This is a genomic window from Actinoplanes sp. NPDC026670, from assembly GCF_040638175.1.
GTDB lineage: Bacteria > Actinomycetota > Actinomycetes > Mycobacteriales > Micromonosporaceae > Actinoplanes.
In genome coordinates this window covers 118,803-176,473 of sequence record NZ_JBEZXU010000020.1, presented here as the reverse complement: position 1 = coordinate 176,473, position 57,671 = coordinate 118,803, and the positions used below count along the sequence as shown (strand labels likewise).

The 57,671-nt window shown below is 71.4% G+C and carries 47 protein-coding genes and 1 pseudogene; 17 read left to right on the top strand and 31 right to left on the bottom strand.

Going from position 1 to position 57,671, the window contains the following annotated elements:
* The first annotated feature begins 138 nt into the window (after nt 1-138).
* The 7 genes and pseudogenes from AB0E94_RS21505 to AB0E94_RS21475 all read left to right on the top strand — a co-directional run bounded on the left by AB0E94_RS21505 (nt 139) and on the right by AB0E94_RS21475 (nt 8,065).
* Nucleotides 139-1,950 (top strand): hypothetical protein, encoded by a 1,812-nt coding sequence (locus tag AB0E94_RS21505; RefSeq protein ID WP_360328698.1) that lies wholly within the window; start codon nt 139-141, stop codon nt 1,948-1,950.
* Between the two features lie 12 nt (nt 1,951-1,962).
* Nucleotides 1,963-3,333: pseudogene (locus AB0E94_RS21500) on the top strand (DUF4118 domain-containing protein); the annotation flags it as partial.
* Nucleotides 3,330-3,998: a response regulator gene (locus AB0E94_RS21495; RefSeq protein ID WP_360328696.1), complete on the top strand. Its 669-nt coding sequence runs from the start codon at nt 3,330-3,332 to the stop codon at nt 3,996-3,998. The pseudogene AB0E94_RS21500 and the gene AB0E94_RS21495, both read left to right, overlap by 4 nt.
* Complete coding sequence (locus AB0E94_RS21490) at nt 3,995-4,969, top strand: Ppx/GppA phosphatase family protein (RefSeq protein ID WP_360328694.1); 975 nt, start codon at nt 3,995-3,997, stop codon at nt 4,967-4,969. The genes AB0E94_RS21495 and AB0E94_RS21490 overlap by 4 nt, the downstream gene beginning before the upstream one ends.
* Nucleotides 4,970-5,089: 120 nt before the next feature.
* Nucleotides 5,090-6,562 (top strand): methyl-accepting chemotaxis protein, encoded by a 1,473-nt coding sequence (locus AB0E94_RS21485; RefSeq protein WP_360328708.1) that lies wholly within the window; start codon nt 5,090-5,092, stop codon nt 6,560-6,562.
* Between the two features lie 94 nt (nt 6,563-6,656).
* Entirely contained in the window at nt 6,657-7,772 is a 1,116-nt protein-coding gene (locus AB0E94_RS21480) for an exo-alpha-sialidase (protein WP_360328692.1), read from the top strand.
* On the top strand, nt 7,769-8,065 hold the full coding sequence (locus tag AB0E94_RS21475; protein WP_317787402.1) for a MoaD/ThiS family protein: 297 nt from the start codon (nt 7,769-7,771) through the stop codon (nt 8,063-8,065). The genes AB0E94_RS21480 and AB0E94_RS21475 overlap by 4 nt, the downstream gene beginning before the upstream one ends.
* A gap of 67 nt (nt 8,066-8,132) precedes the next feature.
* Here the strand turns inward: AB0E94_RS21475 and AB0E94_RS21470 are convergent, their stop codons facing one another.
* Complete coding sequence (locus AB0E94_RS21470) at nt 8,133-8,840, bottom strand: hypothetical protein (RefSeq protein ID WP_360328690.1); 708 nt, start codon at nt 8,838-8,840, stop codon at nt 8,133-8,135.
* Nucleotides 8,841-9,021: 181 nt separating this feature from the next.
* Here AB0E94_RS21470 and AB0E94_RS21465 point away from each other — a divergent pair, with 181 nt between their 5' ends.
* Entirely contained in the window at nt 9,022-9,609 is a 588-nt protein-coding gene (locus tag AB0E94_RS21465) for a TetR family transcriptional regulator (RefSeq protein WP_360328689.1), read from the top strand.
* Here AB0E94_RS21465 and AB0E94_RS21460 read toward each other — a convergent pair.
* Entirely contained in the window at nt 9,563-10,567 is a 1,005-nt protein-coding gene (locus tag AB0E94_RS21460) for an SDR family NAD(P)-dependent oxidoreductase (RefSeq protein WP_360328687.1), read from the bottom strand. The two genes, AB0E94_RS21465 and AB0E94_RS21460, sit on opposite strands and share 47 nt — an antisense overlap.
* Before the next feature lie 146 nt (nt 10,568-10,713).
* Here AB0E94_RS21460 and AB0E94_RS21455 point away from each other — a divergent pair, with 146 nt between their 5' ends.
* Complete coding sequence (locus AB0E94_RS21455) at nt 10,714-11,910, top strand: hypothetical protein (RefSeq protein ID WP_360328685.1); 1,197 nt, start codon at nt 10,714-10,716, stop codon at nt 11,908-11,910.
* Nucleotides 11,911-12,003: 93 nt separating this feature from the next.
* A complete protein-coding gene (locus tag AB0E94_RS21450) occupies nt 12,004-14,271 on the top strand; it encodes an FdhF/YdeP family oxidoreductase (protein ID WP_360328683.1) in 2,268 nt (755 codons plus the stop codon).
* 818 nt (nt 14,272-15,089) lie between these two features.
* On the opposite strand, the gene AB0E94_RS21445 is transcribed toward AB0E94_RS21450, so the two are convergent.
* The 12 genes from AB0E94_RS21445 to AB0E94_RS21390 all read right to left on the bottom strand — a co-directional run bounded on the left by AB0E94_RS21445 (nt 15,090) and on the right by AB0E94_RS21390 (nt 30,202).
* Entirely contained in the window at nt 15,090-16,055 is a 966-nt protein-coding gene (locus AB0E94_RS21445; RefSeq protein WP_360328681.1) for a glycosyltransferase family 2 protein, read from the bottom strand.
* A 234-nt stretch (nt 16,056-16,289) separates the two neighbouring features.
* Entirely contained in the window at nt 16,290-17,438 is a 1,149-nt protein-coding gene (locus tag AB0E94_RS21440) for a hypothetical protein (RefSeq protein WP_360328679.1), read from the bottom strand.
* Nucleotides 17,435-18,172 (bottom strand): sigma-70 family RNA polymerase sigma factor, encoded by a 738-nt coding sequence (locus AB0E94_RS21435; protein ID WP_360328677.1) that lies wholly within the window; start codon nt 18,170-18,172, stop codon nt 17,435-17,437. Before AB0E94_RS21435 ends, AB0E94_RS21440 begins: the two co-directional genes overlap by 4 nt.
* A gap of 159 nt (nt 18,173-18,331) precedes the next feature.
* Nucleotides 18,332-19,813, bottom strand: a complete 1,482-nt coding sequence (locus AB0E94_RS21430; protein ID WP_360328675.1) for a glycosyltransferase family 39 protein — start codon at nt 19,811-19,813, stop codon at nt 18,332-18,334.
* A gap of 50 nt (nt 19,814-19,863) precedes the next feature.
* On the bottom strand, nt 19,864-20,667 hold the full coding sequence (locus tag AB0E94_RS21425; protein ID WP_360328673.1) for a carbohydrate ABC transporter permease: 804 nt from the start codon (nt 20,665-20,667) through the stop codon (nt 19,864-19,866).
* Nucleotides 20,664-21,524: a sugar ABC transporter permease gene (locus tag AB0E94_RS21420; protein WP_360328671.1), complete on the bottom strand. Its 861-nt coding sequence runs from the start codon at nt 21,522-21,524 to the stop codon at nt 20,664-20,666. The genes AB0E94_RS21425 and AB0E94_RS21420 overlap by 4 nt, the downstream gene beginning before the upstream one ends.
* Complete coding sequence (locus AB0E94_RS21415; RefSeq protein ID WP_360328669.1) at nt 21,521-22,810, bottom strand: extracellular solute-binding protein; 1,290 nt, start codon at nt 22,808-22,810, stop codon at nt 21,521-21,523. The genes AB0E94_RS21420 and AB0E94_RS21415 overlap by 4 nt, the downstream gene beginning before the upstream one ends.
* Nucleotides 22,807-23,928, bottom strand: coding sequence for an LLM class flavin-dependent oxidoreductase (locus AB0E94_RS21410; RefSeq protein ID WP_360328667.1), 1,122 nt, complete (start codon nt 23,926-23,928; stop codon nt 22,807-22,809). The genes AB0E94_RS21415 and AB0E94_RS21410 overlap by 4 nt, the downstream gene beginning before the upstream one ends.
* A 46-nt stretch (nt 23,929-23,974) precedes the next feature.
* The gene (locus AB0E94_RS21405; RefSeq protein WP_360328665.1) at nt 23,975-26,113 is read right to left on the bottom strand and encodes an ATP-binding protein; all 2,139 of its coding nucleotides are present in this window, start codon (nt 26,111-26,113) and stop codon (nt 23,975-23,977) included.
* A gap of 73 nt (nt 26,114-26,186) precedes the next feature.
* Complete coding sequence (locus tag AB0E94_RS21400) at nt 26,187-26,606, bottom strand: response regulator (RefSeq protein WP_360328663.1); 420 nt, start codon at nt 26,604-26,606, stop codon at nt 26,187-26,189.
* A 793-nt stretch (nt 26,607-27,399) separates the two neighbouring features.
* Nucleotides 27,400-28,899 (bottom strand): NAD(P)/FAD-dependent oxidoreductase, encoded by a 1,500-nt coding sequence (locus AB0E94_RS21395; RefSeq protein ID WP_360328661.1) that lies wholly within the window; start codon nt 28,897-28,899, stop codon nt 27,400-27,402.
* A 133-nt stretch (nt 28,900-29,032) separates the two neighbouring features.
* Nucleotides 29,033-30,202 (bottom strand): S8 family peptidase, encoded by a 1,170-nt coding sequence (locus AB0E94_RS21390; RefSeq protein WP_360328659.1) that lies wholly within the window; start codon nt 30,200-30,202, stop codon nt 29,033-29,035.
* A gap of 191 nt (nt 30,203-30,393) precedes the next feature.
* Here AB0E94_RS21390 and AB0E94_RS21385 point away from each other — a divergent pair, with 191 nt between their 5' ends.
* Complete coding sequence (locus AB0E94_RS21385; RefSeq protein ID WP_360328657.1) at nt 30,394-32,400, top strand: ATP-binding protein; 2,007 nt, start codon at nt 30,394-30,396, stop codon at nt 32,398-32,400.
* Here the strand turns inward: AB0E94_RS21385 and AB0E94_RS21380 are convergent.
* The 4 genes from AB0E94_RS21380 to AB0E94_RS21365 form a co-directional block, all read right to left on the bottom strand.
* Entirely contained in the window at nt 32,397-32,975 is a 579-nt protein-coding gene (locus AB0E94_RS21380; protein ID WP_360328655.1) for a hypothetical protein, read from the bottom strand. The genes AB0E94_RS21385 and AB0E94_RS21380 overlap by 4 nt on opposite strands.
* 16 nt (nt 32,976-32,991) lie before the next feature.
* Nucleotides 32,992-34,194: a GAF domain-containing sensor histidine kinase gene (locus AB0E94_RS21375; protein ID WP_360328653.1), complete on the bottom strand. Its 1,203-nt coding sequence runs from the start codon at nt 34,192-34,194 to the stop codon at nt 32,992-32,994.
* Nucleotides 34,195-34,214: 20 nt separating this feature from the next.
* A complete protein-coding gene (locus AB0E94_RS21370; RefSeq protein WP_360328651.1) occupies nt 34,215-36,236 on the bottom strand; it encodes an ATP-binding protein in 2,022 nt (673 codons plus the stop codon).
* A 61-nt stretch (nt 36,237-36,297) separates the two neighbouring features.
* On the bottom strand, nt 36,298-37,620 hold the full coding sequence (locus AB0E94_RS21365) for a histidinol-phosphate transaminase (RefSeq protein ID WP_360328649.1): 1,323 nt from the start codon (nt 37,618-37,620) through the stop codon (nt 36,298-36,300).
* A gap of 247 nt (nt 37,621-37,867) precedes the next feature.
* Between AB0E94_RS21365 and AB0E94_RS21360 the strand changes: the two genes are divergently transcribed.
* Entirely contained in the window at nt 37,868-39,340 is a 1,473-nt protein-coding gene (locus tag AB0E94_RS21360; protein WP_360328647.1) for an alpha-amylase, read from the top strand.
* A gap of 55 nt (nt 39,341-39,395) precedes the next feature.
* On the opposite strand, the gene AB0E94_RS21355 is transcribed toward AB0E94_RS21360, so the two are convergent.
* A complete protein-coding gene (locus AB0E94_RS21355; RefSeq protein WP_360328645.1) occupies nt 39,396-40,043 on the bottom strand; it encodes a hypothetical protein in 648 nt (215 codons plus the stop codon).
* A 120-nt stretch (nt 40,044-40,163) separates the two neighbouring features.
* On the opposite strand from AB0E94_RS21355, the gene AB0E94_RS21350 reads away from it, so the two are divergent.
* Nucleotides 40,164-41,093 (top strand): TAXI family TRAP transporter solute-binding subunit, encoded by a 930-nt coding sequence (locus tag AB0E94_RS21350; protein WP_360328643.1) that lies wholly within the window; start codon nt 40,164-40,166, stop codon nt 41,091-41,093.
* Here the strand turns inward: AB0E94_RS21350 and AB0E94_RS21345 are convergent.
* Complete coding sequence (locus AB0E94_RS21345; RefSeq protein ID WP_360328641.1) at nt 41,083-42,441, bottom strand: HAMP domain-containing sensor histidine kinase; 1,359 nt, start codon at nt 42,439-42,441, stop codon at nt 41,083-41,085. The two genes, AB0E94_RS21350 and AB0E94_RS21345, sit on opposite strands and share 11 nt — an antisense overlap.
* 15 nt (nt 42,442-42,456) lie before the next feature.
* Nucleotides 42,457-43,116: a response regulator transcription factor gene (locus AB0E94_RS21340; RefSeq protein WP_360328639.1), complete on the bottom strand. Its 660-nt coding sequence runs from the start codon at nt 43,114-43,116 to the stop codon at nt 42,457-42,459.
* 130 nt (nt 43,117-43,246) lie between these two features.
* Here AB0E94_RS21340 and AB0E94_RS21335 point away from each other — a divergent pair, with 130 nt between their 5' ends.
* The gene (locus AB0E94_RS21335; protein ID WP_360328637.1) at nt 43,247-44,053 is read left to right on the top strand and encodes a siderophore-interacting protein; all 807 of its coding nucleotides are present in this window, start codon (nt 43,247-43,249) and stop codon (nt 44,051-44,053) included.
* A gap of 1 nt (nt 44,054) precedes the next feature.
* On the opposite strand, the gene AB0E94_RS21330 is transcribed toward AB0E94_RS21335, so the two are convergent.
* From AB0E94_RS21330 to AB0E94_RS21285, 10 genes are all read right to left on the bottom strand, one after another.
* On the bottom strand, nt 44,055-45,314 hold the full coding sequence (locus tag AB0E94_RS21330; protein WP_360328635.1) for a HAMP domain-containing sensor histidine kinase: 1,260 nt from the start codon (nt 45,312-45,314) through the stop codon (nt 44,055-44,057).
* A gap of 32 nt (nt 45,315-45,346) precedes the next feature.
* On the bottom strand, nt 45,347-46,264 hold the full coding sequence (locus tag AB0E94_RS21325; RefSeq protein ID WP_360328633.1) for a type II secretion system F family protein: 918 nt from the start codon (nt 46,262-46,264) through the stop codon (nt 45,347-45,349).
* A 1-nt stretch (nt 46,265) separates the two neighbouring features.
* The gene (locus tag AB0E94_RS21320) at nt 46,266-47,213 is read right to left on the bottom strand and encodes a type II secretion system F family protein (RefSeq protein ID WP_360328706.1); all 948 of its coding nucleotides are present in this window, start codon (nt 47,211-47,213) and stop codon (nt 46,266-46,268) included.
* Nucleotides 47,214-47,221: 8 nt separating this feature from the next.
* Nucleotides 47,222-48,577, bottom strand: coding sequence for a CpaF family protein (locus AB0E94_RS21315; RefSeq protein WP_360328631.1), 1,356 nt, complete (start codon nt 48,575-48,577; stop codon nt 47,222-47,224).
* Nucleotides 48,574-49,755 carry a P-loop NTPase gene (locus tag AB0E94_RS21310; protein WP_360328629.1) on the bottom strand — a complete coding sequence of 394 codons (1,182 nt, stop codon included), beginning with the start codon at nt 49,753-49,755 and terminating at the stop codon, nt 48,574-48,576. The genes AB0E94_RS21315 and AB0E94_RS21310 overlap by 4 nt, the downstream gene beginning before the upstream one ends.
* The gene (locus AB0E94_RS21305) at nt 49,755-50,534 is read right to left on the bottom strand and encodes an RcpC/CpaB family pilus assembly protein (protein ID WP_360328628.1); all 780 of its coding nucleotides are present in this window, start codon (nt 50,532-50,534) and stop codon (nt 49,755-49,757) included. Before AB0E94_RS21305 ends, AB0E94_RS21310 begins: the two co-directional genes overlap by 1 nt.
* A gap of 22 nt (nt 50,535-50,556) precedes the next feature.
* Complete coding sequence (locus AB0E94_RS21300; RefSeq protein ID WP_360328627.1) at nt 50,557-51,003, bottom strand: TadE family protein; 447 nt, start codon at nt 51,001-51,003, stop codon at nt 50,557-50,559.
* The gene (locus AB0E94_RS21295; protein ID WP_360328625.1) at nt 50,972-51,151 is read right to left on the bottom strand and encodes a Flp family type IVb pilin; all 180 of its coding nucleotides are present in this window, start codon (nt 51,149-51,151) and stop codon (nt 50,972-50,974) included. The genes AB0E94_RS21300 and AB0E94_RS21295 overlap by 32 nt, the downstream gene beginning before the upstream one ends.
* Before the next feature lie 99 nt (nt 51,152-51,250).
* Nucleotides 51,251-51,661 carry a response regulator gene (locus tag AB0E94_RS21290; RefSeq protein WP_360328623.1) on the bottom strand — a complete coding sequence of 137 codons (411 nt, stop codon included), beginning with the start codon at nt 51,659-51,661 and terminating at the stop codon, nt 51,251-51,253.
* Nucleotides 51,662-51,756: 95 nt separating this feature from the next.
* Nucleotides 51,757-54,219 carry a PAS domain S-box protein gene (locus AB0E94_RS21285; protein WP_360328621.1) on the bottom strand — a complete coding sequence of 821 codons (2,463 nt, stop codon included), beginning with the start codon at nt 54,217-54,219 and terminating at the stop codon, nt 51,757-51,759.
* A 144-nt stretch (nt 54,220-54,363) separates the two neighbouring features.
* Here AB0E94_RS21285 and AB0E94_RS21280 point away from each other — a divergent pair, with 144 nt between their 5' ends.
* The 3 genes from AB0E94_RS21280 (at nt 54,364) to AB0E94_RS21270 (ending at nt 56,949) form a co-directional block, all read left to right on the top strand.
* Nucleotides 54,364-55,314, top strand: coding sequence for an NmrA/HSCARG family protein (locus tag AB0E94_RS21280; RefSeq protein ID WP_360328619.1), 951 nt, complete (start codon nt 54,364-54,366; stop codon nt 55,312-55,314).
* A gap of 34 nt (nt 55,315-55,348) precedes the next feature.
* Nucleotides 55,349-56,221, top strand: a complete 873-nt coding sequence (locus tag AB0E94_RS21275; RefSeq protein WP_360328617.1) for an ion transporter — start codon at nt 55,349-55,351, stop codon at nt 56,219-56,221.
* 170 nt (nt 56,222-56,391) lie between these two features.
* On the top strand, nt 56,392-56,949 hold the full coding sequence (locus AB0E94_RS21270) for a GNAT family N-acetyltransferase (protein WP_360328615.1): 558 nt from the start codon (nt 56,392-56,394) through the stop codon (nt 56,947-56,949).
* Nucleotides 56,950-57,671 lie beyond the last annotated feature (722 nt).

Below are 57,671 nucleotides of genomic sequence, written 5' to 3'. Positions count from 1 at the left end.
CGGCCGTGCCCACCCCTCCCGTGGCTACACCGCGACGCAGGCCGTGCGTCCCGCCGGCCGGCGCGCCCGCCGGGCTGGTTGCCCCCTGACCGCCCCAGCGGGGGCGGGGAGTGGTTCAGCCGCTAGTAGGATGCGCCGGTGGTTCAGGATGTCGTGGGTGACGACCGGAAAGCGGCGACGGTGAAGCGGGAGCCGGCGGGCGGTGAGGCGGCCCGGCCCGGTGACCTGGCCGGCCCGGACGAGCCGGCGAGCGGCACGACCCAGGAGCCGGAGCCGGAGCCCGCCGGGGACCGGGACAGCGCCGGGGTGCCCGGGACGACCGGGCCGGAACTGATCCTGTGGCTGCACCGGGGGCTTTCGGTGGCGGCGGTGATGGGGCTCGTCGTGGGGACCCGCGGGTTCTGGCAGGCGAACGCGATGAGCCGCCCCTGGCTGGCCCTGGTGCTGACCGGCGCGTACCTGACGATGCTGGTGGCGGCGGTGATCGCGCTGTGTGCGTCGCGGCATCGGGTGCTGGCCCGGCTGGACGTCGGCGTGCTGGTCACCGCGATCGTGATCAAGACGGTGGCGGCGTGGCCGGGGGTGTCCGGGGCCAAGGACCTGACCGTCGACGAGGGCATCCTGATGGACGCGGCGTCGCGGGCGCTGGCGAAGGGCGCCAACCCGTACACGTCGTCGTGGCCGGGGATCGAACCGGCGCTGCCCACCCAGCTGATGGACGGCCGGACCGTGTTCGACTTCGGTTATCCGCCGCTGGGCGTGGAGTTCGGGGCGGTGTTCGAGCGGCTGTTCCCGTCGATGGCCGGGATCGTGCTGGTGGCCTGGCTGGCGGTGTTCGCGACGGCGGTGTTCGTGTTCGTGGTGGCGCCGCGCCCGTTGCGCCCGATCGCGACGCTGGGTGTGCTGGGGCTGGGCACGCTGGCCGGTTACGCCGACAACGCGTACCCCTCGGTGATCGCTCTTCCGTTCCTGTGTGTGGCTCTGTGGGGTTGGCCGAAGATCGGGCGGGAGGGGCGGCTGGGCCGGTACGGTCTGCTGCGCGCGGCCGCGCTGGGCGCCGCGTGCTCGATCCATCAGCTGGGCTGGTTCCTGGCGTTGTTCCTGGTGGTGGGCCTGGTCATGCTGCGCCTGGGTGAGCTGGGCCTGGCCCGTACGTGCACGCTGCTGCTGCGGTACGGCGGCACTGCGCTGGCGGTGTTCTTCCTGTCCAGCCTGCCGTTCGTCGTGAAGTCGCCGCATGCCTGGCTGACCGGGGTGTTCGAGCCGCTGCTGCAGCACGCTGTCCCGCACGGGCAGGGCCTGATGGGCATCACCCACTACATCATCGGCGGCAGTGCGGCCCTGGACATGTACGGCCACGCGACGATCGCCCTGCTGGTGGCGCTGCTGGCGGCGTTCGCCCTGCATCAGCGCACGCTGGGCCCGGCGGTGGCGGTGCTGCCGTGGACGATCTTCATGGTGTCGACCCGTTCGCAGGACGGCTACTGGCTGCTGACGATGCCGTTGTGGCTGGTCCCGCTGGTGACCACGACCCGCGCCGACTTCGCGAACGCGTTCCGGATCAACCTGCCGCAGCGGAAAGCGGTGACCGCCGCGCTGTTCGTCCCGGCGGCGGCGCTGTTCCTGATCGCGGTCGTCACCCCGCAGCCGCTGGACTTCGAGGTCCGCACGCCGGTGGTGGCCGGGCAGAACCTGCCGGAGCTGACCGTCGAGGTGACGAACGTTTCGGGCGAGCCGGTGAGCCCGAACTTCTCGGTGGCCACCGGCGCCACGATCGCCAGTTTCTGGACCATCAAGGCCGGGCCGGCGACGCTGCCGGCCGGGGCGACCGAGACGTACACGCTGGTCCCGAAGACGAAGACGTTCAAGATCCCGGCGGAGGGGCTGACCATTCTGCGGGTCGTCTCGGACGCCCCGCAGACGCTCAGCAGCGTCCGCCTGACCGGCTGAGAGAAGCGAGTGGCTCTGTCCCGGGCACGGCGGATCGCCGGGTGGGTGGTGGCGCTGGCCGCGCTGCCGCTGCTCACCGGGGTGCTGCTGGCGTTGCCGGAGCCGCCGCTGAACATCGACATCCTGCTGTTCCTGGCGCTCGTGGTCGGGGTGGCGCTGATCGGCGGGCGCTGGCCGGCGGTGTTCGCGGCGGTCGCCGGGACGCTCCTGCTGAACTGGTTCTTCACCCCGCCGTACGGCCGGTTCGCCGTCGCGCAGAGCCACAACCTGCTCGCCCTGGCGCTGTTCGTGCTGGTGGCGGTGGCGGTGAGCTGGGTCGTCGACACAGCGGCCCGGACCACCCGGGAGGCCGAGCGGGCGTCGGCGGAGGCGCGGACGCTGGCGTCGGTGGCGACCGCGGTGCTGACCGGCGAACGGCCGCTGACGGCGCTGCTGGACCGGTTGCGGGAGACGTTCGGCCTGGACACCGTGGCGCTGGTGGAGTCGGGCGTGACGGTGGCCGAGGTGGGCCGCCCCGGATCCGGGGCGGGGACTGCGGACGCGACTGTCCAGGCTGATCAGAATCTGACGGTGGCGCTGTTCGGCCGTACCCTCGAAGCTTCTGATCGAAGGGTGGTCGAGGCGTTCGCCGTACAGGCCGCGGTCGCGTTGCGGCAGGAACGTCTGGCCGCCGAGGCGGCCACCGCGAAGGTGCTCGCCGAAGCCGACCGGATGCGGACCGCGTTGCTCGCCGCGGTCAGCCACGATCTGCGTACGCCCCTCGCGTCGGCGAAGGCGTCGGTGGCCAGCCTGCGCAGCCCGGACGTGACCTTCGACGACGAGGACCGGGCGGAACTGCTGGCCACCGCCGACGAGTCGCTGGACCGGCTGGCCCGCCTGGTGGCGAACCTGCTGGACATGAGCCGGTTGCAGGCCGGGGCGCTCGGTGTCGCCGCGGTCGGCCTGGGCGCCGAGGAGGTGGTGCCGGCGGCTCTGGACGATCTCGGCCCGGCCGGCCGTGCGGTGCTCGTGCGTGTCCCGGCCGACCTGCCGATGGTGCACGCCGATCCGGGCCTGCTGGAGCGGGTGCTGGTGAACGTGATCGGCAACGCGCTTCGCTACAGTCCGCCGGACCGCCCGCCGATGGTGACCGGAGACAGTCACGGTGACGTGGTCGAGTTGCGTGTGATCGATCACGGCCCGGGGATCCCGGCGGATCGGTGGGAGGATGTGTTCCTGCCGTTCCAACGGCTCGGCGACCGCGACAACCACACCGGCGTGGGCCTCGGCCTGGCCCTGTCGCGTGGCCTCGCCGAGGCGATGGGCGGCACGCTCCTCCCCGACGAGACCCCCGGAGGCGGCCTCACCATGATCCTGACGCTTCCCGCCGGAAAGCCGGCATGACCCGCATCCTGGTCGTCGACGACGAGCCGCAGATCGTCCGGGCACTGCGGATCAACCTCAAGGCCCGGGGGTACGAGGTGGACACCGCCCCGGACGGCGCGACAGCCCTGCGCGCGGCCGCCGAGCACCACCCCGACCTGGTCGTGCTGGACCTGGGCCTGCCCGACATGGAGGGCGCCGAGGTGATCGCCGGCCTGCGCGGCTGGACGTCGGTGCCGGTGATCGTGCTCTCCGGCCGGGCCGACAGCGCCGACAAGGTGACCGCGCTGGACGCCGGGGCCGACGACTACGTGACGAAGCCGTTCGGGGTGGACGAGCTGCTGGCCCGGATCCGGGCGGTGACCCGCCGTTCGCAGCCGGAGGAGGCGGAGGCCCCGGTGGTGCGCCTCGGCGATCGTGAGGTCAACCTGGCCGAGCACACGATCAGCGGCGGCGTCCGGCTCACCCCGACCGAGTGGCAGCTGCTGGAGCACCTGCTGCGGCACCCGGGCAAACTGATCACCCAGCGGGACCTGCTGCACGACGTGTGGGGCCCGCAGTACCGCACCGAGACCAACTACCTGCGGCAGTACATGGCCCGCCTGCGCCGCAAGCTGGAGGCCGACCCGGCCCGGCCGCGGCACCTGCTGACCGAGCCCGGCATGGGCTACCGGTTCCGCCCGTGAGCGCCGCCGCGCCGCGGCTCGGCGTGCTCGACGTCGGATCCAACACGGTCAACCTGGTGGTCGCCGAGGCGGCGTCCGGGCTGCCGCTGCCGGTGCACACCTGGGAGCAGCGGCCCCGGCTGGCGCACCGGCTGCCCGCCGACGGGACGATCGGGCCGGCGGCGCTGGAGCGGATGCTCGACGCGGTCGCCGGGGCGGTCGCCGAGTCCCGCCGGGCCGGAGTGAACCGGATGTTCGCCTACACCACGGCGGTGGTCCGGGACGCGCCGAACCGCGAGGCGGTCCTCGCGGCGGTTCAAGAGCACACGGGGGTACGGCTGGGCACGCTCACCGGCATCGAGGACGCCCGTCTGACGTTCCTGGCGGCGCGGCGCTGGCTGGGCTGGCAGGCCGGTCCGATGCTGATGGTCGACATCGGCGGCGGCTGTCTGGAGGTGGCGTTCGGGCGGGACCGGCTGCCCGAGTCGGCGATGTCGCTGCCGCTCGGCGCGGGCCGGTTGACCAGGGAGTTCCTCACCGACGGCGACCCGCCCTCGCCCCGGGCGGTCCGGCGGTTGCGCCGGCACGTGCGGGAGCAGTTCGCCGAGGTCGCGGCCCGTACGTCCTGGGAGGCCCCGCGCACGTCGGTGGCCGCTTCGAAGACCTTCCAGCAGCTGGCCCGGCTGGCCGGCGCCGCGCCGCTGCGGCTCGGCCCGTTCGTGCCGCGGGAGCTGCGCGCCTCGGCCCTGCGGCCGTGGATCAACCGGCTGGCCGCGATGCCCAGCCCGAAGCGGTCGCACCTGCCCGGGGTGTCCCCGCACCGGGCCCGGCAGATCCTGGCCGGCGCGATCGTCGCCTACGAGGTGATGCGCCGGCTCGGGGTCGAGTCGCTGATCATCTGCCCGTGGGGGCTGCGCGAGGGCATCCTGCTGCGTGAGCTGGAGGCCCGGCAGACACCGCTGGTCAACGCCGCCTGGGTGCCCTGGGATTGAGGCTCATCCTTCCTGCGCGCGGGCCGATATCTCAGGTGTCCGGTTCTTCCGTGTCGGCCAAGGAGATACAACGTGCGGTTGTTCGGTTCACGTGCGGAAGCCCCCGAGACGGCCCGCCCGATGCCGCGTGACGTCGAGGCCCTGGAGCAGCTGGTGCTGGCTCTCGACACCGCGACGGACGAGGACAGTGCCTGGCGGATCACCGTGGAGAGCATGGTCCAGTTCAACAAGATGGGGTACGGCGCGGTCTGGGTGCCGGACGGCCTGAACAAGCTGCGGCGCCTGCACGAGTGCGGCCCGCTCCAGTCGCAGCTGGCCGGGGTGACCGAGCCCGAGCTGGTGACCAAGGCGATGCAGAGCCGTGCCGCGGTCTTCGACGAGGACCCGGACCGGGCCACCGGATGCCGGCGCTGGCAGGCCGCGGCCAAGGCGGGCATGGTCGCCGCGATGATGCTGCCGGTGCTCAAGGGCAACGAGGTGCTGGCGGTCCTCGAGTACTACTCGCCGACCCCGATCTACGCCGACGCCGGCCGTAAGGAGAAGTTCGCGGCCATCGCCCGGGTCGCCGAGCAGGCCCGGTCGGCCGCGGTCGCCGCCGCCGAGCTGCGGCAGGTGGCCACCGACCGGGAGGCGGTCACCACGGTGGTCACCCGGGTCGGGGCGGCGTCGGACAGCGCGACCACGATCCGGGCCGCCCTGGACGCGGTGCGGACCGCGTTCGGCTGGGCCTACGGCTCGTTCTGGGAGATCGACTCCGACCTGAACGTGCTCAAGTTCCACCTGGAGTCGGGTTCGGCCGGCGACGAGTTCCGCCGGGTCACCCTGGCCGCCGAGTTCGCCGAGGGGGTCGGCCTGTCCGGCCGTGCGTGGCGGGCCCGTGACCTGGTCTTCGTCAAGGACCTCGCGGAGGTCACCGACTGTGTGCGGGCGCCCGCCGCGCAGCGGGCCGGGGTGCGCTCGGGCGTCTGTTTCCCGATCATGAGCGGCGACAAGGTCGTCGGCACCATGGACTTCTTCACCACCGAGTACATCGACCTGTCCGAGTCGCGGGCGGCCGCGCTGCGCAACGTGCAGCAGCTGGTGTCGCAGCGGCTCGACGTGGTCCGCGGCACCGAGCGGGCCGCCGCCAACGCCCGTGACCTGCTGGACACCGTGCAGCGGCTGCGTAGCGCCAGCGACGACGCGACCACGGTGGCCGAGCAGGCGGTGACCCGCGCGTCGGCGATGACCGCCGAGGTGGCGGCGCTCGGGCAGGCGTCGGCCGCGATCGGCGACGTCATCAAGATCATTTCATCGATCGCCGAGCAGACCAACCTGCTCGCCCTGAACGCGACCATCGAGGCGGCCCGGGCCGGGGAGTCCGGCAAGGGCTTCGCGGTGGTCGCCGGTGAGGTCAAGGAGCTGGCCCGGGAGACGGCGGAGGCCACCCAGAAGGTCGCCGACCAGATCGCCGGGATCCAGTCCAGCGCGGAGACGGTCGCCAACGGCATCCACACCACGAGCGAGACGATCGGGAAGATGGACGCCGTGCAGGCCCGGATGAACGACGTGCTCGCCGAGCAGGCCGAGATGGCCCGCGCGCTACAGGGTTGACCCCTTCCGATCGAACATTCGTCCTAGACTGCCCCGAGGTGACGCAGGGCACAGCATGATGCGTCAAGGAGCGAATCTTCGAGGGGAGTGAAACATGAGCGGTGTTCGATTGCTGGTCGGGACCCGGAAGGGACTGTTCATCCTGACCTCGGACAATGCCCGTCAGGACTGGAAGGTCGACGGGCCGCACTTCGGCGGCTGGGAGATCTACCACGCCAACGGGTCACCCGTGGACCCGGACCGGATCTACGTGTCGCAGTCGGGCGGCTGGTTCGGCCAGCTGATCCAGCGGTCCGACGACGGCGGGGCGACCTGGCAGCAGGTCGACCACGACTTCACCTACGCCGGCGAGGTCGGCGACCATCTCTGGTACGACGGGACCCCGCGCCCGTGGGAGTTCAAACGGATCTGGCACCTGGAGCCGTCCCGTACCGAGCTCGACGTCGTGTACGCCGGCGCCGAGGACGCGGCCCTCTACAAGAGCACCGACGGCGGCCAGAAGTGGGTCGAACTGACCGGCCTGCGCACCCACGCGTCGGCCCCGAAGTGGCAGCCCGGCGCCGGCGGCATGTGCCTGCACACGATCATTCTCGACCCGGTCGACCCGGACCGGATCTTCGTGGCCATCTCGGCGGCCGGCGCGTTCCGTACCGACGACGGCGGGGTCACCTGGAAGCCGATCAACCGTGGCCTGGTCAGCGGCGGCATCCCCGACCCGGACGCCGAGACGGGCCACTGCGTGCACCGGATCGCCCAGCACCCGTCCCGGCCGGACACCCTGTTCATGCAGAAGCACTGGGACGTGCTGCGCTCCGACGACGCCGGCGACAACTGGCGGGAGATCAGCGGCGACCTGCCGACCGACTTCGGCTTCCCGATCGCGGTGCACGCCCACGAGCCGGAGACGATCTACGTCGTGCCGATCACCAGCGACTCGCTGCACTACGTGATGGACGGCAAGCTCCGGGTCTACCGCAGCCGTACCGGTGGTGAGCAGTGGGAGCCGCTGACCGCCGGACTGCCGCAGGAGCACTGCTACGTCAATGTGCTCCGGGACGCCATGGCGGTGGACACGCTCGACGAGTGCGGCGTCTACTTCGGCACCAGCGCCGGCCAGGTGTACGGCTCGGCGGACAGCGGCGACACCTGGAAGGCCCTGGTCAGCGACCTGCCGCCGATCTGTTCGGTGGAAGTCCAGGTGCTCCCGTGATCCGGGTGATCCTTCCGCCGCACCTGCGCACCCTGGCCCACGTGACCGGGGAGGTGCGGGTCGAGGTGCCGGGCGAGGTGACCCAGCGGCACGTGCTCGACGCCGTGGAGGCGAAGTTCCCGATGCTCGTCGGCACCATGCGGGACCGGGGGACCGGGAAACGGCGGGCGCTGGTGCGTTTCTTCGCCTGCGAGGAGGACCTGTCCAACGAGCCACCGGACGCGGCGCTGCCGGACCGGGTGGCTCAGGGGGAGGAGCCGTTCCTGGTGGTCGGGGCGATGGCCGGCGGCTGACCCTGCGCCGACACGCGAAAGGCGGCCGGGCGGGAGCCCGGCCGCCGCGTTTCGGCGAGGGATCAGCTCAGTGCCAGGGGCCGCGTCCGTGGCCGCCCCAGTGACCGTGGTGCCCGTGCCCGCCCCAAGCGCCGTGGCCGCCGCCCCACGCGCCGTATCCGCCCCACGGACGGACGTAGGGGCCGCCGACGACGACCGGGCCACCCAGCGGCACGACCCCGACCGGCGCAACCCCGTACGGCGCTGCGAGGACGCCGGCGCCGCCGCAGGTCGACGCGACGTTGACGCACTGGTTGCCGCCGCCGACGCCCGGCTCCTCGGACGCCATCGGCTCCTCGGACATGGCCTGGCCCTTGGTCGCCTTGTTCGCCTTGTGTCCCTTGTTCGCCTTGTGGGCCTTGGTCGCCTTGTGCGCCTTGATCGGCTTGTCGGCGAGAGCGCCGCCGGTCGGCTCCTCGGCGATCGGCTCCTCGTCCACCGGCGCGGGCTCGTAGTCCACCACCGGTTGAGCCGGCTGGACGATCTGCACCGGTCTCTGGATGACGAGCACATAGGGCGTGCCGATGCTCTGTGGCCGGTAGTCGCAGTTGTAGTCGTCATCCCACAGGGACAGCGAGGACGCGTAGCCGCCGCAGTCGCTCAGCGTGCTGTAGGAGCCGAGGACGTGACCGGGCGGCCACCAGCCCGGACCGGCGAGCGCCGGGGTGGCCCCGAACGCGGCTCCGGCGACCAGGCCGGCGCAGGCGGTGATCAGTCCTTGAGTGGTTTTTCGCATGTCAGACCTTTCCGTTACGTCGCTTGTGTCCCGCATAGCCCAGCACGACGTTCGGAAAGTGGGGCGGGGTTCGTGGGAAGTACCTCGGACCGGGTCCGCCTTGGCCCTTCCGGGCCACCCGAACGTGACTCACGAGACCTGCCGGGGCTGGTGGGGCGACCGGCGGCCTACGATCGGGGGCATGGCCAGGCGCAGTGGCGAGGCGACTCGCGAGGAGATTCGTGCCGCCGCGGCCCGTCTGTTCCGGGAGCGTGGTTTTGCTCGGACCTCGGTTCGCGACATCGCCGCCCAGGCGGTGACGAACCCGGCACTGGTGATCCGGCACTTCGGCACCAAGGAACTGCTGTTCCTCGACACCATGCAGTTCACCATCGACGACGAGCCGCTGCTCGACGTCCCGCTGGAGCGGTTCGGTGCGCGATTCATCGAGAGGCTGCTCTCCGACGACGACATCCGCGGGGTCTATCTCGCGCTCGTCCGGGGCAGCAACGAGGCCCAGATCAAGGTCCGTCTCCAGGCCATCCACGAGCACAGCTTCGTCGGCCCGGTGCGGGCCCGGCTCTCCGGCCCGGACGCCGACGTCCGGGCGCGGATCGCCGCGTCCCTGGTGGGCGGCCTGCTCTACGCCCTATGGGTGGTCGAGGACGAGGGCCTGGTGTCGGCCGACCGCGCGGCGCTGATCGCCCACTACGGCGCGCTGCTCCAGCAGGCCCTCGCCGGCCCTACTGAACCGACCAGCCACCGTCCGACGGCAGCACCACCCCGTTGAGGTTCACGCCGTCGTCGCTCAGCAGGAAGGTGATCGACGCGGCCAGGTGCTCGGCCTGGGCCACACCCGGGATGAGCTGGAGGAACGGGCCGGTGCGGCCGCGGCCGAACTCGGACTGGCTGACCGGGGCCATTCCGGTGGCCACGCCGCCGGGCGCCACCGCGTTGGTGCGGATGCCCTTCTGGCCGTACATGAAGGCGATGTTCTTGGTGATGCCGATGACCGCGTGCTTGGACGCGGTGTAGGCGACCCCGGCCGCGTTGCCGCGCAGCCCCGCCTCGGAGGCGATGTTCACGATCGCGCCGCGCCCGGCCGCCAGCATGGCCGGGACCACCGCGCGGGTCAGCCGGAAGAGCCCGTCGACGTTGACCGCGAAGACCTTCTCCCAGACCGCGTCCGAGGTCTCGTGGATCGGGCTGAAGTCGTCGACCACACCGGCCACGTTGGCCAGGCCGTCGATCCGGTCGCCGGCCGCGGCCACCACCCGGGCCACGTCGTCGGCGCTGGTGATGTCGGCGGTCACCGCCACGAACGAGTCACCCAGCTCGGTGGCCGTCTCCTTCAGCTTGCCGTCGGTGATGTCGACGCCGATCACCCGGCCGCCCTCACGCACGATGCGGGACGCGGTGGCCCGGCCGATTCCGGAGGCGGCGCCGGTGACGATCACGGTCCGGCCGGTGAACCGGCCCGCCACGATTTGCTCCTTCCAGCCGGTCTTCTCGGCGGCCTCCGGCATGACACCGCCGTTGACCCGCAGGACCAGCTCGTCGATCACGGCCTGCGGCATCTTGCCCTGGCTCAGCTCGACCATCTGCTGGAGCGGCAGGCCCCGGATCGGCGCCAGCATCGAGGGGTCGGCGCCACCGGCGGCGAGCAGCTCGCCCAGCGCGGGGCCGCCCTCCGGGTGGTCCAGCCACTCGCCGATGGTGCTCGCGGCGGTCAGCGGCTTCGTCGTCATCTCGGGGTCCCTTCGACAGAGGATGCGGGGCGGAAGTGAACTTAGTTTACTTCGGTGGCCGGGGTAACCCCGGGTTTTCCGCGACGAGCGGCCGGCGCCGCACCCGCAGGCCGATGGCCGGACCGGAAGTCCGTTAGGGTCCTCCAATGGGATTGCTGGACAGGTTCGCCGGTTCGCCCCGTCGCCGGTTCGCCCAGCTCGCACTCCGGGTGGCCCGGCGCACCCCGGGCGTCGAGCGTGCGGTCTACCAGGCCGACGACTTCGCCATCGCGATCCACCGGACCGGGGCCGACAGCCCCGCCCACCTCTACCTCGCCAACGTCTATCGCGAGACGGCCGGCGCCTCCCCGGCGGAACGCCGGGAACGGCTCGAGAAACTGCTGCGGCTCATGACGCCGATGCCCGAGGACGATTGGGAGACGGTACGCCCGAAGCTGCGCCCAGTGCTGCGCCCGGTGACGTTCGGGGTGGCCGGGCCGGCCGGGATGCGACCACCGCTGTCCCGCCCGGCGATGCCGTTCCTGCGCGAGCTGGTCGTCATCGACGCCCCCGACGCGATGGCGTACATCCTCCCCGACCGGGTCGAGGAATGGGGCGTCGACGTCGCCGACGTGTTCACGGTGGCCCGGGAGAATCTGGCCGGCATCGCCCGGGACAGCCTGGACCGGGAGTGGCGCTCCGCGGTCAGCATGCTCGACGACGGCGACGGCTACTTCACGTCGCTGCTGCTGTCGCCGGGCTGGCTGGCCGAGGTCGGCGAGCGGATGGGCGGCCCGGTCGTCGCCTTCGCGCCGGACAACAACACCCTGCTGGTGGCGCCACTGCCGGAGACCGGGATCGAGCAGCTGTACGCCGTCGTCGAGCACAGCTTCGGCGAGGCGGTTCGCTACCTCTCACCAGTCGGATACGTCGCCGGGCCACAGGGCCGCAGCGTGCCGTACTCCCCACCGCCGGCCCACCCGCACCACGCCGTCGCCCGCCGCGCCGACGCCGTCCTCGCCCTCACCGAGTACTCCAACCAGACCGAATGGCTGGCCGGGCAGTACGCGAAAGCCGGCGTCGACACCCACATCGGCCGCCTGATCGCGGTCGAGCCACCCGGCGGCGGCCCGGCCGAGACCATCGCCACCTGGCCCGCCGGGGTGAGCGCGCTGCTGCCCCGGGCCGACTCGATCGCCTTCGCCCACCCGGACGGCGGCGTCGACTTCCGCGTCCCCTGGCACATCGCCGAGGAACACGCCGGCCTGACCCCGGAGCCACTGCTCGCCCCGGCCCGCTACCGCGTCGACGACTGGCCGGCGCCGGCGGTCCTCGCCGAGCTGCGGGAGCACCGCGCGGACTGACCGGCATGCATAGGTTGCCGATCCCGCTCGCCGGGGAGCAGGCTCGTCAGGAGAGACTGCATGCGGCGTACGGCGGTGAGTCCGGGAGGTCCGATGCCAGCTTTGGACGACGAAGAGGTCAATCTGCGGGTGGGCCCACCGGCCGATCACGCGGCCGGGCTGGAGGCGGTCCGGCTGAGCCTGGCCAATGCCGTACGCAAGATGGGTGTGAAGAAGACCGCCCGCAACCTGTCGGTGCTCAACCAGCACGACGGCGTCGACTGCATGAGCTGCGCCTGGCCCGACCCGTCAGGTAAGCGCCACACCGCCGAGTTCTGTGAGAACGGGGCGAAGGCGGTCTCCTGGGAGGGGCAGCGCGACACCGTCGGCCCGCTGTTCTTCGCCGAGCACTCGATCGCCGACCTGGCCGGGCGCACCGACCACTGGCTGGAGAAACAGGGCCGGCTCATCCACCCGATGATCAGACGCGACGGCGGCGCCCACTACGAGCCGATCTCCTGGGCCGAGGCGTTCGACGTCATCGGATCCCATCTGCGGCAGCTGGACAGCCCGGACCAGGCGGCCTTCTACACCTCGGGGCGGGCCAGCAACGAGGCCGCGTTCCTCTACCAGCTGCTGGCCCGCGCGTTCGGCACCAACAACCTGCCGGACTGCTCGAACATGTGCCACGAGTCGACCGGCACCGCCCTGATGCGCACCATCGGTATCGGCAAGGGCTCGGTCACCCTCGACGACCTGCACCAGGCCGACCTGATCGTGGTCTCCGGGCAGAACCCGGGCACCAACCACCCGCGGATGCTCACCGCCCTGGAGATCGCCAAACGCGACGGCGCGAAGATCCTGGCGATCAACCCGCTGCCGGAGGCCGGGCTGATCCGTTTCGACAACCCGCAGAAACCGCGCGGCCTGGCCGGCCGGGGCACCCCGCTGGCCGACCGGTTGCTGCGGATCCGCTCCAACGGCGACCTGGCCCTCTGGCAGGCGATCGGCCACCTGCTGCTGCGGCGCGGCGTAGCCGACAAGGAGTTCATCGGTACGTCCACCGTCGGGTTCGAACAGTGGTCGGCGCACGTCGCCGAGATCGACCGGGCGCAGGTGCTCGCCGCCACCGGCCTGACGTGGGACGAGATCGAGGCCGCGGCCGACATGCTGGCCGGCGCCGAGCGGATCGTGCACTGCTGGGCGATGGGCATCACCCAGCACCGCAACGCCGTCGCCACGATCAAGGAGTTCGTCAACGTCGCCCTGCTCCAGGGCATGATCGGCAAACCCGGCGCGGGGCTGTGCCCGGTCCGCGGGCACTCCAACGTGCAGGGCGACCGGAGCATGGGCATCTGGGAGAAGCCGTCGGCGCTGTTCCTGGACCGGCTGCGTGACGAGTTCGGGTTCGAGCCGCCCCGTGCGCACGGGCACGACGCGGTCGACACGGTCCGGGCGTTCCGTGACGGAAAGGCGCAGGTGTTCATCGCGCTCGGCGGCAACTTCGTCGGCGCCATGTCCGACACCGAGGTCACCGCCGCGTCGATGCGCAACGCCACGCTGACCGTGCAGGTGTCCACCAAACTCAACCGCAGCCACGTGGAGGCCGGCCGCACCGCGCTGATCCTGCCCACCCTGGGCCGCACCGAGCAGGACCTGACCGGCGGCCGGGTGCAGCGGATCACCGTGGAGGACTCGATGTCCGCGGTGCACGCCTCCCGCGGCCGCTCCGAACCGGTCGGGCCGCTGCTGCGCTCCGAGATCGACATCGTCTGCGGCATCGCGGCGGCCGCGCTCGGCGACCGGCACGACATCCCGTGGGGCGAGTTCGCCGCCGACTACGAACAGATCCGGGAACGGATCGGCCGGGTGGTCCCGGGCTGCGACGACTACGCCGCGAAGATCCGTGGCGGCGGCTTCACCATGCCGCACCCGCCGCGCGACTCGCGGACCTTCCCGACGATCGAGGGCAAGGCCGTCTTCACGGTCAGCCCGCTCGAGGTGATGACCGTTCCCGAGGGCCGGCTCGTGCTGCAGACGCTGCGCAGCCACGACCAGTTCAACACGACGATCTACGGGCTCGACGACAGGTACCGGGGGATCACCTCGGGCCGCCGGGTGGTCTTCATCAGCGCCGCCGACCTGGCCGAACTGGGCTTCACCGACGGCGACCTGGTCGACCTGGTCTCCGAGTGGTCCGACGGTGTCGAGCGCCGGGCCGAACGGTTCCGCCTGGTCGAGTACGACACCCCGAAGGGTTGCGTGGCCGCCTACTACCCGGAGACGAACCCGCTGGTCCCACTCGACTCGCAGGCCGAGGAGAGCGGCACCCCCACCTCGAAGTGGGTCCAGGTCCGCTTGGAACGCCCCACCCCGGAGTGAGCCCCCGGCTGGTCGTCACCGCTGTCCCAGCCCGCCCGAGACAGCGGTGCCGACCACCCGGCTGATCCAGAAGACGCCCACCCAACCTGTCCCCAAGCCGCTCGTGCACGAACATTCACCCCGGCTGCGCGTGCACGAACATTCACCCCGGCCGCTCGTGCACGAACATCCATCCCGGCCGCTCGTGCACGAACATTCACCTCGAGGCCGTTCTTGCGCGACCATCCACCCTGAGGCGTTCTTGCACGAACATCCACCTCGGGCCGATCTTGCACGAATATTCACCCCCGCGCCGATCTTGCAGCCCTTTCCGGGTCCCGACGGGAAGAAAGCTGCAAGGTCTCTCCGGCGCAGTAGACCTTGCACGACAAACCACGCCCAGACGTGAAGAACCATGCAAGATCTGTGAAGGTGGAGAACCATGCAAGATCTACGAGGCTGGCGCCCCAGGGCGTGAAGAGCCGGGCAAGATCGCCGCGAGGGTGGAGAGCAGTGCAAGATCTACGAGGCTGGCATCCCAGGACGTGGAGAGCCGGGCACGGTCGCCGCGAGGGTGGAGAGCAGTGCAAGATCTACGAGGCTGGCACCCCGGGGCGTGACGGATCGTGCGAGATCGCCGCGGGTGGGCAAACTCGTGCAAGATCCCTAGGTTGACGACTCCGACCCGGGCGCCGCCCTCGGCACGTCCTGCGAAAGGATCGAGGCCGGTTCGCAGGCCTCGGGCGACGCCTCGTGATGGCGATACGGCGGCACGTATCTGCTGGTAGCGAGGTTATTGATCAAACTTCAGGATCGGCGGTGACGACCGGCCGGGGTTGTCAGAGTGTGCCGTCGCCGGCCGCGGTGCCCTCGAAGACGGCGGCCAGCGTCTCGACGCCGCCGCCCCAGGCGGCTGCCGCCACCGCGGCGACCACAGTCGCGGCGCGCAACGCGTGGTACATCCCGCGGCCGGTGCCGGCGTCGGCCAGGTTGCGGGCCACCGCCCGGGGCAGGGTGCGCCGCAGGTAGTCCTTCTCCGCGCCGAGCTCCTGGTCCTTCGGCATCAGCCCGGCCATCTGCACCTTGCCCCGGCCCTCGGCGTAGCAGCGCCGCATCAGGAACCCGAACGTCGACCGCTCGGCCGGCACCTCGTGGTCGATGGTGGCGTCCGGCACGTACATCCAGCGGCCGCCGGCGGCCGAGCTCATCCGCAGGCACAGCTCGGTGTCCTCGGGCCGGTTCTGGTCGCCCAGCTTCCCGAACCCGGTACGGAAGCCGCCGACCGCGAGGAACGCGTCCCGCCGCACGATCATGTTGGCCGACCACACGTTACGGATCTGGGCGGTCCGGGTCGGCATCCCGGTGTAGGACACCCCGACCGCCCAGAGCAGCTCGTCGGGCATCCAGGTGGGCCGGGTCTTCGCCCAGGCCGGGATGATGCCGCCGCCGGTGCCGACCACCGACTGGTCGGCGAACGGCGCCAGTTGCCCGGCCAGCCAGCTCGGGCTGGCCACCGTGTCGTCGTCGAGGAAAGCGATGAACGGCGTCCGGGTGTGGAAGGCGCCGGTGTTGCGGTTGCCGGAGGCGCCCCGGGCATACGCGTTCTCCAGGACGGTGACGCCCGGGAACTCGGCCCGCACCCGGGTGGCCATCGCCGGATTGTGGTCGACCACGACCACGATCTCGGCGGCCGGGTGGGTCTGGGCGTGGGCGGAGGCGATCGTCCTGGTGAGCGACGCCCAGCGCTTCTCGCTGTGGGTCGGGATGACGATGCTGACGTCGTCGGTGCTGCGGCTGGGCTCCACGGGGTCGGCTCCTTGGTGCGGGGGGAGTGGCGAAGCCTGGCGGACTTTCCTGTGGTGAACCTGTGGATTCGGGCTCCTGTCGATGGCGAATCTGTGAGTCCGGTCGCTCGTGAATCGCCCGTTCCGCAACTCCGGTGAGTAACGAATCCATTCCTCCGAGCCCCGGTTCCGAGGAGTGGCTTCAGCCTTACCCGGAGTGATCGTCGCGAGGAAAAGTCAGACCGGCGCCGAGCCTCACTCCCGTAGCGCATAGCGGCCGAGCAGCGGATCGTCGGGAGAGAGCTGCCGGAGGCCGGCGAGCATCGCCCGGACGTCGTCGGCGTCGTCCTCCACCTCGGCGATGGCCCGGATGCCCGCCTGCGGCTCGTAGTAGATCTGCCCGGAGAAGTCGATCTCGGGCTGCCCGGCCAGCTCACGAAGCCGCAGCCCGGTCCGGAGCTCGGCGGCCAGTGGGACCAGCCGGTCGCTCTCGACCGAGACGGTGCGTTCCCGGCCGCCGACGTTGAACCTGATGTACCAGTTCTGGAAGGAGGTCTCCGCCGGGTACGGCCGGCCGGTCCGCTGGTGCACGACCCGCAGATCCGGCGCCTTGCCGGCAGCCCAGAACACCTGGTTGCCGTCGGTTTCGACAGCCGTCATCAGCTCCTTGGCCCGGTCCAGCGGGTAGCCGGTGACCGACGCCTGCCAGTGCTTGCCCCGGTCGTCGGCCCAGATCCAGGAGTAGTCGACGGTGTCGTCCCGGCTGAACTCGTACCGGACGGCTGGTCGGCCGTTGAGAACGTCGTCGACGCGGACCGGCGCCGGGACCGGCTGGACGCCACCGTCCTCGAACGAGATCCGGTCGACCGGCCCGCTGACCGAGACGCCGCCCCGCATCACGCCCTGGCCGTCGAGGTCCGAGGCGACCAGGGACGGGGTGATGCAGGCGGCCGGCCCGGTCGAATCGCGGGCGAAGACGTCGACGAGCTGCCAGCCCTCCGGCACCACGGTCGGGAACAGCCGCACCTTCGACTGGCCGGGCCGGATCGGCTTGGCATAGCCCTCGTGGACGCCGCCGCAGCTGAGCGTGCCGTCGGCGGCGACCGCCGCGGTGATCAGGCCGTCCTCGCCGCGGTCGTGCATGCCGGGCCCGGCGATGGTGATGCCCAGCGGCACGCTGACCGCGACCACGGTCAGCCCGGCCAGCAGGGCGAGCCGCCGCCCGGTGAGCAGCGCCCGGAGCAGCCCGCCGCCACTGTGAACGGGCGCCGCAGTCAGGGCCCGCCGGGTGTCGACGGCGACGCGGATCGCGGCGAGCCGTTCCTCGTCGCCTGGCTCGGCGGCCGGAACCGGGTTCGCCGTGAGCAGGGTGGGCAGGGGAGCTGGCAGTCGGTCACGGCTCATCGCGGGCCTCCGGGCGCGGTGACGGGAAAGGTCTCAGCGGATCGGGCCCCCGGAACCCGGCGACCGGAATCCGCACGGTCCGCAGCGACCGGCGGGATGCCACCCGGCCGGGCTTCAGGGGCCGCGGCGACCGGCGGGATGCCACCCGGCCGGGCCTCGGCCGGCGGGATGCGACTCGGTCGGGCTTCGGCCGGCGGGATGTCAGCCGGCCGCGTTTCAACCGGCCGGATGTCGGCGATGTCGGCGGTGTCGTCGGCGAGGCGTTTCATGGTGGCTTTCAGGCGTTGCCGGGCCCGGTGCAGCCGCACGGCCGCCGTCGCCCGGGAGCACCCGAGCGCCTCCGCCGCCTCGGACCGGCTCAAACCGTCCCAGGCGAGGAGCATCAGCAGCTCACGATCGTCGGCCGGAAGCTCGTCGAGAGCCGCCCCGGCCAGCCCGTCGGCCACCTCGGGGACGCCGGTCCGCTGCTCCTCGGCGAGCCGAAAGTGCAACGCGTCCCGGCGCCGTTCGCTGCGGCGCAGGTTGGCCGCGACCTTCCGGGCCACCCCGAACAGCCATGGCCGCGCCGCCTCCGGAACGTCACCGAGCCGCCGCCAGGCGATCACGAACGTCTCGGCGACGACCTCGTCGGCCTGCTCCCCGTCGACCCGCCGCCGCGCGTATGCCAGCACGTCGGCCGCATGCTCCCGCCACAGCCGGTCGAACCGCTCCTCATCGGCGGCATCGTCGCCCACCGCGCCTCCCCGTAGTCCGGACCACCCTGTCACCTCTGTCGGTGTCCGGCACCCGACGCCCGATTACCGCCACGGAGAGAAAATTTCCCGGAGCCTCCGAGCCAAAGCAAGCCGAAGCGGGCCGGACCGAGAGCCAGAGGAGGAGACGGAGAAAGCCGCTCACCGCCCCGCCGGAACGCGCTCCATCAACGTGATCCCGAGCAACGGATAGCTCCACCGCTGCACCACCCGGTACGCCCCGCCGATCAGCGCCCGCTTGGCATCCGACATGTCAGCCAGCGGATCGGCAGGCGAGTCCACCCGGATGATCCAGATCCGGGGCGGTGCGCCGAGACAGGCCGCCTCCGGGCATTCGGCGGCCAGGAACCGCCCGTCGACCCGCTGCCCCGACACGGCGAGCACATCCGCCGGCCGGGGATCCCGCAGGTACCGGGCCCACATGTCCCGGGGCGCCCACCCGATGCTCGACGGCCCGTCCGGGAACACCGCGACGTCCCCGGCCCGGTACCGCTGCTGGACGACCTGGGCGATCCGGGCCGAGTCCTCCCCGTGCCCGGCCGGTTCCCGGATGTCGACGTGGGTGGGCCACCCGAGCAGAGCGACCAGCCCGATGACCGCAGCGGTCCGGCTGCCGGCCGCGCGGGCGGCGAGGACGACGAGCGCGGGCATGGCGACGAGCACATACCGGGGCACCCAGATCTCCGCGACGGTCCCCACCGCGAGCAGTAGCGCGGGCGGCAGGAACCCGGCCGCGGCGAGCGCCCACCCGATCGAGTCCCGGCGCAGCCCGGCGATGGCGAGCCCGAGCACCACACCTCCGGTGATCGCCGAGACGAAGAGTTGCGCCGGAAGCAGCCGCAGGGTCTGTACCCCGACCGGATTGATCCACGAGATCTGCGCGGTCTGCCCGGCCGCGTAGACCAGCAGGGCGGCCGGCGGAAGCCCGCCGGCCAGGGCGCCGGGCAGCCAGAATCGCCAGACCCGGACCCCGGCGAGACCGTGCCCGGCCACCATCAGCAGCGCGCTGAGCGGATGAAAGACCCCGGTGAGCCCGACGGCGGCCGCATAGACCGCGGCCCGCCCTACCCCGGGCCGGTCCAGGAGGCGGAGGAGCGCGAGGAGGGCGATCGAGGCGAAGAGCACGGCGATGGCGTACGGCCGGGCCTCCTGCCCATATCGGGAGACGACCGGCAGCACCGCCCAGAGCAGCCCGGCGAGCAGTCCGACGGTGTCTCCGGCGGCGCGACGCCCGATCTCGGCGACGACGACGGCGGTGAGCACGGCCGCGACCAGAGACGGCAGACGGAGAGCGAAAGTCCCGGTACCGGCAAAACCCGCAAAGACCTTCAAAGCCGCATAGTACGGGGTGACGACCGCATCAACCGTCCCACCGAGCCGCCACAGCTGCTCCCAGTCGAGCCGGACCACACCCCAGGTGGCGAGTTCGTCGGCCCACAGCGCGGCCCCGGTCAGCCGCCACCCGCCGAGCATCGCCGTGACCACCGGCGGAAGCACCCACACCAGGACCCGGAGCCGCGACACAGCCGGCGGAGTGGCGGTCGGGGCCGGGCTGGGTGCGGTGACGACGCTGATGACGAACTCCCGGACATGGCGGCGAAGCGCCCAGCCTAGGACCCGCACGAGCCGGATCGTCGATGCGCGGCGAAGGGTTCAGGCAGAGTTCACCGGGGTCAGCCCTTGACCGCGCCGGCCGTGATGCCGGCGACGAAGTGGCGCTGGAGGAACGCGTACGCCAGGATCATCGGCAGTGACGCCACCACCACGCCGGTGAACAGCAACGGGTAGTCGGTGAGGTATTCGCCCTGGAAGTCGAGCAGCGCCAGCGGCAGGGTGCGTTTCGCCGGGTCGTCGATGAACAGCAGTGGGTAGAGCAGGTCGTTCCAGTGCATGACCAGCAGGAAGATCGCGGTGGCGGCCAGACTCGGGTAGGACACCGGCACCGCGATGCGCCGGAACGTGGCCCATGGTCCGGCGCCGTCGATCTCGGCCGCCTCGTAGAGTTCGGGCGGCAGCGTGCGCATGAAGCCGGCCAGGATGAAGACCGCCACCGGCAGCGTCACCACCACGTCGACCAGGATCAGCCCGGTCAGGCTGTCGCGCAGGCCGAGCCGGTCGAACTGCACGTACTGCGGGATCATGATCGCCTGCGCCGGGATCGCGAGGCCGATCGCGAACACCCCGAAGAGCAGGGCGGACGGCCATTTCGGCAGCCGCGCCACAGCGAACGCGACGAGACTGCCGAGCAGCAGGGTCACCGGCACGGACACCGACACCACCAGGACGCTGTTGCCGAGCACCCGCAGCAGATCCTGCTCGCCGAGCACCTTGGCGTAGTTGTCCAGCGTCGGATTCGTGGGCAGCCCGAACGGCGCGGCGAACAGGTCCTGTGTGGTCCGCAGACTGCCGGCCACGATCACCAGGATCGGCACCGTGATCAGCAGCGTGTAGGCGGTCAGGATCAGGCGCCGGCTCATCCGTGGGCCACCTTTGCGGCTCGGTTCTGAAGGTAGGTGACCAGCGCGATCGCCACCATGAACACGATCGATTCGGCGGCGGCGTAGCCGAGCTGCGAGTTCGCGAACGTGGTGTAGATGCGGGTGGCGAGCACGTCCAGGCCGGACCGTGGCGGGTTTCCGGCCAGGCCCAGGATCAGGTCGAACGCCTTGAACGACTGGAGTGTGGTGTAGGCGATCACCAGCGTCGTGGCCGGCGCCACCATGGGCCAGGTGACGTGCCGGAACTGCTGCCAGCGTCCGGCGCCGTCGGTGGTCGCGGCCTCGTACAACTCCTGGGGTATCTGATTTATCCCGGCGATGTAAATGATCATCATCTGTCCGGCGTGGAACCAGATCTGCGCCATTGCCACCCAGAGGATCGCGGTGCCCTCGTTCCCCAGGAACGCCGATTTCCACGAGCCCAGCCCGACCGTGTCGAGAACGGTGTTGATCAGCCCGAAATTCGGGTCGTAGACGAATTTCCAGATGAACGCCACCGACACCGACGACAGCACGGTCGGCAGAAAGAACAGACCCCTTAAAAGCTGAGACCCTTTTGTTCGTACGGCCAGGAGCACCGCCAGCAGCAGCGCCAGGGCGGTCTGCCCCAGAACGACCACCAGCAGGAACTTCAGGTTGTTGGTGAGCGCGTTCCGGAACAGGTCGTCATCGGACACGACCTCGGTCAGGTTGGCCGGCCCCACATTGTCGAATGTGGAGCTGTAACCGTCCCAGTCGGTGGTCGCGTACCGCAGGCCCTGCACGGCGGGAAGCAGGAAGAATCCGCCGTACAAGGCCAGCGCGGGCGCCGCGAAGAGAAAGAGCTTGAACTTCATTTCTTCTTCTGGTCGATGACCTTCTGTGCCTCTTCAGCGGCCTGTTCCGGGCTCTTTCCGCCGGCCACCTGCACGGTGGCGTTCTCCACGGCGCTGCGCACGTCCAGGTTGGTGAACTGGAAACGCGGGGCGAGGGCGGTTTTCCTGGTGAGCCACGGCGCGAGCGCCTTGAGGTCGGCGTTGGTGTACTCGACACCCTTGACCGTGACGTGCTGGGCGGTGCCGTTGGCGTAGACGCCGGCCACCGCCGGGTCGGACAGGTGCTCCAGCCAGGCCAGCGCCGCGCCCTGCTTGGTGGACTTGGCGTTCACCCCGAGGATGAAGGTGGCGTTGTGGACACCCTCGTACCTGGCCTTGTCGGCGGTGGTGGTGATCGGGGCGAGCAGGTCGATGCCGAACGTGGCGCCGAGCTTGCGGACGCCGGCGACCTGGAACGAGCCGGTGGCCAGCAGGGCCGCCTTCCCCTGGGCGAACAGGGCGAGCGCGGCGTCGCTGCTGGTGCCGGTCGCGCCGGACTGGAAGTAGGGGCGCAGTTCGGCGTACTGCTGGAGAACGGTGAGGAACCAGTCGTCGGTGACCTTGTGCTCGCCGGTCTCGATCTTGCCGAGGGCGTCGTCGGCCGGCGCGTTGTTGACCACCAGCACGTTGAGCAGCTGCCCGGCGTTCGCCGCGTCGCCGCCGGGCCAGGCGATCGGCGCGACGCCCTGGCTCTTCAGCTTGTCGGCCAGGGCCAGGAAGCCCTGCCAGTCCTTCGGGGCCTCGCCGAGCCCGGCCCGGCTGAGCAGGTCGGTGTTGGCCAGCGGGGTGTTGAAGACCAGCTGGTACGGCACACCGAGCTGCTTGCCGCCGTCGGAGCCCGCGGTGATCAGCGACGGCTCGTACTTCTGCAGGAGCGCCTGTCCGGTCAGGTCGGTGGAGACGCCGGCCTTGGCGATGTCGAGGAACTGCGCGCCACGGAACGCGGTGAACGCGTCGCCGATCGAGCCGCCGCGCAGTTTCTGGATGGCGGTGCTCTGGTAGTCGGCGGACGGGGAGATGTCCTGCCGTACCGAAATCTTGCCGTTGGTCTTGGTGAAGTCGGCCAGGATCTTCTCGAAGACCTCTTTGTCCTCGGCCCGCCAGTGGGCGAAGGAGATGTCGCCCTCGCGCGGCCCGGCGAGGCCGCTACCGGTGGCGGTCTTGTCGGCGGTGCCGGAGCCACCAGGCCCGGCGCAGGCCGCCAGCAGTGAGGCGGCGCCGGTACCGGCGGCGAGACGCAGCAGATCGCGTCGGCGCAACGTGGTCATTTATCGGTTTCTCCTGTCGAGGAGCCGAGGAGGCCACGGCGCCGGAGTTCGGGCAGCAGGCCCTCACCGGCGTGGTACGCCTCCTCGAGGTGCGGGTATCCGGAGAGGATGAATTCGTCGATGCCGAGGTCGTGGTACTCGGCGATCCGGTCGGCGACCTCGGTGTGGCTGCCGACCAGGGCGGTTCCGGCGCCGGGACGGACAAGTCCGACTCCGGCCCAGAGATTGGGGTAGATTTCCAGTGCTTCGCGGGACCCATCGCTCTGGAAAGCACTGTGGAGGGCGAGCATCCGCTGTTGCCCGACCGAGTCGGCCTGGCGCAGCGACGCCTGCGCCTTCGCGATCTGGTCCGGGGTGAGTGCGTCGAGCAGCGCGTCCGCCTCGGCCCAGGCCTGTTTCGCAGTGTCCCGGGTGATCACGTGCAGCCGGATCCCGAAGCGCCCGGTGTAGCCGAGGTCGCGCAGCGCGGCGATCTTCCCGGCCACCGCGGCGGGCGGCTCACCCCAGGTCAGGTAGACCTCGGCGTGGTCGGTGGCGACCCGCAGGGCGGCCGCGGAGGAGCCTCCGAAGTAGATCGGCGGGGCGTCGAACCGGCGCGGGGCGAGGGCGCCGGCGACGTGGAAGTGCTCGCCCTTGAAGTCGAACGGGCCGGTCCAGGCGCCGCGCAGCACGGTCAGGAACTCGCCGGTCCGGGCGTACCGCTCGTCCTTGCCCAGCCAGTCGCCGAAGCGCTGCTGTTCGGCGGCGTCGCTGCCGGTGACGATGTTGAGCATCAGCCGGCCGCGGGAGATCCGCTGGAAGGTGGCGGCCATCTGCGCGGCCAGGGTGGGGGAGAGCGAGCCGGGCCGGAACGCGACCAGGAACTTCAGGGTGCTGGTCTCGCGGGCGATCGCGGCGGTGGTCAGCCAGGCGTCCTCGCACCAGGTGCCGGTCGGGGTGAGCACCCCGGTGAACCCGGTGCGCTCGGCGGCGCGGGCGACGTCGATCAGATATTCGATGTCCGGCTCGCGCAGAGCCGCACCGTCGGTGTGCGTGCTGCGTCCGCCGCGATCGTCGACGCCCACGATGGACCGGCTGTCACCGGTCGTGGGCAGGAACCAATGCAGGACCACGGGCATAGCCGGGAATATATGTGCGGCATCTCCTATCGAACAAGGGGGTGAACTAGAATATGTGCACGTTCTCACACAGTGGCTGCTCGGCGGCGGCCACCGGGACCGTGAAGACGAAGATCGTTCCCCCGCCCGGGTTGGGCAGCGCCTCGATGTGACCGCCGTGCCGCTCCACGATCCGGCGGCAGATGGCCAGCCCGAGGCCGGTGCCGGGCATCGCCGTGCCGTTGCTGGCCCGGTGGAAACTGTCGAAGACGGCGGCGTGCTCCCCGTCCGGGATGCCGATCCCGCGGTCCGCCACCTGCACCCGCACCGTGCCGGCGCCGTCCACCCGGGCCGTCACGTCGATCCGCGGCGCCTGGCCCGGCGGCGTGTACTTGATCGCGTTGCCGAGCAGGTTGTCCAGCACCTGCCGCAACAGCACCCGGTCGCCGAGCACCCGCGGCAGCGCCCCCACGAACACGTCGGGCCGGCAGCCCGCCGCGTCCGGCGCGTCGGTCCGGGCCGTCACCACGTCGTCGACCAGCTCCCGCAGGCCCACGTCCTCGACCCGCATCGTCGCGTCCCGGGCCGCCGTGTAGTCCAGCAACTCCATGATCAGCGTGTGCATCCGGTCCGCGCCGGCCATCACCCGGCCGGCGCTGCGCAGCGCGTCCTCCACGGCCGCCGGATCCGGATCGTCCAGCGCGTCGACGATCAGCTCGGCGTACCCGCGGATCGCGGCGAGCGGCGCCTTCAGGTCGTGCGCCACCACCCCGGCGAACCCGCGCAGCTCGTTCTCCACATGCTTGCGGTCGGTGATGTCGTGGAAGACGGCGACCGCCCCGCCCTCCCCGGCCACCGTCACGATCGGCCGGGCCGACACGCTGATCACCCGCCCTTCCGGGTGCGCCGCATTGCGGACCAGCATCTCCACCTGCTCGCTGCTCACCCCGCCGAGCGCCCGGGTCAGCGGCATCTCCGCCACCGGGTACGCCGTGATCCCGTCCAGCCGGTACAGCCCGAACCGCTCCGCCCACTCGTCCGGCCCGGTCGCCCCCTCGTGCCGTCCGAGGATCCGCCGCGCCGCCGGATTGTCCAGCAAGAACCGGCCGTCCGGCCCGACCACGCCCACCCCGTCGCTGATCCCGTCCATCACCGCCAGCAGCAGCTCGGCCTGCCGGCGCGACTCCTCCTCGCCGGCCAGCAACTCCTCGGTGGCCAGCCGCACCCGCTCCTCGGCACGTTCCCGGCCGGCCACCAGCACCCACACCAGCAGCGTCAGCAGCATCGTCAGGCACAGGCCGCCGACGACCACCGCCGTCGGCAGCGCGCTCGCGGCGCCCGGCAGCCGCCTGCCCACCGCGGACAGGTGCAGGGTCCAGGTGCTGTCGGCGACCGGGACGTTCACCGTACGGCTGAGATCGCGCTCGCCGGAGACGGGCGCCCGCAGCTCCGCGACGGTGACCTCACGCCGTTCCGAATCGTCGGCGCGCAGCGCCAGATCCAGCAGGTTCTGCCCGGCCCGGGCCAGCGTGGCGCCCATGAAGTCCTGCCCGCGAACGCCCAGCAGGATCCAGCCCAGGAACCGCCGCTGCTCGCCCTGATAGACCGGCGCGCTCAGCACGAACGAGTTCTGCCGCTGTTCCGGCGGTTTCGCCCCGTCCACGAGCAGCTGATAGGTATCGGACACGGCCACCGTGCCGCTGCGGCGTGAGGCGGCCATCGCGGCGGCCGGCGCCTCGGCCCGCATCAGATCCACGCCGGGGTTCAGCAGACTGCCGTCGAGCGAGGTCAGATACACCGCGAAGGCATGGTCGCCGTGCCCGAACGCGTCGAACCGCAGATCCGGCGCGCCCCGCTGCCGCCACGTCTCCTGCACCTCGGCGACCTGGTCGTCGGCGGCCGGCACGACCAACCCGATCGTGCTCGCCCCGGCCAGTTTCATCGACTTCAGCGGCTGGGTCAGGGCCGCGTACTCGGACCGGGTCAGCACCTCCTGCGCGCCCGCCGCGGCCGCCGTGGTGAGCAGGGTGTCGACATAGCGCTGCGTCTCGGTGCGCACGGCCTCGGCCGCGGCGGCGGTGCGGCGGTCCATCTGGACCCCGCCGTTGGCGGCATCGTGCCGCTCGAGCACGACGCCGACGCTCAGCGTCACCCCGCACCCCACCGCCGCCATCAGCGCGCTGATGACCGCCCGCTTCCCTCTCACCCCTGCCTTATCGGGCGCCCCGGCAGCCGGACTGAGACCTCTATCACCCCGGCTGTCTCTAAACCCGCGCCCGTCAGTGCCGCCGGGGCAGCAACCAGCTCACCCGTCGCACCAGCTCGCCGGGGTTCACCGGCTTCGGCATGTACTCCTCGGCCCCGGACACGTACGCCAGATCAATATCGGTCTCGGTGGCCATCCCACTCAACATGATCACCGGGATCTCGGCGGTCGCCGGATCGGCGTGCATCTGGTAGCAGACACTCAGCCCGTCCATCCCCGGCATGGCGATGTCCAGCACCACCAGATCCGGCCGGGACTCCCCGATGAGCGTGAGCGCCGTGCACCCGTCCGCCGCGGTGACCGTCCGGTACCCGGCCATCTCCAACTTGAACGCCACCAGATCCCGGACCCCCTCGTCGTCGTCGACCACGAGCACCATGGGCCCGGCAGTGGTACGCGGGAGAACTGGCGCGATGTCCATCAGAGCCGTCATGTTGTCTCCGGTTCTCGAGGCCGGCGGTGATCCACCACCGAGGTGACCCGAGCAATCGGCCCGAGAACCGCTTTCCCCAGACGAATCCGAGTTGCCACCAGGTTTCTATTCGGTACGGCCACCCCTCCCCGACCACACCACCAGTCCCACAGCCCCCGCCCGCGAGGAGGCCGAAGCTCACCACCGAATCGCGCCGCCCGCCGACCTGGTGAGCAGCCGCCGCCGGAGGTTCGTCGGCCCAGTCACCGCCGAGCCCGCGAGCCGTCGCCTACCACCGGAATACGGAAGGTTTTACCGTGCTGAGCGACGGCCGAGACCGCCAGCCGTCGTTCAGCACTGGGTTGTGGGTGGTTTTGCCGTGCTGAGCGACGGCTGAGCCCGCGAGCCGTCGTCCAGCACTGGAATGACGGCGGGTTTACCTGCCTCAGCGACGGCCGGTGGGTTGCGGGGCTCGTTCCGCGGGGCCTCTGTTGCTGGTTGCGGGTAGCGCGGGGCGGTAACGTCCATCAGCGCACACATTGACCGATTGCGTGCTCCGGTCCATGCCCGCCCAGGGACAGGAGCACACGTAGGGCCGATTGTGAGCGTTCATCCACGCCGGGACGACTACGTGGGCACACACAACGCCAACGTGTGCGCTCGTCATCGTTACGGCGACGGCGCCACCTGCCGGCGGTGCCCCTACGCGCCAGGTGGCGAAGCCCCGGCGGACGGCGCCCTACGCGTCAGGTGGCGAAGCTCCGGTGGGCGGACCGGGCACACCCGTCAGTGTGGGGCGGGGCGGTGGGGTGTCTCAGCGTGCTTGAGGCAGCGGGGAGAGCTCGGGGGTGGCTTCGGTGGGCTGGGGGACGGCGTGGGCGAAGGGCTGGACGGGGAGGCCGGCCTGGCGGGCGGTCACCGCTCGTTCGGGGCGGCTCCGGCCCAGGAACGTCACCGTCCAGCGGATCAGGGAACTCGCCCGGTTCCGGCCGCGCGGCAGGTATGCCCAGTGCACGCCCAGCCAGAGGAGCCAGCCGGCGAGGCCGCTCAGGCGTACCCCCCGAAGATCGGCGACCGCCGAGAAGCGGGACACCGTCGCGATGTTGCCCTTGTCGAAGTAGTGGAAGGGTCTGCCCGCCGGCTTGCCGGCGAGGCGGCGCCGGATGGTCCGCCCGGCGTGAGCGCCGCCCTGAATGGAGACCTGCGCTACGCCGGGCAGGCCGTCGAGGCTCATCAGGTCGCCGACCACGAAGATCTCCGGGTGGCCGGGGACGGTCAGGTCCGGTTCGACGAGGATCCGGCCGGACCGGTCGGTGGGGGCGCCGGTGGCCGCCGCGATGCGGGCGGCGAGCGGCGCGGCGGCGACACCGGCGCTCCACACCCGGGTCATCGCCTCGATCCACATCTCAGAGCCGGCCGCGGCCGCGCCGGAAGAGGCGCCGGCCGCGGTGGGAGAGGCGCCGGCCGGGGTGGGAGAGGCGCCGGCCGGGGTGGGAGAGGCGCCGGCCGCGGTGGGGGAGACGCCGGTCGAAATGGAGGCGGCGCTGGGCGAGGCGGTGACCTGGACGCCGGCCGGGGAGACGTCGGTGACCAGGGTGTTCACGTGGATCTCGACGCCCAGCCGAGCGAGCCGGCGGGCGGCCGCCGCCGACGAACCCGGGCTGAAGGTGGGCAGGATCCGGGACGCCGCGTCGATCAGGACGATGCGGGCCTGCGCCGGGTCGATGCGCCGGTACTCGCCGGGCAGGGTGCGGTGGGCGATCTCGGCGATCTGCCCGGCCAGCTCGACGCCGGTCGGCCCGGCCCCGACGATCGCGAACGTCATCCAGCGGGCCTGCTCGGCCGGGTCGGTGGCGAGTTCGGCCATCTCGAAAGCGGTCAGGATGCGGGACCGCAGCTCGACCGCGTCGTCGATGCTCTTCAGGCTGATGGTGTGCTCGGCGAACCGGTCGTTGCCGAAGTACGACTGCGCGGTCCCGGCCGCCACGATCAGCGTGTCGTAGGGCACCTGGTAGGGCAGCCCGCCGGGCGCGGTGGCGGTGACGGTGTGGCCGTCGACGTCCACATCGGTCACCCAGCCGAGCAGCACCTCGGTGTTGGGCTGCCCACGGAACAGCTCACGGACCGGGGTGGCGACCTCGCCGGGCGAGAGGACACCGGTGGCGACCTGGTAGATGAGGGGTTCGAACACGTGGTGGTTGGTTCCGTTGATGACGGTGACGTCGGCCGGGGCCTTCCGGAGAGCCCGTGCGGCGTGCTTGCCGCCGAAGCCCGCTCCGATCACGACGACCCGGTGCCGTGCCTGTCCGATCATTTCGATCACGCTCCTCGCATCCAGTAGAACCCATCGGAGGGGGCCATAAGTCCTGGTGGGAGCGAGGGCATCATCACTGTCACAAAAGGCCGGGGTACCTCGTCGGTACCCCGGCCTTTTGTGTGGGAACGAGTTACTGGACGACGAAGAGCAGGCGGTTCGGGGAGCCGGATCCGGCGTTCGTCACCACACCCGTGGTGGCGTTGCTGGTCAGGGCCGAGGTGACCTGGGCCGGGGTGTAGCTCGGGTTGCGGGACAGGACCAGGGCGGCCGCGCCGGCCACGTGCGGCGACGCCATCGAGGTGCCGCTGATCGTGTTGGTGGCGGTGCTGCTGGTGTACCAGGCCGACGTGATCGACGAGCCGGGCGCGAAGATGTCCAGCGTGCTGCCGTAGTTGGAGAAGCTGGACCGGGCGTCGGTGCTGGTGGTGGAGCCGACCGTGATGGCGGTGGCGACCCGGGCGGGGGAGTAGTTGGCGGCGTTGGCGTTGGAGTTGCCGGCCGCGACGGCGTACGTGACACCCGACGCGATCGAGTTGCGGACCGCCGTGTCGATGGAGGTGCTGGCGCCGCCGCCGAGGCTCATGTTGGCGACCGCCGGCTTGACCGCGTTGCTGGTGACCCAGTTGACGCCCGCGATGACGCCGGCGGTGGTGCCGGAGCCGGAGCAGTTGAGCACCCGTACGCCGACGAGTTTGACGGCCTTGGCCACGCCGTACGTGGATCCGCCGACTGTGCCGGCCACGTGCGTGCCGTGCCCGTTGCAGTCGACCGCGCCGCTGCCGACGGCGTCGTAGCCGGCCGTGGCCCGCCCGCCGAACTGGCTGTGGCTGTAGAGGATGCCGGTGTCGATGATGTAGGCGGTGACGTTGGAGGCGGTGACCGGGTAGGTGTAGGTGGTGCTGAGCGGCAGTGCCCGCTGGTCGATGCGGTCGATGCCCCAGGTCGCGTTGGACTGGGTCGCGGCCAGCGTGATCACCTGGTTCTGCTCGACGTATTCCACCTTGCTGCTGGCGGCGAGCCGTTTGGCCTGCGCTTCGGTGAGGGTGGCCTCGTACCCGTTGAGGGCTTTGCCGAAGCTGCGTTTGACCGTGCCGCCGTACGACTTGGTGAGCCCGGCCTCCTGGGCGCCGGATTTCAGGACCACGATGTAGCTGCCGGGAACCGCGTCGGCGGTGCCGGCGAGCCGGATCTGGCCGGTGGCCGGTGCGGCCGCGACCGGGGTTCCCGTCGCGACGACCGCGGTCGCCAGTGCGAACAGACCGGCGGCCAGGATGCGGCCGCTGCTGTGTCGAATCGCCATGATCTTCCTCTCTCGTGCCTGTCGGCGGAGCACGGGGGATGGATGCTCATCGCTCGACAGCTCCGAGCCGAGAGTATTCGTGACGGCTGTTAACAACTAGATATCGAACTGTATATATCTCCGGCTAAGTGATGTCCCGGATGTGCCGACAAGAGGGGTGAAAGGGTCACACCCCGATACGAGGCGAGCCGATGAGACTTCCGATGGCCGTACCGCCCGTTGTCGGCTACGCCGTGCTCCATCTGATCGCCGTGCTGGCCGGCGCCGGGACGACGATCGGCGACCCCGGCGAGCCGATGATCTGGCCGGCGTTCGGCATCGCGGCGATGTGGCTGGTGGCGAGCGGGGAGTCCCGCTGGCGATGGGCCGCGACCGGGGCGATCGGGCTGTTCACCGCGGCCGGGATGGCCGCCACCGGCGCCGGCCTCGGCATCGCCCTGGTGGAGGGCCTGGTGGCGATGCTGGGCGCGGTCGTCTTCGCGATCGTGGTGGTCCGCCTGCCCGGACTGCAACCGCCCGCCGCCGGCGCCCGGCCGTTGTTGAGCCTGCCCGACCTGTGGGACCTGCTGCTCTGCGCCGGCGTCGCCGCATTGGCCGGCAACCTGCTGCGCATCGCCGGCGACCTGGTGCTCGACGGGGAGCGGACGTTCTCGGTCACCGGTGCCGCCGCCCTGTTCCTGCGGGACATCGTCGCCGTGCTGGTGTTCGGGACGGCCACCCGGCTGCTCGGCGGCCTTCTCGGCGTCGGGCGGAACAAGCTCGTGGAGGGCCTGGCCGTCTTCACCGTCTCGGCCATCGCCTACTGGGCGGTGTTCAGCAGCCAGGAGGATCTGCCGATCGGGTTCGTCCTGATCCCGCTGACCGTGTGGGCGGCCATCCGGCTGCCCACACCGCTGGTGGCGTTCCACGCCGTCGTGTTCGACTGCGCGGCCCTGCTCTACACGGTGGGCGGCCACGGCCCGTACGCCGTGGTCGCCGACGCCGAACTGCGGGCCATGCTGATCCAGCTCTACGCCGGCATCCTCGGCTGTGTCGGCCTGGCCCTCGCGCTGAGCCGCGACGAGCGCGACACCCTGATCGGGCGTCTCCAGGTCTCCGAGCAGGAGGCCACCGACAAGGCCACGATGATGACCACGGTGGTCAACTCGATGACCGAGGGCCTCGCCATCCTCGACCACACCGGCCGTCTCGTGCTGCGCAACCCGGCCGCCGGCCGCCTGCTCGGCTCGGCGTCGGCGGTCACCGGTGAGGTGGCGCTCGGCAGCGATCACGGGTTCTTCCAGCCGGACGGCTCCCCGCTGTCCGACGCCGAGCTCCCGCACGTACGGGTGCTGGCCGGCCACGACGTCGAGCCGATGGACGTGCTGGTCCGCAACTCGGCGGTGCCGGAGGGCCGGGTGGTCCGGTTCAACGCGGCCCGCCTCACGCTCGGCACCGGCCCGTACCACGTGGTGGTGGTCTTCCACGACGTGACCGCCGACCGGCGGCACCGGGACGAGCTGATGTCGTTCGCCGGCCGGGTCGCGCACGACCTGCTGAACCCGCTCACCACCATCGAGGGCTGGGCCGAGGTGCTGGAGCAGGAGCTGGCCGGATACCGGCCGGCCGAGCGGGTGCAGCGGATCCAGCGGGCCGCCGCCCGGATGCGCACGTTCCTCAACGGGCTGCTCGCCTACACGGCGGCCCGCGACGGCAAACTGATGCCGACGACGATCAACATGGCCCTGCTGGTCGGCGACATCATCAACAGCCGGCTCGACCAGGCCGAGAGCGCCGGCGCGGCGCCACCGTACTTCGAGGTGGGCCGGCTCGACCCGGTCGAGGCCGACCCGGTGCTGCTGCGGCAGCTGCTGGAGAACCTGATCGACAACTCGCTGCGGACGATGGCCCCCGGCGTCGGGCCCTACCTGGCGATCTCCTGCCAGCCGGCGCCGAACGGGCTGCTGCGCATCGACATCCTGGACAACAGCCTCGGCATCCCGCCGGGCACCCGGCACGAGGTGTTCACGAACTTCCACCGGGAGAAGGGCTCGACCAGCACCAACGGCCTGGAGCTGGCGATCTGCAAACGGATCGTGGAACGGCACGGCGGCACGATCGAGGCGACCGCCAATCCGTACGGCCAGGGCACCCGGATGTCCTTCACGCTCCCGGTAGGCCGTTCCGCCTACGCCCGGGCGCTGGCCCCGACGCGCTAAAGCGGCGGCACCGCGCCGAGCATGTCGAGGACGCCGCCGAACAGCGCCGTCGTGCCCGCCTGGTCGAGGTGCTGCGCCTGCCAGCCGCGGTCCCGCAGCCCCTGGATCACGCCGATCACGGTGGTCCGCGCGGTCCGCAGAGTGGCCGGCGAGAGCAGCACCGCCGAAGTCCCGTCGGAGTGCGCGGCCCGCGCCGCCGAACCGAGCGCCACCAGGGCGGCCGCCGCGCCGTTGAGGATCTGCGCGACGTGCAGCCGGTCCCGGTCCAGGTTGAACGCGGCCACATGCACGGCCAGCCCGAGCGCGGTCATCAGCCGGCCGGTCTCGTCGCCGCTGAGCACCGCCGGCATGGTCGCCGAGTCGTCCTCGACCGCGGTCACCCCGGAGCAGAACCCGTTGACCAGATCCTCGGCCACGTCCACCGGCACCAGGTCGCTGTCACCGGCCCGGCGGCGCAGGGCGGCCTCGATCGCGTCCCGCACGATGTAGTCGGGCACCACCCGCTGCTGGTCGGCCAGCCGCCGGATGATCACGGCCACGATGTCGTCGACACGCATCGCGCCGGGCTGCTCCATCCCACCACCCTATTGCCTACGCGGCGGCGGGCAGGGCGACCCGGACCGTCGTTCCGGCGCCGCCACTGTCCACGGTCACCGTTCCGTGGTGCGCCTCGATGATGTTGCGGGCGATGGTCAGGCCCAGACCGACTCCGGGCACGGCCTGCTCCCGGGCGTGCCGCCCGCGATAGAAACGATCGAAGACGTACGGCAGCTCGTCGGCCGGTATGCCGATGCCACCGTCGCTGACCTCCACGAGCGGCCGCGGCACGGCGCTGGTGACGATCGTGATCGGACGGTCGGCCGGGGTGAAGAGCAGCGCGTTGCGCATCAACTGCGACAGGGCGTGCGCGAGGCGGGGAAGGTCGGCGCGGACCGGGACTTCAGCGCCACATCGCAGCCGTACGGTCTCCGCGCGCAACGCGACGAGCGGACGGCAGCCGGTGAACGCCGCCTCGACCACGGTGTCCAGGCCGACCGGCGCCACCGGGGCGGGCATCGGCGCCTCGGCCGGCCGGGTGCCGGCGAGCAGGTGGTCGACCATCTCCACCAGGCGCTCGCCGTTGCGGTGGATCGGCTCGATCAGCCGCCGGTAGGGCGCCAGGTCGTCCTGGTCGCCGAGGATCTCCAGATAGCCCTGGATGGACGCGACGGGCGTACGCAGCTCGTGGGTGATCGTGGCGACCAGGTCGTCCTCGCGTTTCGAAGCCCGGGCCAGTTCGTCGCCGAGGCCGGCCATCCGCAGCCGGTTGCGGATCGCGGTCAGGTGCACCGCCGCCTGCCCGGCGAACGTGACCAGGTTGCGGACCTGTTTGTCGTCGACGTCGCGGGGCCGGTCGTCGATCACGCACATCGCGCCGAGCGTGTGCCCGTCCTCGTCGACGATCGGCGCGCCGGCGTAGAACCTGATGTTCGGGTTGCCCGTCACGTTGGGCAGGCCGGCGAACCGGCTGTCGCGGGTGGCGTCCGGGACGATCAGCGGTCGCCCGGCCGGGACCACGTGTTTGCAGAACGACACGTCCAGGGGCGTCTGCTCGTCGGCGAGACCGTGGCTGCCGGCGAACCACTGCCGGTCCCGGTCGATCAGGGAGACCGCCGCCATCGGAGTGTCGAACATCGACGCGGCCAACCGGGTCAGATCGTCCAGAGCGGCCGGCCGTGGCCGGTCGAGCACCTCGTACGACTGCACGGCGGACAACCTGGCCCGCTCGTCCTCGTCCCGGGGATTGTGCTCCACGACTACCTTTCGGCGAACGGTCAGCGGAGCTGAGCGGAATCCGGCACGGGTTGGCGGTCCGCCCCGGCGGCCGGCACCGAGAACTCGAACCGCGATCCACCGCCCGGATTGTCGGTCGCGGTGATCGTCCCGCCGTGCCGTTCCACGATTCGTTTGCAGATGCCCAGACCGAGCCCGGTCCCGGCGTACCCGAGAGTGGAGTGCGCCCGGTGGAAGTTGCCGAAGATCTCGTCGTGCTGCCCGGCCGGGATGCCGATGCCGTTGTCCGCGACACACACCAGCACCATGTCGCCGGCCCGGGTCGCGGTCACGGTCAGCGCCGGTGTCACGTCCCGCGCGGTGTACTTGATGGCGTTGCCGATCAGGTTGTCCAGCAGTTGCCGCAGCAGCACCGGATCGGCCTGCACCGGCGGCAGATCGGCGACCGTGAACCGGGGCGCCGGCAGGCCGGCCGCGATGGCCGCGTCGAGCCGGGCGACGGTCACTTCGGAGACCATCTGGCCCAGGTCGACGGCGACCGGGGCGACCGTCGCGTCCCGGGCCGTGGTGTACGCGAGCAGCCCGCCGATCAGCGACCGCATCCGCCCGGCGGCCCGGTCCACCCGGCCCAGGGCGTCCAGCGCCAGCCCGGCCTCCGGCGTCCGGGGCAGCCGCTCGACCGCCTCGGCGGCCGTCTCGGTCCAGCCCTCGACCGCGGTCACCGGGTTGAGCAGGTCGTGCGCCACCACCCCGGCGAACCCGGCCAGCTCGTCGCGGTGCCGGCGCTCGGAGGTGACGTCGTGGAACAGGAACACCACCCGCCGGGCGCCGTCCGGGTCGCGTACCGCCGCGGTCCGGACGCAGACGATCTGCCCGGCCGACGCGCCCGGCCGGCGGATCAGCACATCGGTCTCCGGGACCTCCTCACCGGCCAGCGCCCGGGTGAAGATCTCCTCGAAGTCGCCGGTCGGCCCGTCGGTGAGCAGCCCGTCGGCGGCCGGGTTGCTGAGCACCACCCGCCGGTCCGCGCCGACCACGGCCAGCCCGTCGGTGGTCGAGTCGATGATCGCCCGCAGCAGCTCGGCCCGCTGCGACGCCTGCTCCCGCTCGGCGGCCAGCTCGGCCTTCTCGGCGGCCAGGTCGGTCATCAGGACGTGCCGCTCGTCGCGGCCGAGGGCCAGGGCCAGCCCGATCACCGCCACCATCGCGACGTACAACTGGGCCACGCAGGCCCGGGCGGCCGGGTTGTCGATCGCCGCGAACGGCCCGTAACCGTTCAGGGTGAACAGCACCGACACGACTCCGGCGGCCAGGTCGTGCGCCACCACCAGCGGGGTGGGGAACCGGATGCCGGCCCACACCGTCACGGCGATCAGGGCGAACGCGATCGGCAGGCCCCGGGTCAGGGCGAAACCGGCCAGGTATGCGGCCGACGAGCAGAGCGCCAGGGCGGCGTACTCGACCAGGCGCGCTCGTGGGGTGGCCCGCCACCAGCCGAGCGGGGAGCCGTACCGCTCCCGGAATTTGCGGATCGCCGGCACGGCGCACAGCCCGGCCGCGCCGATCAGCAGGATGGCCGCGGTGTTGCGGGACAGCCAGACGAGCGTGGCCGCCCACGAGTGCCGTCCGGTGAGCAGCCACATCCCGGTCGGCCCGGCCGCGGCGCCGGCCACCGTCGAGGCGGCCGCGGCGGCCAGCAGGGCCCACAGGTCGCGGGCGCTGTGCAGGCCGGAGGTGGGTCGCAGGTCCGGCCGCCAGCGGGCCAGCAGATGCAGGAAGACCGCGACCTGAACCAGGTTGGCGCTGACGAACACCATCGCCATCACCGGCGTCGCGCCGGTCGCCATGTTCACCACCAGGGTGATCATGGCGAGCGCGACGACGTCGGCCCAGCGCGCCGGGGCCTCCCGCTGGGCGCAGAACCAGACCACCGCGACCCCGGCGGCCGGCCACACCATGCTCAGGTTGGTCTGGTCCATCACGGTGAGACGGCCGGCCCAGACCGCGACCAGGAACGCGACTGCGAACATGCCGGTCCGAGCCAGCGATCCGCGGTACGTCATTCCGCACTCCCCAGGAGACCCGTCGGGCCACCTATCGGCGGAAAACGTGTCGAACTGAGCGTCAGCCCACCGCGGCGCGGCGTGCCGTGTAGTCGTTGCCGGAGCGCTGGCTCGGGTACTGGATCAGGTTGTCCGGCTGGTCGTCGTAGGCCGAGTCGGCCCAGCGCGCCCGCGGGGTGCTCTCCAGCGGGTCGGTGTCGTAGACCGACCGGGTGTGGAACCGCTGCGCGTAGTCGAGCATGCCGTCGACCAGCCGGTCCACGTCACCCGCCGGGCGCACCACGAGACGCATGAACTGGCTGGTCATGCCCAGCTTGTTGCCGCACTCGCGGGTCATGATGCCGTGGTTGGCGACCAGGTAGTCGCGCAGCGCCACCCCGGACCACTCGTTCGGCAGCTTGACCAGGAAGAAGTTGCCCTGCGACGGGAAGACGGTCAGGCCCTGGATGCGCTGGAGCTCCCGGCCCATCGACCGGCGGTCCCGGCTGAGCAGGCGCAGGCTCTCCTCGTACTCCATCTCGTGGTCGGAGATCATGTGGACGACCTTCTCGGCCAGCGAGTTCAGGTTCCACTTGGGCAGCATCTTCGCGATCTTCCCGGCGATCGCCGGGTTGGCCAGCATGTAGCCGAACCGGATGCCGTGCAGGCCGAAGTTCTTGCCGAGGCTCTTGAGCACCACCGCGTTCGGGCGGATCACCGCGTCCGGGCCGACCGACGGGTACCGCTCGGCGTCCGAGAAGTCGATGAACGACTCGTCGACGACGACCAGGTCCAGGTCGCTGAGCGCGTCCATGAACCGGATCACGTCCCGGCGCGGGATGTAGTGGCCGTCCGGGTTGTTGACGTTGCAGACCACCGCGACCCGGGACTTGCGCTCCCGGATGAACTGGACGTACTCCTCCAGGTCGAGGCGGAACCCGTCGCGCTCCTGGAGCGGGAACATGTCGACCCGCTTGCCGGTCTCCATCGGCTGGTCGGTCCACCGGCCGAAGGTCGGGATCGGGATCGCCACGCTCTCCTTGATCAGCAGGTGGTCGATCCAGGTGATCAGCTCGGTCGAGCCGTTCGCCATGGCCACCGTCTGCGGGTGCAGGCCCAGGACGCCGGCCAGCTTCTTGGTGATCGTCGACGAGTCGCTCGGGTAGTACTTGAGGATGCTCTTCAGGTCCCGGGTCAGCTCGTCGAACATCTCCGGGGTGGGGAAGTACGGGTTGCACGGAATGCAGAAGTCGACGATCTCGACGCCTTCTCCCGCGGCTCGCGACACGTCGAAGAACGATGCGCTGTGTGAACCCTTGTGCAGGATCGAAGTATCGATGCCGGTCCGCGCCACAGTAGTCCTCCCGAACCCCTCGGTGATGGTGCCGCCCTCCGATACGGGCACGAGGGTTGAATCGTTCGATACTTAATTCTCAGGAAAGAAACAGCTTCCGCCACGATTGATCAACTAGCTCGTTCTCTTCTCAGGTGGCCGTGACGGAGGGAGAAGGATGCGCGGATTGATCAGGCTCTGGCTGGCGAGCGTCGTGGTGCTGGGGGCGGTGATGACGGCCAGCCCGGCACACGCCGCACCCCGGCCGAGCTCAATCGACCAGGCCCTAGCATGAGGTGACGTTACGGAGGGGGTCCGCATGACCGGGTGGCCGACGGCGCCGGCGATCTACGAGATCGGCACGTGGCCGTGGCTGGCCGGGCTCAGCCGGCGGTACGGCCGTGCGGTGACCCTGGCGACGGTGCCGGGCGAGGTGTGGGACGAGATCGCCGCGCCCGGCGTCGACGCGGTCTGGCTGATGGGCGTCTGGGAGCGCAGCCCGGCCGGACTCGCCGTCGCCATGGAGAACGAGTCGTTGCAGCGCGACTTCCGGGCCGCGCTGCCCGATCTGGCCGCCGGTGACGTGGTCGGCTCGCCCTACTGCGTGCGCCGCTACCACGCCGACGACCGGCTGGGCGGCCCGGCCGGGCTGGCCGCCGCGCGCGCCGAGCTGAACCGGCGTGGCCGGAAACTGATCCTCGACTACGTGCCCAACCACGTCGCCCCGGACCATCCGGCCACCGCCGACCACCCGAGCTGGTTCATCCAGGGCGGCCCCGCCGACCTGGCCGCCGACCCGCGCGGCTGGTTCGAGGCGGCCGGCCGGGTGCTGGCGTTCGGCCGTGATCCGTTCTTCCCGCCGTGGCCCGACGTCGCCCAGCTCAACGCGTTCGACGAGGGGCTCCGCGAGGCGACCGTGGCCACCCTGAGCTGGATCGGCGAGCAGTGCGACGGCGTCCGCTGCGACATGGCGATGCTGGTCACCAACGACATCTTCGCCGGCACCTGGGGGGCGTGGGCGGGGCCGGTCCCGGCCGCCGAGTTCTGGCCGCCGATCATCGAGCGGGTCAAGGCCGCGCACCCGGGGCTGGTGCTGATCGCCGAGGCGTACTGGGACACCGAGTGGACGTTGCAGCGGCAGGGTTTCGACTTCTGCTACGACAAGCGCCTCTACGACCGGCTCGTCCACGAGGGCGCCGAGTCGCTGCGCAAGCACCTGGTCGCCGACCGCGGCTACCAGGACCGGCTGCTGCGGTTCACCGAGAACCACGACGAGCCGCGGGCCGCCGCGAGCATGCCGGCCGGCCGCCGGCGGGCCGCCGCGGTGGCCATCGCCACGCTGCCCGGCGCCACTCTCTGGCACGACGGCCAGTTCGAGGGTCGGCGTACCCGTCTGCCGGTCTTCCTCGGCCGCTATCCGGACGAGCCGGCCGACCCGGAGCTGCGTTCCTTCCACCGGCGGCTGCTGTCGATCGCCCCGGGCGTGCGCCGCGGCGAGTGGCGGCTGCTGGACACCCACGGCTGGCCGGACAACCCGTCCCACCGGGACGTGGTGGCCTGGTCCTGGCACGAGGGCGCCGACCGGCGGCTGGTCGTGGTCAACTTCGGTGACCAGCAGGCCCAGGCGCGGGTCACGCTGCCGTGGCCGGGCCTGTCCGGGCGGTCCTGGGAGCTGGCCGACCTGCTGGACGGCCGGGTCTTCGACCGGGACGGTGACGAGCTGGTCGGCGAGGGCCTCTTCGTGGACCTACCCTCGTGGGGCGTTCACGTGCTGACCGTGGAGCCGGCCTGAGACCGAGCCGGGGGAGAACAAGCCGGGGGAGAAACAGCCCAGGCCCGGTGAGTTGTCAGACCAGCGAGCCGGCACGCAGGCGCAGGCGCGGCGGCGTCGCCGGCAGGGCCGCGGCGGCGTCGGCGGCGACCGTCACCACCAGGCAGCCGGGCCGCCGGGCGACCTCGGCGGTGACCCCGAGCAGCCGGGCCGCGCGGACCAGCACCGCGGCGATCTCCTGATCCCGCAACGTCACCCAGAGCAGATGGCCGCGCCGGCGCTGACCGGCCGCGAGCAGAGCGGCCCGCCAGGCGGCCTGCGCGAGGGTGAGCCGCTGCACGTGCCGCGGCGAGGAGGCGCCGAGCTGTTCGGTCCCGAGGAGGGCTTGCCGACCCTGGCGCCAGGCCGCCGCCAGCATCCGGCTCGTCGCCAGACGCTGCGATTCCGCCACGACCACGCGCTGCACCTCGTACCGCCGCCGCCCGCCCCCCGTTCGGATCTCCCGCGCCGCCTCGCAACCGAGGCCGTCGAGCAGGTAGACCAGGCGGTCCGCGGCGTCTTCCCGATCGAACTCGGCCAGCGCCTCACCAGCCCGCGGAACCGGGGCGGGCAGGGGCTGTCGCTGGGTACGGGAGGTGTCCACACACTCGACCAGACAGGCCGACTCGAACGCGCCGGGCAGCGCGTCAGCCAGCACGACCGGACGAATCGAAGTCGGGTCCATCGGCATCTCCCTCCGTGGCTGAGGACACCGTCGCCGATAGAACCGTTCGGCCGGTACTCCCGCGGCGCAGACTTGAGGGAAACTTGCGCGGACCGGGCCGTCCCGCGTGGGGAAACAAAGGTGACCCTTCGAACCAGTCGTCGTGTGGCGCTAGCCGGGCTGGTCGCACTACTCGTCGTCACAGGCTGTGGCCGTGACGCTGCGGAGAATCGCCAGGTGCGGATCGCCACCGGCAGCCCGACCGCCGTCTACTACGCGATCGGCACCGCGTTCGCCGGCATCGTCGACCGGGAACTGCCCGGCACCGACGCCAGCGTCCTGGCCACCGCCGCCTCCAAGGCGAACATGGACCTGGTCGCCCGCGGGGAGGCCGAGGTCGGGTTCGCCCAGTCCGATGTGCTGGTCACCGGCGGCGCCCCGGCGCCCGGGCTGGTCGCGCTGGCCCGCGTCTACGACGACCTGCTGCACCTGGTGGTCCGCGCGGACAGCCCGATCAAGGGCCTGGCCGGGCTGAAAGGCAAACGGGTCTCGGTCGGCGCCACCGGCTCCGGCACCACGGTGACCGTCGGCCGGCTGCTGTCGGTGGCCGGCATGGCGGGCACGGTGCAGCGGCGTGACCTGGGCCTCGACGACTCGATCCGGGCGCTGGAGCGCGGCGAGATCGACGCGTTCTTCTTCTCCGGCGGGCTGCCGGTCACCGGGATCAAACGGCTCGCCACCGGCATCGGCATCCGGATCGTCGACCTGTCCGAATGGGCCGGTGAGCTGCGCAAGGCCTACAGCGACGTGTACGTGGTCCGGGACGTGCCGACCTCCGCCTACTCCCTGCCGCCGGTCGCCACGATCGCCGTCCCGAACCTGCTCGTCGTCTCCGAGAAGATGCCCGAGGACCTGGCGTACGACCTGACCCGCCTGCTGATGGAACGGCGCGGGGAGCTGGCCGCCGCCCATCCGGCCGCCGAGCGCCTGGAGTTGCGGGCCGCGATCTCCACCCTGCCGGTGCCGCTGCATCCGGGGGCGGCCCGGTACTACCGCAGCGTCAAGCCCTGAACCGGATCGTCGCGGCCAGGCCGCCCTCCTCGGCGGGCGCCAGCGTGAACCGGCCGCCGGACGCCTCGACCAGCACGTTCACGATCGACAGGCCCAGTCCGGCGCCGTCCACGTTCTGCGCGTCCGGGGCCCGCCAGAACCGTTCGGTGGCCTGCCGGCACTGCTCCTCGGTCATTCCGGGGCCGGTGTCGCGTACCGTCACCTCGGTTTGACCGTCGGCGGACCGCAACCGGACCGTCACCCGGCCACCGGCCGGAGTGAATTTGAGGGCGTTGTCGATCAGCGCGTCCAGCGCCTGATCGAGGGCGGTGGCGACCAGCCGGGCCGGCACCGGCTCCTCCGGCAGCTCGGCCACCAGCTCGACGTCGCGCCGCTCGGCCAGCGGCTGCCACGCCTTCACCCGGTCCGCGGTCAGCGCCGTCGCATCGGCCGTCTCCACTTCGGGCCGGCCACGTTCGGCGCGGGCCAGCGCGAGCAGCCCGTCCAGCACGTCGGCCAGCCGGTCGGTCTCCTCCAGGGCGAACTCGCGGTCCTCGCGCAGTTCCTCGTCGTCGATCCGGCTGCCCAGGTCCTCGATCCGCAGCCGCAGCACGGTCAGCGGGTTGCGCAGCTGGTGGCTGGCGTGCGCGACGAACGACCGCTGCCGCTCCATCGCCTCGGCCACCGCGTCGGCCATCTCGTTGAAGCTCGCCGACAGCCGGCGCAGCTCGGGCGGCCCCAGACCGGGCTGCACCCGGGCCGCGCTGTCCCCGGCACCGATCTCGTGCGCCGCCGCGTCCAGCCTGGTCACCGGCCGCAGCACCCAGCTGGCCAGCCGGTCCGCGGTGGTCAGGCAGGAGGCCACCGCCAGCACCCCGACCAGGGTCAGCACCAGCCACACGATCAGCACGTCACGGCGGCTGCGGTCGGTCGGCGACACGGTCAGCACCACACCCAGGACCGCGCCGCCGTCACTGATCGGCACGGCCACCATCAGTGGCTCCCGCTCCCACGGCCACAGCGTGCCGGGGGAGCTCACCTGGTGGCCGGCGAGCGCGCCGCGCACCGCGACCGCGGGCGCCGCCGGGGCCGTGCCGAACGCGCTGACCACCTGCTGGTCCTGGTCGACCAGGAGCGTGCCGATGCCGTACAGCTCCTGGTAGCGGCGAAGCTCGTCGTTGAGCGCGTCGAGGTCGCCGGTGCGCACCGCGGGCGCCGCCAGCGACGCGAACCGGGTCGCGTCAGCCAGCCGGTCGGCGACCGCCCGGTCGGTCTCCCGGCTGGCGACGGTGACGGCGAGCGGGATCTCCAGGGCGAGCAACACCATGCAGAGCAGCAGCAGGTAGGTGACCACCAGCCGCCTGCGCACGCCGTCTCCCGTTGCTCATGTAGTGCGCAAACGGTAGCCCACGCCGCGGACGGTCTCCACCAGCCCGGGATCGCCGAGTTTCGCCCGCAGCGACGCCACGTGCACTTCCAGGGTGTGTTTGCCGGACCAGGTGGTCTGCCACACGTCCAGCATGATGCGCTCCCGGGTCAGCGCCACCCCCGGCTGCCGGGCCAGTGAGCTGAGGATGTCGAACTCCTTGCGGGTCAGCGTCACCGGCTCGCCGTTCATCTCGACGGTCCGGGCCGCCGGGTCGATCCGCACCGGTCCCACCTCGACCGCGCCGACGGCCACCGGCGCCTGCCGGACCGTCCGCCGCAGCAGCGCCTCGATCCGCGCCTGGAGCTCGGCCATCGAGAACGGCTTCACCACGTAGTCGTCGGCGCCCACCCGCAGGCCGGTCACCCGGTCGCGCTCCTCGCCGCGTGCGGTGACCGCGATGATCCCGAGGTTCTCGTTCCGGGCCCGCAGCGTGCGGCACACGTCGAGGCCGTCGCCGTCCGGCAGGTTCAGGTCGAGCAGCACGAGGTCACAGGGCGCCGCCTCGAGCGCGGCGGTGGCCGTGGCGGCGTGCTCCACCGCGTAGCCGCGCCGCTGGAGCATCGAGGTCATCACCGCTCCGACCCGGCGGTCGTCCTCGACGAGCAGTATCCGCATCGGTGATCCGCCCTTCCCCCCGGTTGATTTCCGAACGGTAACCGCCCTTTGTTTCCAGCGGGAGTTTCCGGATCACCCTTGGCACGCCCGAAAGACAACGCCCGGGAGGTTAGGTTAGGGTCACCTAACTATGGCGAACTTCAAAATCCGCAAGCCTGTCGATCCCCATGTGTTGCTGCTCGAGGTGACCAAGAGCGAGCGGATCTCGCCGAACGTCGTCCGGGTGACCTTCGGCGGCGAGGGCCTCGACCGGTTCACGCCGCTCGGGTTCGACCAGTGGTTCCGGCTCTTCCTGCCGCGCCCCGGCCAGGACAGCCTGAAACTGCCGACCCGTACCTCCGGGCTCTGGTACGCGCAGTACCTGGCCACCGCCAAGCCGAAGCGGCCGTTCGTGCGCAACTACACGGTTCGCGCCTACCGCCCGGACGGCCTCGACGTCGACTTCGTGGTGCATGTGGACGCCGCCGGGCACAGCGGCCCGGCCAGCGCGTTCGCCCTCGCCGCCCAGCCCGGTGACCAGGCCGGCCTGCTCGACCAGGGGGTCGGCTACAACCCGCGGGCCGACCACGACTGGACACTGCTGGTCGCCGACGAGACCGGGCTGCCCGCGGTGGCCGGCATCTGCGAGTCGCTGCCCGAGGACGCCAGGGGCGTGGCCATCGTGGAGCTGCCGTCCGACGCCGACCGGCAGGAGTTCCGGGTGCCCGCCGGTGTGGACCTGCGGTGGGCCGCCCGGACCGGGCCGGGCGTGCCGGGGCAGCTCGCGCTGTCCACGCTGCGCGCCGCCGAGCTGCCGTCCGGGCCGGTGTGGGCCTACCTGGTCGGCGAGTCGGCGCTGGTCACCGGCGGCCGCCGGCACCTGGTCGAGGACCGCACGGTGCCGAAGACCAGCATCGACTTCATCGGTTACTGGCGGCACGGCCACGCCGCGATGTGATCTAGCAACTGCCGCCGGGCAGGTGCAGGCGGATGACGGTGCCGCCCGACGGTGACTCGCCGACGGAGATCCGGCCGCCGTGCCGTTCGACGATCCGCATGCAGGTGGACAGCCCGATGCCGTGACCCTTGCGGGATTCCGGGTCGACCTGGGCGAACATGTCGAACACCCGGTCCCGCTGGTCCGGCGGGATGCCCAGCCCGTTGTCGGCGACCGACACCACACAGCCCCGGTCGTCGGGCACGCAGCCGACCTCGACGGCCGGCGCCCGGTCCGGATGCCGGTACTTGATCGCGTTGTCGATCAGGTTCTGGAGCAACTGCCGCAGCAGGGTCGGGTCGCCCTCGACGGACGGGAACGGCCCGCCGACGGTGATCACGGCCCCGGCGCTCTCGGTGTGTTCCCGCAGGTCGGCGAGCACCTGCGCGACCACGTCGGTCAGGTCGACGGTCACCGCCCGGAACGGGGCGTGCCCGGCCCGTGCGTAGTCGAGCAGCGCCCGGACCAGCTCCTGCATCCGGTCCAGGGCCCGTCCGGCGCCGGACACCCACTTGGCGCCGCGTTCGTCGAGCTGATCGCCGTACACCTGGCCGAACATCTCCAGGAAGCCGCTGGCGCTGGCCAGCGGCCGGACCAGGTCGTGACTGACCGCCGCGGCGAAGCCCTCCAGCTCGTCGTTGGAGCGTTCCAGCTCGCTGACCGCCAGCCGCAGCTCGGCGTGCGCCCGCTCGCTCTCCACCGCCAGGTCGGCGCTGATCCGGGCCTGCCGGCGGCGCTCGAACAGTCCGACGATGATCTCGGCCAGGTCCTCCAGGCGGTGGATCTGCAGCCGGCTCAGCGCCTTGCTGACCTCGTCGAAGACGCAGAGCGTGCCGAGCGCGTACCCGGCCGGGCTGATCAGCGGCACGGACACGTAGAACCGGACGTGGGCCATCCGCCCGTCCACCCACGGATTTCCGGCGTAGACCGGATTCAGCCGGGCATCAGGCAGGTGGATCACCTTGCCGTCGCGGAACGCGATGTCACACATCGAGTCGGTACGGGCCGAGTCGCTGCCCGGAAACCCGACCGTGGTGAGCTGGCACTGCCGGTTCTCGTCGATCAGGTTCAGGGACGCGGTCGGCACGTCGGCGACCATCGCGGCGACCCGGACCACCGCGGTCAGCTCGTCGTCGGCCGGGGCGTCCAGCAGCTGATACTCGTGCAACGCCGCGAGCCGCTGGAACTCCGCGTCCGGACGCTCGATCGCCAGTGTCAGCACGACCCCCCCGTTCGGCACCGCACCCCCGGTTCTTAGTTGTCCTCGAACGTTTTGATCAGCTGCAGAACGGCCGGTCCGATGATCACCACGAAGATCACCGGGAACATGCAGATCAGGATCGGGAAGAGCATCTTCACCGGCACCTTCTGGGCCGCCTCCTCGGCCCGCTGCCGCCGCCGGACCCGCTGCTCCTGGGCGTGCTCCCGCAGGATCGGGGCCACCGAGATGCCCAGCTCACCGGCCTGGATGAGAGCTGTGACAAGACGTTTCAGATCCCGCACGGTGGTACGCCCGGCAAGCCCCCGGAGAGCCTCGGAGCGGGCCACCCCGAGCCGCATCTCCTGGAGCACCCGGTGCAGTTCGTCGGCCATCGGCCCCCGGGTGCTGCGGGCCACCTGGTCCATCGCCGAGTCCAGGCCGAGCCCCGCCTCCACCCCGATCACCATCACGTCCATCACGTCCGGCAGCGACCGCTGGATGGCCTCCTGCCGTTTGATCGACGCGTTCCAGAGCAGCAGCAGCGGCAGGAACGCCCCGAGCGCGAGCCCGAGGATCGCGCCGCCGATCAGGCCGGGCCGGCCCTTGAGCGCGTTGCCGGTCGCCGCGAGCAGCAGCGACACCACCACCATCGCGGCCGGCCGGGCCCGGATGATCCGGGGCATCGGCCAGTCCGCCGGGTTGCCCGCCATCTCCAGCATCCGGTTCAGCCGGATCCGGTCGCCGGGCGGGGTGAGCAGCGCGCCGAGCCGGTCGGCGAGCCGGACCAGCCGGCCGGCCTCCGCGACGGCCTGGTGCCGGCCCGGTTCGGCGTCCGGATGGCCGGTGAAGACGGCGAGCGTGCGCATCACCCGGTCACGCCGGATCTCCGGCATCGTGACCGCCACCGCGACCAGCAGGATCGCCCCGCCCAGTCCGGTCACCGCGAGCGTCGCGGCCAGCCCGGCGCCCACCTCACACCTCCACCCGGACGACCGCCCGCAGCCAGAACCCGCCGGCGACCATGCCGAGGGCGGCGATCGCGAGCAGCATCAGCCCGGCCGGGGTGGTGTACAGCGGCCGCAGGTAGCCCGGCTGGACGATCTGGATGCCGACCGCGGTGAGCACCGGCATGCTGCCCAGCACCCACGCCGAGATCCGCCCCTCGCCGGACAGCGCCCGCACGTGCCGTTTGATGTAGGCGCGCTCGCGCATCGTGTCGGCGGTGGTCTGCATGACGTCGACCAGGCTGCCGCCCACCTCGCGCTGCAACCGCAGGGCCATCACCAGCCACACCATCTCGGGGCTGCGCATCCGTTCGCCGACCCGTTCCAGGGCGTCCTCGAAGCTGCCGCCGATCCGGGTCTCGGCCAGCGCCCGCCGGAGCTCGGCGGCGACCGGGCCGTTGTCGTCGCGTACCGCCGCCTCCAGCGACTGGTGCAGGGTGAACCCGGCCCGCAGCGAGCTGGTCATCAGGTTCAGGGCGCCCGGCAGGTCGTCGCCGAACTGCCGTTCGCGGCGCTGGACCCGCGCCCCCAGCACCGCCCCGGCGCCCAGATAGCCGGCGGGCATCCCGGCGACCAGGGCGAACGGCCACGGGAAGACGGCCGCCGCGGCGACCGCGAGCAGCATGCCGGCGGCGAGACGGACGGCCAGCCACTCGGCCGGGCGCACGCCGCCGCCCAGCCGGTCGAGCATCGCCTCGTCCCGGGCGGCCAGCCGGGCCAGCGCCGGAACCGCCTCCAGCCGCCGCCCGGCCGTCACCATCAGGCGGCGGTACGCCGGGATGTCGTCGCCCGGGGCGCGCACCGAGAACCGGCGGAGCACGGCCAGCCGGCGCTGGATCGGGGTGCGCCCGAACACCGCGTCGAGGGCCGCGTACCCGGCCAGGAACGCGGCGCCGCCCCCGAACACGAGGGCCATCACCAGGATCACCATCCGCGGCCCGCGAACAGTGCTGGTTGCAGGACCACCCCGTACGGCGCCATCGCGTCCAGGAATTTCGGCCGGATGCCGGTCGCCTTCAGCTGGCCACCGCGGGCGTCCGCGGCGTACTCGTGCAGGAAGATGTCCTGAAGGGTGACGATGTCGCCCTCCATGCCCACCACCTCGGTGATGTGGGTGACCTTGCGGGTCCCGTCCTTGAACCGGTTGACCTGGAGGATCAGGTCGACCGCGGAGGCGATCTGGTCGCGGATCGCGCGGCTCGGCAGGTCCATGCCGGCCATCAGCACCATCGTCTCCATCCGGGAGAGCGCGTCCCGCGGCGAGTTGGCGTGCAGAGTGGTCAGCGAGCCGTCGTGGCCGGTGTTCATGGCCTGGAGCATGTCCAGGGCGGCGCTGTCCCGGACCTCGCCGACGACGATCCGGTCCGGCCGCATCCGCAGCGCGTTGCGGACCAGCTCGCGGGTGGTGATCGTGCCGCGGCCCTCGGAGTTCGGCGGCCGTGACTCCAGCCGGACCACGTGCTCCTGGTTGAGCTGGAGCTCGGCGGCGTCCTCGATGGTGACGATCCGCTCGTCGGCGGGCACGAACCCGGACAGCACGTTGAGGATGGTGGTCTTGCCGGAGCCGGTGCCGCCGCTCACCACGACGTTGCGCCGGCCGCGCACGCAGCCCTCCAGGAACTCGGCCGCGCTGCGGTTCAGCGTGCCGTAACTGAGCAGGTCACCGACGTTCAGCGGCACCGAGGCGAACTTGCGGATGGTCAGCGACGAGCCGTCCAGCGCGATCGGCGGCACGATGGCGTTGACCCGGCTCCCGTCCGGCAGGCGGGCGTCGACCATCGGGCTCGCCTCGTCGACCCGGCGCCCCACCCGGGAGCAGATCCGGTCGATGATCCGGCGCAGGTGCGCCTCGTCGTCGAACTCGGCCGCCACCCGTTCGATCCGGCCGAACCGCTCGACGAACACCGCGTGCGGCCCGTTCACCATCACCTCGGTGACCGACTGGTCGCGCAGCAGCGACTCGATCGGCCCGTGCCCGAGCACCTCGTCGACCACCTCGCGGACGATCCGGGCCCGGTCGGCGCCGGAGAGCGGGGTCTCCTCCCGGGCCAGCAGCTCGTTCAGCCCGTCGCGGACGCGGGAGTCCAGGTCGTCGGCGCGGTCGCGGTCGTTGCCGTACAGGGTGGGGCCGAGCTCGTCGGCGAGCCGCCGCTGGATCCGCAGCCGGACCTCGTTGACCTGGTCGAATCCCGGCGTGCTCCGCTCGGTGGGCACAGCCGAGCGAGTGGCCTGCGGGTTCTGGGCGTTCTGGGCGGCGGCGAGCCGCGCCGACAGGCTCATCTGCGGTCCTTCCGCCGGCCGAAGCCGAAGAGGCTGCGGCGCCGGGCGACGGGTGTCTCGATGCCGGCGCAGCGGTCGGCGAGCTGCCGGATGGCCCGGCTCACCGGGTGCAGCGGGTCGGTCATGGTGAGCGGTTCGCCCTGGTTGACCGAGACCGGCACGTCCCGGCTGGACGGCACCTGCACCGCGAACGGCATGCCGACCGCCGCCTCGACGTCGGCGGTGCTCAGCCCGACCTCGGTGTTGGCCCGGTTGAAGACCAGCAGGCGGCGGTCCTTCGGATAGTCCAGCAGGTCGAACATCTCCGAGGTGAGCCGGACCGACTTCAGGGCCGGCAGGTCCGGGGTGACGATCGGGACGAACCAGTCGGACATGTCCAGGGCGGCTAAGACCTGGTCGGTCACCACGGCCGGGGTGTCGACCACGACGAAGTCGTACGCCGGACGGGCCACGTCGAGGATCTCCACCACGAACTCGCGGCTGATCCGCTCGCCCTCGGCCGGGCTGGGCGGGGCGAGCAGCGCGTCCAGGCCGGTGCGGTGGCTGGCGACGATCGACCGGAGCCCCGGCTCGTCCAGGCGCCCGCTCATCGACAGGCCGCCGGTGATGTTGCGTTCCGGGGAGAGCCGCAACATGATCGCGACGTCGCCGAACTGGAGGTCGAGGTCGATGATCAGCACCCGTCGGCCACCTCCGGCGAGGGCCACCGCCAGGTTCGCGGCGACCGTGCTGCGGCCGCAGCCGCCCTTGCCGGCGAAGACGGTGATCACCCGGGCGTACGGGGCCTGCTCGGTGGTGCCCCGCAGGGTGCTGCTGAGCGCCTTGGAGAGGTCGACCGACCGGATCGTGGCGGCCCGCAGCCCGTCGTTGTCGGACTCCTCGACGATCTCGCGCACCCCGGAGCGCAGGCAGTCCAGCACCACCGGCGGATCCAGGGTCCGGCGGATCAGCACCACACCGATCAGTGGCCGCTGGAGCCGCTGGTACGCCGTGAACATCAGCGCCTCACCCAGGTCCACGGTCGCGCCGAGGATCACCAGGATCGTCTCCGGATAGCGCGGCAGATGCGCCTCCAGGTCGGCCATCGAGGCCAGCATGGTGCAGCCGACCTCGCGGAAGGCCGGTCCGACCTCGGCGCGCCGGGCCGCGTCGGGCTCGACGTAGACGTAGAGGGTCATCAGTACAGCCCGTCGGTGTCGACGCCGCCGCCCGGCGTGACCGTGACCGTGGAGCCCAGCAGAGCCAGGTACAGCGCGCAGTACCGGGCCGCGTGCACCAGCCGCTGGGCGTCCTTCGGCCCGACGGCGAGGGTCACCACGTACCGTTCGCCGTTCGCGGCCGGCCCGCCGCCGGCGGCGTCCAGGATCTGCGCCTGCTGCGAGGCCGACACCGACGGGGCCGCCACGACCGGCTCGGGTGATTCGCCGATCGCGATCACCCGGGTCCGCGGCAGGAGCGCCCGGGTCCGCGGCGGCGGGTCGTCGTCCCTGGGTTCGAGCGGGCAGCTGGCGTAGACGGTGACGTCGTCGCCCGCGCTGACGTCGCCGGCGACCTGGGGCGCGATGCTCAGCGCGACGGTGACCGCAAGTCTGTCACCGGGAACGGTGATCCGCCGCGACGCGGACGGCTCCGGCGCCGGCATCTGGAACAGCGGCCGCAGCAGCAGCTGGCTGGTCTCCAGCGGGGCGGACAGGCGCAGCTCGTCGAGCGCGGAGTCCCAGCCGGTCAGGGCGCCGTCCGGCACGGTCTCGGCCGGAACCAGGATGCGGCTGGTGAGTTTCTGCACGTCGGCGCCGGGGGTGCCGGCCGGCACGTGCCGGGTGGCGACGAGCACCCAGACACCCTGTTTGCCCTCGACCGCCCGGCGGTCCGCGCTGTGCAGGTACGACAGCAGCGCCGTCCCGCTCATCACCGCCAGCAGGAGGGCGGCGAGCAGGATCAGGACGCGCCGGCGCACGGCGCCACCATCCCGCCGGACGTCAGCCGAGGCACGACATCACGCCCTTGGCGGTGATGACGACGGGTGTGGTGCGGGCGATCCACGCCATCAGCGGGGTCGCCGGCTGGAAGGTGCGCTGGACGTTCACCACCGAGTCGGCGCCGAGGGCCGACCCGGCCGCGCAGACGTTGACCCCGTTGACGGCCGGGTAGGTGAGGGTGACGCCGGCGCCCACCACCGAGGTGATCTTGGCCTTGACCTCGGTGACGGTGCCGTTGAGCGCGCCCAGCCGGGCGCCCTCGCGGGCCGCCTCGGTGAGCTGGATGTGCTGTTGGAGGAGCCGGCCCATGTCGATGATCCCGAAGAGGATCAGCAGCAGGACCGGCAGCACGATCGCCATCTCGACGATCGCCGCCCCGTCCTGCGCGGACGGGCCGGCGATCGGGCGGCAACCGTCAGATGTTGTCCGTGATCTTCTTGAGAACACCCGCGATGTCGGTCTCGAGGGCCTGGAGGCCGACGATGAGCGCCACCGCGATGAGGGCCACCAGCAGCGAGTACTCGACGATGGTGGCACCCTGGTCCGAGCTGTGCTTGGCACGCAGGTATCCGATGAGCAGCTTGAACTTTTCCACGGGCTGTCCTCACTCACGAGGGCCACCCTCCCTGGTGGCCGTTGCCCTGTTCATCGGACGTTTCCTGGGAACCATGAGACAGCCTCGGTTGCGGGATAGTTACCGGTTAGTGGTCGACGGGGTCTGCGCCAGCACCGATCGCAGGGTGCCGGCCAGCACGTCGGCGGTGTACGGCTTGCTGATGAACGGCGACCCCGCCTTGATCAGCCCGCGTTTGACGGCGATCTCCTCGGGTACCCCGGAGACGTAGACGACCCGCATACCGGGCCGGACCGCCGTCGCCGACCGGGACAGCTCACCCCCGGACACCCCGGGCAGACCCAGATCCGTCAGCAGCACGTCGATGGTGCCGTCGTGCACCCGGCACGTCATCAGGGCGCCCACCGGATCCTTGGCGGCCAGCACCGAGAAACCGCGCATCTCGAGCATCTGCGTGGTCAGCTCACGCAGGTCCTCGTCGTCCTCGACCAGCAACACGACCGGTCCCTGCCGTTCCGCTGTCTTCCACATGACCCTCTCCCGCACCTACGCCTGTCACGCTATCGAGTACGGCACGCCCGGCAGCCGGGAATCGACAAACGCGGCCTCGAGGGTCTTTGTGCTGGTCAGCGCGGTAGGGTCACGGTGAAGCGGGTGCCGCCGCCCGGCCCGGGCGCCGCGGCGATGGTGCCGCCGTGGGCCTCGACGACCGCCTTGGTGACCGCCAGCCCCAGCCCGGTCCCCTTGATCTTGCGGTCCACCGCGGTGCTTGCCCGGAAGAACCTGGTGAACAGCTTCGGGTACTGCTCGGCCGGTATGCCGATGCCGGTGTCGGTCACGTCGACGGTCACCGCGTTCCGGTCGGCGTACGCCCCGACCGTGACCGTCCCGCCCGGCGGCGTGTACTTGATCGCGTTGGAGAGCAGGTTGTCCACCACCTGCCGCAGTCGCGCCGACTCCCCGGACACCACCGGCAGCGGGCCGATCTCGGTCACCAGATCGACCTGCGCGGTGATCCGGTGCTCCTCGACGGCCTGGCGCAGCAGCCGGTCCAGGCGCAGCGGCCGCGGGTCCAGTACCGCCGGCCCGCTCTCGAACCGGGCCAGGTCCAGCAGATCCTCGACCAGGTGCAGCAGGTGGGCGCTGGTGCGCTCGATGGCGGCCAGCTCGGGCCGCCCGGTGAACTCCGGCTCCTCCAGCAGCGAGTCGGTGTACGCCGCGATGATCGCGATCGGGTTGCGCATCTCGTGGCTGACCACCGCGACCAGCTCGTCCTTCAGCCGGTCCAGGTCACGCAGCCGGCGGACCTGCTCCTGTTCCCGGGCGAGCAGCAGCTCCCGCTGATCGGCCAGTTCCCGCCGCTCGGTGACGTTGGTGGCGATCCCGTCGATGAAGTGCACCCCGTCCTCGGTACGCGGGAAGCCCCGGCACCACACCCAGCGGACCACCCCGTCGAAGCCGATGAACCGGCACTCGAACTCACCGGGCCGGCCCGCCTTCAGCGCCTCCTCGTAGAGCCGGAACAGCGACATGTCCTCCGGGTGGATGTGCTCGGCCATCAGGTGCGCGAACGTGTCCGTGGACGGCAGCGGCCCGCCGAAGACACCCCGCTCGCCGGGGCTGACGTAGAGGATGTGCCAGCGATCCGGTGGCACGTACCGGACGCTCCAGACGCAGTCGTTGATCTGCTCGATCACCCGGTTGAAGTCCCGACGGGAGGCGGCCAGCGCCAGGTTCACCTCCTCGGCGCGGCGGCGCTCGATGTAACGGCCGGTCTGCGCCGCGATGTCGCGCAGCACGGCGACGATGTCGTCGTCCCGGCCGACCGGGGCATCGGAGAAGAACACCAGCGCCCCGGCCACCCGCGCGTCGCAGTGCACCGGCATGCCGATCGTGGAGCGCAGCCCCAGCCGGTGCCCGAGCGGCAGCCGTCCCGGGTCGGTCAGATCGCCGAGCAGGTCGTTGCTCCAGATGTCGGCGTTGCGGTCCCAGACCGTCCCCGGCACCCCCTGGCCGATGGTGAAGCCGAGTGGCGCGTCACCGGTGAACCCGTCCAGGTCGAACCCGTCACGGCGCCACGATCCGGCCCGTACGATCCGGTGCCGTTCCTCGTCGACCTCCCAGTACTCGGCGCACACCCAGCCCAGCTCGATGGCGACGGCGGTGGCGGCGGCCATCGCCGCGTCCCGGGCCGAGCCGGCCTCGGCCAGCGCCTGGGCCACCGCGTGCCGGCACCGGCGCAGCATCTCGGCCCGGTACGAGTCGGTGATCTCGTGCATCGCGACGACCGCCCCGAGCCGGCGGCCGTCGACGGCGTCGATCGGCCGGGCGTTGGCCAGGAACCGGCGTGGCGTCCGGTCCGGCGCGCACACCACCATCTCCTCGTGCTGCACCGTCTCGCCGGTCCACGCGCGGGCCAGCGGCGCCTGCTCCGGCTCCAGCGGGGTCCGCCCGTCCGCCGCGACCAGATGGTAGGTGGACGCCCACGAGTCGGCCGCGATGGCCAGCTGCCCGAGCCCGTGGATCTCCTGCATCGCCGGGTTGAACTGGGCCAGCCGCCCGTCGCTGTCGCACGCCGCGACCCCGGTGTCCAGGCTGTTCAGCAGCGCCTGGAGGAACGCCCGCTCCTGCCGCAGCTCGGTCCGGGCAGTGGTGCGGGCCGTGATGTCGTGCAGGAACGCGTGGAAGATCGGCTCGTCCCGGTCGTGCTGGAGCTGGAGGGTCATCTCCACCGGGAACTCCCGCCCGTTGCGATCAATAGCGGTCAGTTCCAGCCTGCGCCCGGCCAGCTCCGACATCCCGGTGAGCCGGACCCGGGCCATCCCCGCGTCGTGGGCCTCGCGCAGCCGGGGCGGGATCATGAGATCGGTCGCCCGCCGGCCGGCGGCCTCCGCGGCGGTCCACCCGAAGAGCTGCTCGGCGGCGGTGTTCCAGGCCGTCACCCGGCCCTGCGCGTCCATCGAGATGAACGCGTCATGGGCACTGTCCAGGACCGCGCGCAGGCGCGCCGCGGTGCGGAGCGCCTCGTCGCGCTCGGCTCGCAGCGTGTCCTCGGGTGCGGAGACCAGGTCCTCCGGGTGCGTGGTCATCACCGAAACCGATCGGCAACCGAACGCCACCACTGAGGCGTGACCGCGGTCTCATTGCATCGGGAATTATCGATCCCTTGGTCTGGTTGAGCCGGTCACGAGAGGCCGGAAGGGTCCCTCACCAGACCGGAAAGAGTGATCAGAATGAGCCAGCAGAAGGTCATCGCGGTGGTCGGCGCAACCGGTGCCCAGGGCGGCGGACTCGTCAAGGCGATCCTGGCCGACCCGTCCGGCGAGTATGCGGTCCGGGCCCTGACCCGAGATGCCACCTCGCCCCGCGCGCAAGAGCTGGTCAAGCTCGGCGCCGAGGTGGTGCAGGCCGACAACTACGACGAGGAGAGCCTGGTCGCGGCGTTCACCGGGGCGTACGGCGCCTTCCTGGTGACGAACTTCTGGGCCCACATGTCGGCCGACCGGGAGCTGGAGGAGGCCGCCAACCTGGCGAACGCCGCCAAGCGCGCCGGTCTCCAGCACGTGATCTGGTCCACCCTGGAGGACACCCGCGACCACATCCCGGTCCACGACGACCGGATGCCGACCCTCCAGGAGAAGTACAAGGTCCCGCACTTCGACGCCAAGGCCGAGGCGGACCTGCTGTTCACCGCGGCGGGCGTGCCCACCACGTTCCTGCGCACCACGTTCTACTGGGAGAACCTCGCCAACGGCTGGGGCGCCGCCCGCGACGCCGACGGGGTGCTCACGCTGAGCCTGCCGATGGGTGACAGCCGGCTGGCCGGGATCGCCGTCGACGACATCGGCCGGACCGCGTACGGGGTGTTCAAAGCCGGCCCCGCCGAGTACGCCGGCCGGTTCGTCCACATCGCCGGTGAGCACCTGACCGGCGAGCAGATCGCGGCCGGACTGTCCCGGGCGACCGGTGAGCGTGTCGTTTACCGCCCGTTGACCCACGACGCCTACCGTGATCTCGGTTTCCCGGGCGCCGACGAGGCGGGCAACATGCTCCAGTACTACACCGAGTTCGAGGACTACTTCACCGGAGTCCGCGACCTGGCCGAGGTCCGACGGCTCAACCCGGAGCTGCAGACCTTCGACCAGTGGCTCGACGCGAACGGCCACACCCTGCCCACCAAGTGACATTTCCGGAGGAAGCACCGCATAGGATGCGGCGGTGCTCATCCGGGATCTCTCCGCACGTTGCCTGACCGTGGTCGGCGCGCCCTGGTTCAGTGCCGCCGGCTTCGCGGTCATCGCGGTCAACGCGGCGTGCCTCGGCCTGGAGACCTACTCCGGGATCGAGGCCGCCGCCGGGCCGTACCTGCGTTTCATCGAGCATCTGTGTGTCGCCGGTTTCCTGCTGGAACTGCTGGTCCGCTTCTGCGCCAGTCTGGACCGCCCGTCCCAGTTCTTCCGCGACGGCTGGAACCTCTTCGACATCGCCATCCTGGCCGCCCCACTGATCCCCGGCGTCCGCGAGAACGTCACGTTGCTCCGTCTGCTGCGCCTGGCCCGGATCGTCCGGGCGTTCCGCCTGTTCCCCAGCCTCCGGGTGATCCTCGTCGGCATCCGCCGCAGCCTCCCCGGCCTGGGCAGCTTCCTGCTGATCACGGCCCTTGTCATCTACGGCTACGCGATGGTCGGCTGGATGCTGTTCGGCGAGGCCGAGCCGGAGAGGTACGGCACCGTCGGCCAGGCCATGCTGAGCCTGTTCCTGCTGCTCTCCCTGGACGACATCACGAACATCCTGTCGGCCGGCCGGGAGGTCACGGCATGGGCCGTCCCGTACTACGTCTCCTACATGGTCGCCGCGTGTTACCTGCTCACCAACCTGCTGGTCGGCCTGGTCCTGACCGCCCTGCAGGAGGCCCACGACGCCGAACGGGCCGCCACCACCGGCAAGAAGAGCGGCCCGCCCATCCCGATCGACAACACCGCCCACCAGCAGATCGCCCGCCTCCGGGAGGCGCTGGACGCCCTGGAGGCCCAGCTCCTGACCCCGGCGTCACCTCCGGAGATCCCCACCTCCCGCGAGGCGATCCATTGAAACCCTCATGCGGTACGCGGTGGGCCGCCCCGAAACCCACACCTCCCACACCCACACCGCGACGAATTGCCCGCACCGGCCCGCCAGCGCGACCGCCGGGCTGGTTGCCCACTCCCGCTTCCCGAAAGAGGCTAGCCTCCTAGGATGACCAAGGGGATAGGGTCCGTCTCGTGACTGCTATCTCGGAGATCACGGTGGCCACGCCCGCCGATCGGGACCGCATCGTCGAGTCGCTGGTGGCGGCGTTCCCCGGCGATCCGGTGTTGCGTTTCCTGTTCCCAGGTGACGACGATTACCGGCGGGAGGCGAAACTGTTCTTCGGTCACCTCTTCGACAAGCGGGTGAACCGGTCGACCATCTGGACGATCGAGAACGGCGCCTCGACCGCGATCTGGGAACCACCGACCGGCAGCGACACCCTGCCCGGCGACATCGGCCTGTCCGCCGCAGCCGCCGAACGGATGGCCGCCTACGACGACGCCCTGCACGAGGCCCTGCCCGATGAGCCGTTCTGGTACCTCGGAGTCCTGGGCACCCACCCGTCAGCAGCCGGCCGCCGCCTGGGCCGCGCGGTGATGGCCACCGGCCTGAGCCGAGCCGCCGAGGACGGCCTCCCCGCCATCCTGGAGACGAGCAAGCCGTCAAACGTCGACCTGTACCACCGAGCCGGCTGGCACGTGATCGCCGAATTCCGCAGCCCGCTACAGACCTGGGTGATGCGCCAGTAGCGTGCCCGGCACCAAGAGCACGAGCGTTTCCCCACCGGCTCGCTGCCCACGGCTCGTCGCCCGCCCGCCCGTCGCCCGCCCGTCGCCCGTGTGCCCGTCGCCCGTGTGTCCGCCGCTCGCCGCTCGCGGATCTTGCACGATTTTCCACGCTCGCGCCGATCTTGCAGCCTTTTCCGCCTCCCAGCGGGAAGAAAGCTGCAAGGTCTCCCCGGCGCAGTAGACCTTGCATGACAAAACATACCCAGACGTGAAGAAACGTGCAAGATCACCGCCAACGAGGAGAACCGTGCAAGGTCCTGGCTGCCCGCTCGTCGCCCGCGGATCTTGCACGACTTTTCACGCTCGCGCCGATCTTGCAGTCCTTTCCGTGCCCCGGCGGGAAGAAAGCTGCAAGGTCTCCCCGGCGCATTGGACCTTGCACGACAAAACATGCCCAGACATGAAAAAACATGCAAGATCGCAGCCAGGGAGGAGAACCGTGCAAGATCTACGAGGCTGGCCGGGAGGGTGAATCCTCCGCGAATGCGACATTCCCGACCTCGGGCTGGTGTCGTAGTCGCCGGTTGGCCGGAGCGGTAGCCCGAAGGGCTGGGCGGGGAAACAGCGCACAGCAGAGGGGCTGACTCCGGGCGCGGCGAAGTCCTGAAGAGGCCTTGGAGCGGTGGTCGGGCGGCTGAGGTCTCCGCGGCGCGGGAAGTTTGGGGACTTTTCCACCGGAACGG

Excerpts from the sequence above, each read along its gene's own strand:
- AB0E94_RS21420 (WP_360328671.1), bottom strand. The coding sequence starts at position 21,524 with ATGAAGTTCAAGCTCTTTCTCTTCGCGGCGCCCGCGCTGGCCTTGTAC.
- AB0E94_RS21425 (WP_360328673.1), bottom strand. The coding sequence starts at position 20,667 with ATGAGCCGGCGCCTGATCCTGACCGCCTACACGCTGCTGATCACGGTG.
- AB0E94_RS21335 (WP_360328637.1), top strand. The coding sequence starts at position 43,247 with ATGGCGAACTTCAAAATCCGCAAGCCTGTCGATCCCCATGTGTTGCTG.
- AB0E94_RS21450 (WP_360328683.1), top strand. The coding sequence starts at position 12,004 with ATGCCAGCTTTGGACGACGAAGAGGTCAATCTGCGGGTGGGCCCACCG.
- AB0E94_RS21385 (WP_360328657.1), top strand. The coding sequence starts at position 30,394 with ATGAGACTTCCGATGGCCGTACCGCCCGTTGTCGGCTACGCCGTGCTC.
- AB0E94_RS21370 (WP_360328651.1), bottom strand. The coding sequence starts at position 36,236 with ATGACGTACCGCGGATCGCTGGCTCGGACCGGCATGTTCGCAGTCGCG.
- AB0E94_RS21290 (WP_360328623.1), bottom strand. The coding sequence starts at position 51,661 with ATGTGGAAGACAGCGGAACGGCAGGGACCGGTCGTGTTGCTGGTCGAG.
- AB0E94_RS21380 (WP_360328655.1), bottom strand. The coding sequence starts at position 32,975 with ATGGAGCAGCCCGGCGCGATGCGTGTCGACGACATCGTGGCCGTGATC.
- AB0E94_RS21465 (WP_360328689.1), top strand. The coding sequence starts at position 9,022 with ATGGCCAGGCGCAGTGGCGAGGCGACTCGCGAGGAGATTCGTGCCGCC.
- AB0E94_RS21470 (WP_360328690.1), bottom strand. The coding sequence starts at position 8,840 with ATGCGAAAAACCACTCAAGGACTGATCACCGCCTGCGCCGGCCTGGTC.
- AB0E94_RS21415 (WP_360328669.1), bottom strand. The coding sequence starts at position 22,810 with ATGACCACGTTGCGCCGACGCGATCTGCTGCGTCTCGCCGCCGGTACC.
- AB0E94_RS21395 (WP_360328661.1), bottom strand. The coding sequence starts at position 28,899 with ATGATCGGACAGGCACGGCACCGGGTCGTCGTGATCGGAGCGGGCTTC.
- AB0E94_RS21355 (WP_360328645.1), bottom strand. The coding sequence starts at position 40,043 with ATGGACCCGACTTCGATTCGTCCGGTCGTGCTGGCTGACGCGCTGCCC.
- AB0E94_RS21455 (WP_360328685.1), top strand. The coding sequence starts at position 10,714 with ATGGGATTGCTGGACAGGTTCGCCGGTTCGCCCCGTCGCCGGTTCGCC.
- AB0E94_RS21460 (WP_360328687.1), bottom strand. The coding sequence starts at position 10,567 with ATGACGACGAAGCCGCTGACCGCCGCGAGCACCATCGGCGAGTGGCTG.
- AB0E94_RS21310 (WP_360328629.1), bottom strand. The coding sequence starts at position 49,755 with ATGACCCTCTACGTCTACGTCGAGCCCGACGCGGCCCGGCGCGCCGAG.
- AB0E94_RS21400 (WP_360328663.1), bottom strand. The coding sequence starts at position 26,606 with ATGACGGCTCTGATGGACATCGCGCCAGTTCTCCCGCGTACCACTGCC.
- AB0E94_RS21485 (WP_360328708.1), top strand. The coding sequence starts at position 5,090 with ATGCCGCGTGACGTCGAGGCCCTGGAGCAGCTGGTGCTGGCTCTCGAC.
- AB0E94_RS21315 (WP_360328631.1), bottom strand. The coding sequence starts at position 48,577 with ATGAGCCTGTCGGCGCGGCTCGCCGCCGCCCAGAACGCCCAGAACCCG.
- AB0E94_RS21320 (WP_360328706.1), bottom strand. The coding sequence starts at position 47,213 with ATGGCCCTCGTGTTCGGGGGCGGCGCCGCGTTCCTGGCCGGGTACGCG.
- AB0E94_RS21480 (WP_360328692.1), top strand. The coding sequence starts at position 6,657 with ATGAGCGGTGTTCGATTGCTGGTCGGGACCCGGAAGGGACTGTTCATC.
- AB0E94_RS21390 (WP_360328659.1), bottom strand. The coding sequence starts at position 30,202 with ATGGCGATTCGACACAGCAGCGGCCGCATCCTGGCCGCCGGTCTGTTC.
- AB0E94_RS21410 (WP_360328667.1), bottom strand. The coding sequence starts at position 23,928 with ATGCCCGTGGTCCTGCATTGGTTCCTGCCCACGACCGGTGACAGCCGG.
- AB0E94_RS21280 (WP_360328619.1), top strand. The coding sequence starts at position 54,364 with ATGAGCCAGCAGAAGGTCATCGCGGTGGTCGGCGCAACCGGTGCCCAG.
- AB0E94_RS21440 (WP_360328679.1), bottom strand. The coding sequence starts at position 17,438 with ATGAGCCGTGACCGACTGCCAGCTCCCCTGCCCACCCTGCTCACGGCG.
- AB0E94_RS21360 (WP_360328647.1), top strand. The coding sequence starts at position 37,868 with ATGACCGGGTGGCCGACGGCGCCGGCGATCTACGAGATCGGCACGTGG.
- AB0E94_RS21495 (WP_360328696.1), top strand. The coding sequence starts at position 3,330 with ATGACCCGCATCCTGGTCGTCGACGACGAGCCGCAGATCGTCCGGGCA.
- AB0E94_RS21340 (WP_360328639.1), bottom strand. The coding sequence starts at position 43,116 with ATGCGGATACTGCTCGTCGAGGACGACCGCCGGGTCGGAGCGGTGATG.
- AB0E94_RS21285 (WP_360328621.1), bottom strand. The coding sequence starts at position 54,219 with ATGACCACGCACCCGGAGGACCTGGTCTCCGCACCCGAGGACACGCTG.